The organism is uncultured Aquimarina sp. (assembly GCF_947492405.1).
GTDB lineage: Bacteria > Bacteroidota > Bacteroidia > Flavobacteriales > Flavobacteriaceae > Aquimarina.
The window spans coordinates 1-57,671 of record NZ_CANLMP010000009.1 but is presented as its reverse complement, the minus strand read 5'-3'; the positions used below and the strand labels follow the sequence as shown (position 1 = coordinate 57,671).

Here is a 57,671-nt window from a genome sequence, read left to right as displayed (position 1 = left end):
TTCCCTACCTGGAAAATAACGTGCATAAAACGCAAAGACACTCAAAAACTATCTGATGAAGAACAAATAAAAACTGTAGCAAAATCTTTTTCTACGGCATATCTAAAACAGGATTATGAAGCAATTGCTCAAATCTATACTAAAGATGCTAAAATATTTCCTCATAACACCTCGATTATTTCGGGATACGACGCTATTAAAAAACGTTGGGCAAGTTCATCTGGCTACACCCCTATTGAACATCAGATTCTACCCGAAGAAATAACAGTACTAGGTGATACGGCTCATGACTATGGTTATTACCAAGGTAAGAACAAAAATGATGATGGAACAGAAACCAATTACAAAGGAAAGTACGTAGTCGTTTGGAAAAAGGCTAACGGTATATGGAAAATGTATTTAGATATCTGGAATCCAGTAAAAGAATAATTTTATACCTCTTAACCTTTTAAACCTTAAGTTTACATATAAAGATTAATCAACATATGAGAACATTATCCCCTTTCCATCTGGCAATCCCGGTTGACAATTTAGCTCTTGCCAGAAATTTTTATAATAACACACTAGAACTAGATGAAGGTCGGAGCAGCGATCATTGGGTAGACTTCAATTTTTTCGGGCATCAATTAGTAATTCATTACAAACAAAAAACAGATTCAGACACTAAGCATCACAATAGCGTTGACGGTAAGGAAGTACCTGTACCTCATTTCGGTATTATTCTAGAATGGGAAATATGGCAAAATTTTGCTAATATGCTTTCTGAAAAAAACGTAAAATTCGTAATTGAACCTTATATAAGGTTTAAAGGAGAAATAGGAGAACAAGCAACAATGTTTTTTTATGATCCTTGTGGAAATGCACTTGAATTTAAATCTTTCAAAGACTCTTCTCAAATATTTGCAAAATAACGCCACTAGTTTTGAAAAATTGGAACCAATTAAGTAAACAATAGTTAAAAACACGTATTTTTTTATTTAAAAAGATAGAATGTTAAAGTTATACTACAAATTCTTATTATATTCTGCCCCAATTAGAATACAATAGAAAGAAAATGGATTTTATACAGCCCCTAAAGTATGGTGTACCTTTATTTCTGGTACTTATTGTTGTAGAATTAGCTTACAGTAAAAATCACGACGATCATAAAGATTTATATAATTGGAAAGATTTATCTGCAAGTTTCACTATGGGTCTTGGATCCGCATTTTTAGGCCCTTTCCTTAAGACAGTTTTTTCGGTAGTTCTATTCACTTTTATGTACAATCTTTTTAATCCAGAGGTTGATGGTGTCAGAACTAACATTATGGGTTGGGAATCCTTTAGTTATGCTTGGTATGTTTGGTTATTATGCCAATTAGCTGATGATTTCACATATTATTGGTTCCATAGACAAAACCATATGGTTCGTGCATTGTGGGCAGCACATATAGTACATCACTCCTCTGATAACTTTAATCTCGGAACAGCTGTTCGTAATGGATGGTTCACGTTGTTATACAAACCTTTATTTTATATGTGGATGCCAATCATAGGGTTTCCTCCAGAAATGGTTATTGTTTGTCTTGGTATAGAAGCATTATGGCAATTTCAATTACATTCTGTATTTATACCGAAAATGGGATTTATAGAAAAGATTTTCAATACACATACAATGCATCAGGTACATCACGCCAAGAATGTAGAGTATATGGATAAAAATCATGGGGGATTCTTAAATATTTTTGATAAAATATTTGGAACCTGGAAAGAATTAGACGATGATATTGAAGTACAATATGGTGTGACACACGCACCAAACTCTTATAACCCTTGGGTTATACTTACACACGAATATAAAGACATCTGGAATGACACCAAAAAATCCAAAAACTGGTATCATAAGTTTATGTATATTTTTGGTCCTCCAGGATGGAGTCATGATGGCAGTACACTCACTGTAAAACAAATGCAGAAACAACTCGAATTGGAGAAACGTATGAGCATTGAATCGTAATTTATTTCTATAGCAACTCTATATTCTCGTTATGAATTATCAAGAAATCGTTACTACTCAAAAGACTTTTTTTAACACTAATACTACTAAAGATATATCTTTTAGAGTTAAAGAATTAAAGCGTTTAAAAAGTGTTTTACAAAAAAACGAGGAGCTATTATACGAAGCTATTTATCGTGATTTCAAAAAATCAAAATACGAAACCTACACTACAGAACTAGCTATTATTTACCATGAGATAGACCTTGCACTCGTAAATATTAAGAAATGGTCTAAGAGGAAAAGGGTTTCTACAGGATTAGCTAACCTTCCTGGAAGAAGTTATATTATACCAGAACCATTTGGAACGGTATTAGTAATGGGCGCATGGAATTATCCGTATCAACTATCGATAGTTCCTGCAATAGCTGCAATAGCTGCGGGTTGTACGGTTATTCTTAAACCTAGCGAGATTCCATCTAATTCTTCTGCTATAATGGCTAAAATTATAGGTGAAAATTTTGATCTTAAGTTTTTTAAAGTAATCGAAGGAGGCGTAAAAGAAACTACGGAATTACTAAAAATTAAATTTGATAAAATATTTTTTACAGGAAGTATTCAAGTAGGTAAAATCATCTATCAGGCCGCTGCCAAACATCTTACTCCGGTTACCTTAGAATTAGGAGGCAAGAGCCCTGCAATTATTACAAAAGATGTTAATATTGATATGACTGCCAAACGTTTAGTTTGGGCAAAATTTTTAAACACAGGCCAGACCTGTATAGCTCCAGACTATATCATGGTTGAGTCCTCGGTACAGGATGAACTGTTACTAGCTATTAAAAAACACATAGAAAGTGCAGATTATAAAATAGAAAATGAAAATTACACTCAAATTGTAAACCAAAAAAACTTCGAGAGATTACAAAATTTTATTGAAGAAGATAAAATATATTATGGTGGGCACTCTGATGCCGATAACAGAATTATATCTCCTACAGTTATGGGTGGCGTAACATTCTCCGACAAAGTAATGCAAGAAGAGATTTTCGGCCCTATTCTTCCTGTAATATCATTTGAAGATATAGATAAAGCCATTGCCGATATTAAAACATTATCGAAACCCTTATCCTGTTATATTTTTACTAAAAATAAAGCAGTAAAAAATAAAATCCTAAATGAAATATCATTTGGTGGTGGAGCTATAAATGATGCGGTTATGCATTTTATGGAACAAAATCTACCTTTTGGTGGTGTTGGAGATAGCGGTATTGGCAACTACCACGGTAAAGCAGGATTCGAAGCATTCTCTCACTATAAAAGTATTTTACAAAAATCCTTTTTAATAGAGTTAAATCTTAAATACTCACCTTATACAGGCGCTAAGTTAAAATGGTTGAAGAGACTTATTGGGTAATACTTTTAGCCTTTATATTATAGAAGTCTAAGCGGTTTATAATTTCTTGTATAACCTCATCAGTATCCCAGATATCCTCAATATTATCAAGTTTCATAACTTCATCCATAACCTTGGCTTGTTGATCACCAATATCTAGCGCCTCAACATACGGTCTATGGGTAAACGTTACTCTTGTATAAAGTGGAATCCACTTATCAGGAAATTTTTCAGAAAATCTTTTCTCTATTTTCTTCCTTAATAGAAAATCTGGATCTGCGGTTTTACTACTCATTTCTATAAAATTGCGATAAGAAAGTTCCGCTATAGCATCAGCATTTGGTTTTCTGGCTTCTTGATATTTTTCAAAAACCTCCTGCCAGTTATCTCCTTTATATGTTTCTATAATATCGTCTAGCACTGAAATATCCTCAAAACCAGCATTGATTCCTTGCCCATAAAATGGTACAATTGCGTGAGCAGAATCTCCAACCAAAGCTACCTTATCCCAATATGTCCAAGGATAACATTTCATTGTTACTAAAGCACTCGTAGGGTTATTCTTAAAATCTTTAAGTAAAGTAGGCATGAACTCTATGGTATCAGGAAAATATCGCTTCCAGAATTCTATTACTTCGGCATCATTGGTTAAACTTTCAAAAGAATTTTCGCCTTCATGAGGCATAAATAAGGTGCAAGTAAAACTACCATCTAAGTTTGGTAACGCAATCAACATAAACTTCCCTCTTGGCCATATATGCAATGAGTTTTTATCCAATTTATGTGTTCCATCGGCATTAGCAGGTATCCCTAGTTCTTTATACCCTGCATCCAGAAAATCTTGAGAATAATCAAATCTACTTCTTCTCTGCATTTTATGTCTCACTCTCGAGAAAGCTCCATCACAACCAAAAATCATATCGTATTGATATTCTTTCCATTCGCCTTTTTCCGTCTCTCCTGTATATATTTTAGCTTCTGGTAAGCTTACATCCCATACTTTTTCATTAAATCTAAATACAACACCTGATTCTTCTGCTAGTGTAATCATTTTACGATTCAATACGCCTCTCGAAATAGAATAGATAGCCTCTCCTTCTTTACCATAGTACTGATGATATTCAGGCTGATCATTAACGTGCATGGTTCTTTTATCCATTTGGATCGCTAACTTTCTAATTTCTTCTCCAACACCAACTCTATCCAATGCTTTCCAACCTCGAACGGACATTGCAAGATTAATAGAACGACCACTAAATTGAATTTGTCTAATATCCGGCCTTCTGTCAAATACTGTTACTTGGTGATTACGTTTTCTTAGATAAATTGCTAATAGCGAACCAGCTAAACCACTTCCTACAATAGCTATATTTTTTGTTTGCATACTTTTTAAATGATTCCAGTTTGTCAAAGTATGAAAAGGAACTAAGTAATAAGATCCGAGTCTTAATGTCCTTGACAAACCAGCTCTCTATATTATAGAGCTTATGCAAACATTAAAACCTTTAACAAATGTAAAAAAATTATCAAAGAATTGTTACTTAAATGCTTTAATCGCAAACAGTAGTGGAAATAATTTATCAGAACTCTCGAACATACCATTTTTATTCTCTATCAAATTAGGAAGAATATCATAAGGTGACTCATCATATTCTCTAAGATACTCAATGGTTAATCCTGCCTCTGACAATGCAGAAACAACTTCTCCTAAACCATGATTCCAACCATATTCTTTACTGATCATTTTAGAACTCATATCAGCATACGTGCCTTCATATTCTTCATAGATGGCTTCTTTCTGATGATATCCATACTTCATCTTAGGAACTCCTTCTAGATAGTCAAACATCCAAACAATCGGATGAAACTCTACTATATAAAAAACACCTCCTGTTTTCAATCTCTCTGCAATCATCCTACCCCAAGGTTTTAAATCTGGTAACCATCCAATTACACCATAACTAGTAAATACGATATCGAACTGATCTTTTATGTGATTAGAAGTATCTAAAACATTACAGCATACAAAATCAGCATCTAATTTTAACTCTGTATTTAATTGTTTTGCTAGTTCAATCCCTTTTTCAGAAAGATCTACTCCGATACATTTTGCTCCCATCCTACTCCAGCTTAATGTATCCTGTCCAAAATGACATTGTAAATGTAATAGTGATTTACCAGAAACATCTCCTAATGCTTCTAATTCAATTTTGTTTAAAGAAGTTGCGCCTTTTCTAAATAATTCTAAATTATAAAAATCACTAGATGCGTGAACAGCTACTTTCTCATTCCAAGTTGCCTCGTTAGTTTTAAAATATTTTTGAAATTCCTTAGACATCATCCCTATATTAAAAGATTTATAAATATAACTAATCATAATAAACCTTACTTCATTATGTCTTTCTTGATAAACAAATCATAAAAAATTGGCATTTAATTTCATACTGGTTAAATTTTATAAAAACCTTAAGATTTCTATTGTTTATAGGTATTGGATAGACATTTTTAATTACCTAATTTTAAACTAATGAAACTTACCACACAAAACCTTCAACAAATCCCAGAGTTTATTCATGTTCCAGATGATCAATTACAATGGTTAATTGACAAATCTTATATCGAAGTTTTAAAACAAGGAGAGTATCTTTTTCAGAAAGGCGATCCTATTGATAAGCTATTTATTGTACTAGAAGGGAAGATTGAGATCAAAGTCGAACAAAATGGAAACTACAAGCATGTAGCATTAATGGATACAAATGAAATCGGTGGATTACTCCCTTTTTCAAGAGCTAGTTCGGCCATAGGCTTTGGAGAAGTACTGGAAAATAGTGATGTTTTAATCCTCAAAAAATCCTGTTTCAAAGAAATGATCTCTAATCATTATGAGTTAACTGAAGTTTTGGTACATAAAATGACTTCACGAGTCAGAGAGTTCACTAAAGATAATGTACAAGCGGAAAAAATGATGTCCTTAGGAAAATTATCTGCAGGATTGGCGCATGAGCTTAATAATCCTGCTTCTGCTATGGTACGAAGTGCCAAAGCGCTAAAAGAACATCTAGGCAATGTTCCTGAAAAGTTTAAAAGAGTAGTTTCTATTAGAGCTACAGATGAAGAAATAGATGCCATCAATACTATTCTTTTTGAGAAATTGAATAATCGCCCAGAAAATAATATGAAACTCACGGAACGTAATGAAAAAGAAGATGAACTAGAAGAATGGTTAGAAGATCACGGCGTAGACAATAGTTATGAATTGACAGAAACATTATTAGATTTCTGTATGGGTATAGAAGCAATGGAAGAAATTCATAAAGCTACAGGTGACAAAAACTTTCCAGATGCTATCGAATGGATTGAAAATGTATTAACCACAGAAAAAATGGTTGATGAAATTGGCGAAGCTTCTGATAGGATATCCAATCTAGTAGGCTCTATCAAAAGTTATACACATATGGATCGCGCTCCCGAGAAAATCTCTACAGACATCCATATTGGTTTAAAAAGTACCCTTATCATGCTTAATCATAAACTGAAAAAGAAAAACATATCCTTAGAAAAAGATTTTCAGGCAAATCTTCCAGAGGCAAAAATTTTTGTTAGTGAAATTAATCAGGTCTGGACCAATCTAATTGATAATGCAGTTGATGCCATGGATCACTCCGGAATTTTGAAGATAAAGACTTCTAAGGACCGGAATTTCTTAAAAGTAGAAATTATCGATAATGGAGAAGGAATTCCAGAAGAACATCTGAATAGTATTTTTGATCCTTTTTTTACTACCAAAGCTATTGGAGAAGGCACAGGAATGGGACTAGAACTAGTTCAAAGAATTATTAATCAACATGAAGGTGATATTATGGTAAAATCTAAAAAAGGAGAAACAATATTTACCGTTTGTTTACCAATTAATTAACCAGAACAATGAAAACAATAACAGATATAAAAGGAACATTCCAATTACATAACGGAATACATATGCCGTATTTTGGTCTTGGAGTCTATTTATCCGATAATGATCAAGAAGTAGTTGATGCTGTTCAATGGGCTTTAGATGCAGGTTATCGTCATATAGACACAGCAAGTATTTACAAAAACGAAGAAGGTGTTGGAAAAGCTATACGCCAAACTAGTATTCCTAGAGAAGAGATTTTTGTAGTAAGTAAAGTCTGGAATTCGGATCAAGGATATGAATCAACTATTAAGGCTTTTGATAAAAGTCTTGAAAGATTACAACTAGAATATCTAGACCTATATCTCATTCACTGGCCAGTAGAAGGAAAATATATTGAAACCTGGAAAGCATTAGAAAAACTGTATAAGGATGGAAAGATTAAGGCTATAGGCGTTAGTAATTTTATGCAACACCATCTAGAGGATCTGATAGAAAATTCAGAAATAATACCAATGGTCAATCAAATGGAATTTCATCCATATTTAGTTCAACAAAATTTAATTGATTTTTGCAATAAACATAAAATTAAGTACGAAGCTTGGTCTCCGATGATGCAGGGAAAGATTTTTAAGCTATCAATATTAGATGATTTGGCAAAAAAATACAATAAGACTGTCGCTCAAATTGTCTTAAGATGGAATTTACAAAAAGGAGTTATTACTATACCTAAATCTTCCAAAAAAGAAAGAATTATATCTAATGCTGATCTTTTTGATTTTGAATTATCTAATGAAGATGTATCCTACATTGATTCTCTAGATAAGAATCAAAGAACCGGACCAGATCCTGATAATTTTAATTTTTAGTCTGTTTTAAATCAAAAAATAATGAAAAAACCTATCATATTTGCCCTTGATGATGACCCACAAGTATTACGTGCTGTAACTCGAGATTTAAAATCAGAATATCGAAAAAAATATCGAGTCATGAGCACAGAATCTGCTAATGACGCGTTAGAAGCTCTAGAGGATTTAAAAAAGAAAAATGAGGTTGTTGCCCTATTTCTTGTGGATCAAAGAATGCCCGAGATGCTAGGAGTAGAATTTCTCAAAAAAGCCAAACATTTTTTTCCGGATGCAAAAAAAGTACTGCTCACTGCATATTCTGATACTGATGCAGCTATTAGAGCTATTAATGATGTACAGCTTGATTATTATCTTACAAAACCATGGAATCCACCAGAAGAAAAACTATATCCGACACTAAATGATTTATTGGATACTTGGCAAATAAATTTTCAACCAGAGTTTGATGGAATAAAAGTTATTGGTTATCAGTATTCTCCAAAATCTCATGATATCAAAGATTTTCTGTCCGGAAATTTATTTCCTTTTCAATGGTTAGATGCAGAAACCAGTGATAAAGCTAAAGAAATTATTGAATTACATAAACTGACACCAACTGATCTTCCTGTAATTTCATTACAAGATGGCAATTGTTATAAAAATCCCGATATAATAGAGCTAGCTACTGCACTAGGTTTAAACGCCCATCCGCAAGACAATTTATATGATGTAGTGATTATTGGAGCAGGGCCATCTGGATTAGCAGCCGCCGTTTATGGAGGATCAGAAGGGCTAAAAACGTTACTCATTGAGAAACACGCACCTGGAGGACAAGCAGGAACCAGTTCTAGAATAGAAAATTATCTTGGATTTCCAAATGGATTAAGTGGTCAAGAATTGACACATCGCGCGATTACACAAGCCAAACGATTTGGGATAGAATTCCTGTCTCCCCAAGAAGTTACTTCTATTACAGAAAAAGATGGATATAAAAGTATATCACTTGGTAACGGTGAATGTATTAGCGCTAAAAGTGTAGTCATCACTACGGGTGTTAATTACAGAAAACTTGAAGCCGAAGGTGTAGAAAATTATACCGGAGCAGGTATTTATTATGGTTCCTCTATGACTGAAGCACAAGCCTGCGCTAATAAAGAAGTATATATTGTGGGTGGCGGAAACTCTGCAGGCCAATCTGCTGTTTATCTTTCTAAGTTTGCTAAAAATGTATACATCTCGGTCCGTAAAAAAGATCTTACTAGCAGTATGTCTAGCTATCTTATTGATCAAATTGATGCTATTGAAAATATTACATTATTAGGTAACACCAATGTCACTAAAGCTATCGGAGAAAATGAAAGACTTACTTCACTGGAGCTAACAAACAGCGTGACTTCTGAAACTAAAATAGTGGATGCAGATGCCTTATTTATCTTTATAGGTGCAAGACCCTATACCGATTGGATAGCTTTAGACATCATAAAAAACGATCGAGGTTTTATAGAGACTGGTAGGGATCTCAATCGATATGAAAATTTCAAAAAAATCTGGAAAAAAGATCGTGAACCCTTTTTACTAGAAACATGTAGTCCGGGTATCTTCGCTTCTGGCGATGTACGAGCTGGAGCCATGAACCGGGTAGCATCTGCTGTTGGAGAAGGTGCTATGGCCATAAAATTTGTACACGAATATTTAGCAGAAACATAGTATGGGATTTAAAACTAAAACTTGTAATCATCTGGAAAATTTAGATCCTCAAAACATCAAAAAAGATGACAGTTATGAATGTGCCGAATGTATAAAAACAGGAGATAATTGGGTTCACCTTAGAACTTGTCAGCAATGTGGAGTTACCTTATGTTGTGATTCTTCACCTAATAAACATGCTAGTAATCACTATATAAATCATAAACATTCTGTGGTAATCTCGGCAGAACCCAATGAAAAATGGGCATGGTGCTATGAACATAAGACTTTTAAGAAATATTGAAATTCACAACGCTCATAATTTAGATAATTACCTGTAAATTCGAATTTTAAATAGAATAATTAGATTTTCTATAACATATTTTGTAATAGTTAATCCTTAAATTTGTAGGGAAATTATAAGTTACAAAAGTTATATAAGTTTACAGGAGTGATTTCTTTTCTAGTTTATTGCTTTTTTAATTCATCAATAGATGTAAGTTTTATAGACCAATAACGACTTATAATTTATATTAAAATAGTATACTAAGTTTTTGTTTTTCAATTCACTTCTAATAATATAGGGAAGTATTGACAAGGAAGAAGGAAAAAAGGACTTTTTAATCTACATCTTTTGCCCCAATTTTGTAGTATAATAAATTGATTTACTAAATACGAAAGTAATTTCGAGTAAAAGGCATAGATATGAAAACTTTACATAACAACATCACGGCTATTCTAACTATAGTTTTTTTTATCACGATTTTTTCTGGACACTCACAGGAGAAAATGTACAAAACTCAATTAGAAACTGTATATCTTAAAAATACCAAAGAAGTAGTCTATCAAAATACTTTTAGCAACTATAACGAAAGTTTAATTGCTTCGAATCAAATTAATTTTAAAAAAGAAATAAAATTTTCAAAGGGAAAAAACACCTCTTTACTTTTTATTTCTAATAAAAACAATGTAGAGTTAATTACAGCTTCATATCTGAAAACCATACGAAAAGCAGCGAATAGAAGCCGAAACGCAGAAGCATTTCAGACTTTCTTAATAAACAATTTACCACAGTTATCCCATCAATTTGCTATTGATAACAATCTTAAGGAATTGTATTTTATCTCTAGAAAAGATACCTTTAATGGGAAAATAGACGCATTACCCAGCGTTCTATAAAAATATACACAAACTCTAACATATTAAAATGAAGAATGCCTTACCCCTGGTATTGAGGATAATTGTTGCTATTATTCTCATACAAACCCTTAGATTTAAGTTTACTGCTCATCCGGATAGTGTCTATATTTTTTCTAAAGTTGGACTAGAACCTTATGGTAGAATAGTTATTGGAATTGCAGAACTAGTAGCCGGTGTTTTAATACTAATCCCAAAGACTGTTTGGATCGGGGCCACGTTAACTTTAGGTGTGATTGGCGGTGCCATTTTCATGCATATCACGAAATTGGGAGTCGAAATCAATGATGACGGAGGAATACTATTTATTACAGCGATGTTAACTTTTATTCTTAGTGCAATAATATTATGGATTAAAAGGAAAGAAGTAAAATTTTTCTAAATAAAGAAATCCAAAATATAAGATTATTAAAACCTCCAATTAAGGGGGTTTTTTTATACCCAGGAAAAATCGACAAGTCTTCGGGAAAAACCAACATTCCAGAAGCCTCTTCATTCAATCATCTTTGTACTGTTAATTTAAAACAATACAAAAGGATGATAAATAATAAGTCAATATTCAATTTAATAGAAATTTTCAGTCAGGGAAAAAGAAAAATCGTAAACACCTTAAATGCGAAAGCACATTGTGATCAAAGAAGTCATCATGATTTTTATTGTGATGCAGAAACACCTCGTATATAATCCCAAAAACTGCGGAAGGGAAAAATTGACAAGTTGTAGGGAAAAACCAGCATTTTAGAATCAATATTCCTGTTGCATCTTTGCCTTGTCAAGTTAAAAGACAATTAAAATAAACACATAAATCCATCCTGAAAGAAATTAAGGATACTAAAAAAATAATCATGACAACATTTAATGTACCAACAAGAGAAGAAGTAAATACGAAGAATCAAGCAATCTTTGACAATCTTAATAACGCACTAGGTTTTGTACCAAACCTATTTGCAACCTATGCACATAGCGAAACTGCTTTAGAGAACTATCTAAATTTATCAAATGCAAAGACTTCTTTAAAAGCTAAAGAAAAAGAGGTTGTAAATCTAGCAGTTAGCGAAGTAAATAGTTGTAACTATTGTTTATCTGCACACACAGCTATCGGAAAAATGAATGGCTTTACGGATGAGCAAATATTAGAACTAAGAGCAGGATACGCTTCTTTTGACACTAAATTAGATGCGCTAGCAAAACTTGCTAAAAACATAACGGAAAATAGAGGTCGTGCGGATCAAGAAATAATTGACAATTTCTTTGCTGCAGGATATGACAAAGGTAATTTAGTAGATACAATTGTATTAGTAGGAGATAAAACTATTTCTAACTATTTAAATAATGCTACAGAAATTCCTATAGATTTTCCAGTTGCTCAACCACTAGAAACTACAGTAGCATAAGCTATATAACCACCACTAAATAATCTATCAAAGACTCTGAGGAGAAAGAAAAATAAACTCTTTCTTCTCAGAAAAACCAAAAATCATTTAACAACAATTATAAATTTTAAAACCATGAAAAAGTTAATCACATTATTCACATTTATTTTTGCAATTACGTTAAGCTCATCAGCGCAAGAAGTAAAAACAGTTTCTCTAGAACAAACTAAAGGAGAATTTACTCAAAAACAAGTTACCTTATCAGAAGGAAGTTATGTTTTTAATATATCTAACAACAACTCAGGAACTGATGTAGGGTTTGTATTAGTACCGGCAGGAAAAGATGCCTCAGATCCTAAAAATCATATTCAGGCAGCTTATGTAACTAAAGTAGTTGCAGAAGGAAAAACAGAAAGCTCTAAAACAGTAACGTTACAAAAAGGAGAATATAATTACTTCTGTCCTTTAAATAAAACTCCACAATACAAATTGATCGTAGAGTAATTACCCCAAAACAATTAAAAAAGGCTTCCATAATTAGGAAGCTTTTTTTGTTTAATCGGCCCTGTCTTAAAATATCGAAAAACATATTTCAAAATATATTGAACTCACAGAAGAAGAACGAAAGCGACTCTCATCTATTTAATTCATAATAAACTACGAAAAAAGACAGTATCTAATTCAAGTAAGATGTAAAAAGTAAAACTTAATTAAAGCTATAAGTTTCATCAAATAATAATAATAATAATAATTAACTTTTATTTACTGCAACAACAAACCCCTCATCATCCACAAACACAACATGCTCGTAAACATTACTTTATATATAAAAGAAGATTGAAAGGAAAAATCGACAAGTAGTCGGGAAAAACGAACATTTCAGAAAGTTCTGTGTTGCCTCATCTTTGTACTGTTAATTTAAAACAATACAAAAATGATAGTACATAATAAATCAATATTCAATTTAATAGAGATTTTCCGCCAAGGAAAAAAACGAATCGCTAATACTCTAAATATAAAAACACATTGTGATCAAAGTAGCCATCACGATTTTTATTGTGATGCAGAAACACCTCATATATAATCCCAAAAATTGCGGAAGGGAAAAATTGACAAGTTGTTGGGAAAAACTAACATTTTAGAATCATTATTCCTATCGCATCTTTGTATTGTCAAATTAAAAGACAATTAAAACAAAAAATATAAACTAATCCTGAAAATGAATTCAGGATATTAAAAACAATAATTATGGCAACATTTAATGTACCTACAAGAGAAGAAGTAAACACTACAAATCAAGGAATTTTTGATAACCTTAATAGCGCTTTAGGTTTCGTACCAAATTTATATGCAACCTATGCACATAGTGAAACTGCATTAGAAAATTATCTAAATCTATCCAATGCAAAAACCTCATTAAAAGCTAAAGAAAAAGAAGTAGTGAACTTGGCTGTTAGTGAAGTAAACAACTGTATTTACTGTTTATCAGCACATACCGCAATTGGAAAAATGAATGGTTTTACTGATGAACAAATACTAGAATTAAGAGCAGGATATGCTTCGTTTGATCCAAAACTAGATGCTTTAGCAAAATTAGCTAAAAATATTACCGAAAACAGAGGTCGTACAGATCAGAATATCGTGGACAATTTCTTTGCTGCTGGATATGATAAAGGAAACTTAATAGATACTATCGTATTAGTGGGAGACAAAACAATTTCGAACTATATCCACAGTACTACACAAGTTCCTGTAGATTTCCCTGTAGCACAACCACTAGAGACTACAGTTGCGTAAACGAAATAACCTACAATAAATAACTATTTACAGACTCTGAGAGGAAAGAAGTAATAAAGAAATTCTTTCCTCTCAGAAAAACCAAGAATCATTTAACAACAATTATAAATTTTAAAATCATGAAAAAGTTAATCACATTATTCACATTTATTTTTGCAATTACATTAAGTACATCTGCTCAAGAAGTAAAAACAGTTTCTTTAGAGCAAACTAAAGGAGAATTTACTCAGAAACAAGTTACCTTATCAGAAGGAAGTTATGTTTTCAATATCTCTAATAACAACTCCGGAACTGATGTTGGTTTTGTTTTAGTACCAGCAGGAAAAGATGCCTCAGATCCTAAAAATCATATTCAAGCAGCTTATGTAACTAAAGTAGTTGCAGAAGGAAAAACAGAAAGTTCTAAAACAGTAACATTACAAAAAGGAGAATATAACTACTTCTGTCCTTTAAATAAAACTCCGCAATACAAATTGATTGTAGAGTAATTACCTCAAAAACAATCTAAAAAAAAGCTTCCAATATGGAAGCTTTTTTTGTTTAATTTTGTTTTATGTATGCTGCTATCGAAAAACATATTTCAAAATATATAAAACTCACAGAAGAAGAGCAACAACGATTCTCTTCTATTTTAATTCATAAAAAACTACGAAAAAGACAGTATCTCATACAAGAAGGTGATTTTGTTGATTATGAGTATTTCGTAATTAAAGGTTGTCTTAAAGCCTTTGAAGTAGATGACCTTGGAAACGAGCATGTTGTACAATTTGCCATAGAAGATTGGTGGATCAGTGATTTTAAGGCTTTTTTTAAGGGAGAAAAAGCCCGCCTTAATATTGATTGTATAGAAGAATGCGAACTTATTGGTATTAAGAAATCTGATTTAGAACAATTATATCTTGACATCCCAAAATTTGATCGCTTTTTTCGTATTAAATTAACCAATGCTTTTGTTGCTTTACAAGATCGGATCATATCTTCATTAGAAAAAACAAGCTCAGAACGTTATCTAGAATTTCGAAAAACGTATCCTAATATCGAACAACGAATCCCTAATTATCTAATAGCTAATTACCTAGGTATCAAACCAGAAAGTTTAAGCAGATTACGTAAACAACTTACCTCTTCTTAACATAGGTCAATAAAATTTCATAACACACATCAATCATTTTATTATCAGTCACTTACGATATTTGTAATGTAAAAAATTATAAATCGTAAAACAGAAATAAAATGAAAAATCTAAAAGTATTATTAATTACCACATCACATAATCAATTAGGTAATACTGGCGAAAAAACAGGTGTTTGGTTAGAAGAATTAGCCGGGCCATATTTCAAATATCTAGATGCAGGAGCAGAAATAGTGATTGCATCACCTAAAGGAGGTAGTATTCCATTAGATCCTAAGAGTGAACTTCCTGAGTGGCAAACAGATTTCACAAGACGTTTTAACCAGGACAATAAGGCATTAAATGCAATTCATAATTCGTTAAAAGTTTCAGACATAAATCCATCGGAATATGACATTCTTTTTTTCCCAGGAGGACACGGACCCATGTGGGATTTAGGTGACAATCCAGAAATAGCAAAAATAGTGAGCACATTCAATCATCAAGATAAACCTATTGGTCTCGTATGTCATGGTGTAGTTGCTCTAAAGGGAATAAAAACAAAAAACGGAACTCCTATCGTAAAAGGCAGACGACTTACCTCTTTTAGCAATACAGAAGAAGAAGCCGTTGGATTAACAGATGTAGTTCCCTTCTTGCTAGAAACTGAGCTTATAAATGAAGGAGCAATTTATCGTAAAGGCGAAGATTGGTCTGAATACATAATTGAAGACGGAAACTTGATCACTGGTCAAAACCCTCAATCTTCAGTACTTACCGCTCAAAAAACTATAGAACTAATAACCGTAAAATAATTATCAACTTTAAATAACATAGAAATCATGATAACAGAAACACAAATTAAAAATAGAAAAACAGTCGCTACATTATTCTTTAATGCATATAAAAATCACGATCTTGAAACTGCAGTTTCTTACGCAGCTTCTAATGGAACTTTTAGATATGTTCCTCTTGGTGAGAACGGTATTGGAAAAATCAACGCCGATGAAGGCACTACTTGGAAAGGTATCGCTTCAGCTCTAATAGAAGCTTTCCCTGATCTGACAAATGATGTTAAAAGTATAACGATAGATAACCAAGGTAATGCAATAGTACGAGTATTTATTGGTGGAACTCAAGAAAAAGAAATTCTGGGAATACCTAGTAAAGGTAAATATTATAATACCGAACATTTGTTTATTCTTAAAATTAATGATGATAACAAAATAGAGGATATATTGTCTTTCTGGGATAATTGGGACTGGTTTCAGCAAATTGGTTTTAATCCAAATGCAAGCTAAGCTATCTAAAAACAAAAGCTTCTAAACCCTAAAACCTTGTTAATAGAATTTAGCAAGGTTTTTGTTTTCTATATTTTAGCCAAAAATTAACTCAAGATGAAAAATATCATACTGTTATCCATATTTTCTTTATTTATGATTGCTTGTAAACAAGAAGCAAAAAAAGAATATAAATATGAAGATGATACAGAAATAAGAGCTACGGAGACCACTAAGAATAAAATCTTAACCACTGCAGAATCCATTGCAAATGCTAATGGTTTTGAGCATTGGAAAAAAGTAAAAGAAATAAAATTCACTTTTAATGTAGATAAAGATAGTAGTCATTATGAACGTTCTTGGAGTTGGAAACCTCAAAAAAATGAGATTACTTTAACAACTACCGAAGATACGATCTCTTATAACCGAACACAGATTGATAGTACTTCATTAAAAGCAGATCAAGGTTTTATTAATGATAAATATTGGTTATTAGCGCCCTTCAATCTGGTTTGGGATCAAGACAGTTTTACATCAGAACATCAGGTAAAAGCAGTTGCTCCAATTAGTAATAAGGAAATGCAAAAGTTTACTATTGTATATAAAAACGAAGGAGGCTATACTCCTGGAGATGCATATGATTTTTACTTTGAGGGCGATTTTAAAATAAAAGAATGGGTATTCAGAGAAAAAAATAAGGAAGAAGCATCTTTAATAACTTCCTGGGAAGATTATGAAACCTTCAACGGAATCAAAATTGCCAAAACACATAATCGTAATGAAGGTAATTGGAAACTTCATTTTACAAATATTGAGGTTGTTACGGACTAATTTCCAGCTTTAATTCATATCATTTAGATACTTTTTAGAAATAAAGAATGTAACTATTAACGCAATTATTGTTGCTGTTAATAAAGCAGTAAAACTAAGTTTTAAACTATCTATTTTGGATAGCAATCCCAGAAATGGAGGGCTTATTAAAAATCCAAGATACCCAAAACCTGCTACAAAGGATATTCCTTCTGCAGAAGAAACACCATTAGTTTTTCCGGCCAATCTAAACAACTCTGGTATAATCACTGAAAATCCCAGTCCCACTAGTCCAAAACCAATGACAGTAAGTATCAATGTAGAACTTAATACGGCAAAAAAACCAAAAGCACTTATTAAACAACCTCCAATAATTATAATAAAGGATCCAAAATGTTTACTTACTGCATCTCCAAAAAAGCGACCTAACGTCATCATCACAGAAAAAGCGACAAAACCAAATCCAGAAACCTTTTCTGAAGAGATGTTTACAACGTCTTGCATATAGAGTTTACTCCAATGCTCTATTGCACCTTCGCTACCCATTATTAAAAATGCAATGATCGTAAGTCCTAAAAGTGGCTTTATAAGTTTTAGATCAAAAGGCTTTCTTGATTCTTCTTCTTTTTTCCCTTTTATAGTTATATATCCTTTACAAACTATGATGTTTGTTACGATCACAAATATTGTAGCGCATAACATATGTAACAATGGAATCTGAAAATATGCAATCAAAAAACTTCCAACACCAGCTCCAATGACTCCTCCTAAGCTAAAAAATCCGTGAGATGCAGACATAATATGAATATCATCCTCTTGTTCAATGTCCGACACCAGAGCATTCATTGCAATATCTGTCAAACAAGCAGATAATCCAACTGTAAATAAAACTATACATAATACCAAATAACTTGGAGCTATTATTGGCATTAGAAACAACAAAGAAAAAAGAATGACTCCTATAATAGTCACCTTTCCTACACCAAGTTTTTCTATTATCAAAGATGATAGAGGGATCATTATTAATGTACCTAACGCAAAACAAAAAAGTGCAATCCCCAACTGTGCATCATCAATTAATAACTTTGTTCTCACAGTAGGAATATACAACACCCAAGTACCGGTCATAATATTTAATGATGCAAACACCCAAGCAGGTCCAAAGTATCTTAATTTTGTAATAATTAGGTATAAAGAATTCAAAGTATGTTATTTAGTATGTTAACTATAGTTCAAAATTAGTTACAAAAAACACCTTCATATTAAAACAAAATATCCTAACACTAAGTCATTTTATTCATTTGTATAAAATTAATCACAAGAATATGATAATTTTGTTTTATGAAGCCATCATACGAACAAATTTATCTAGAACAATCAAAATCTTTGAAAATAGAAAGTTATAGAAAAGATTCACTCTGCAATGAAGTAAATTGGCATTTACATCCAGAATATGAGATTGTATTTATTAGAAACGGTAATGGAATAATTCAAGTTGAGTCAAATATTGAAAAATACAAAGATGGTTTACTAATTTTTCTCGGACCAAACATGCCTCATATGCCTTTTGGAAATAAAGATTTCGAGGATAACGTAGAAGTTGTCATTCAATTTAATGAGAGTTTTATTAAAGAAAAATTAAACTATTTTCCAGAGTTCTCCACTATCCTGGAATTTATCCGAAAATCACCAAAAGGTTATATATTTTCTAAAGAGACTAAAGAAAATTTGTCTGATTCTTTTTTAAAACTTTCCAACCAAAATAATGTGGAGAAATTATTAAATTTCTTGCATATACTGTATGACCTCTCTGTTTCTAACAATAAAAGACCTATTGTAAAATCTAATCATCTTGAAATTGATAAAACAGCTTTACCAAGAATATCCAAAGTTTTTGATTTTATAAATAAGAACTATGCCAAAAAAATTCAATCTAAAACTATGGCTAAACAATTAGGACTGACTACGAATTCATTTTGCAGAATGTTTAAATCTGCTACAAATAAAAGTTTTATTAATTTTCTCAATGAGTTTAGAATCAAAAAAGCGCAGGAACATTTCGAAAACAAGAATACTTCTATATCCGAGGTTTTATATCAATGTGGATTTAATGATCCATCTTATTTTTGCAAACAATTTAGAAAACACACTGGTGTTTCTCCTTCTAGATACATCAGAGAACTAAACTAAAGCGTTGCTTTATTTTTTTTCTAGAATTCCTTGTTTAAGGATCTGACCAAATTCATACATATCTTCATATGAGCAATAAAAAGGAGCAGGTGCTAGTCTAATTACATTAGGTTCCCTCCAATCAGTAATCACTCCGTTTTTCATCAAATAATCAAATAATTTCCGTCCTTCTCCGTGAAGAAAAACAGAGAGTTGTGTTCCTCGTTCTTGTTGATTTGATGGAGTAATAATCTCAAAAGTGCTGTCTACTTCTCTATCAATCTCTTTTAATACGAATTCTAAATATGCTACAATTAGGTTTCGTTTTTCTATTAGCGCATCCATACCAACCTCATCAAACAATTGTAACGACGCTAAATAAGGAGCTAAAGATAAAATAGGCGCATTACTCAATTGCCAGGCATCTGCATTGGGCATTGGTTCAAATTCAGGTTTCATAAGAAATCTGGATTCTTTTTTAGTTCCCCACCACCCTTCGAATCGTGGAATATCTTTTCTATCATGAAACCTTTCGTGTATGAAACATCCTGAAGCATTACCAGGGCCGCTATTCATATATTTATAACTACACCAAGATGCAAAATCCACATCCCAATCATGAAGTTTTAGCTCAATATTACCAGCTCCGTGAGCAAGATCCCAACCCACAAACGCTCCTATATCATGACCTGCTTTAGTTATCGTTTTCATATCGAAAACCTGGCCTGTATAATAATTAACTCCACCTATTAAAATTAACGCACATTCTTCTCCTACAGATTCGATAGTAGAGAGTATATCCTCTATCCTAAAATTGTGTTCTCCTTTTCGTTTTTTAATTTCTACAATAGCATCATCCGGGTCATACCCATGAAACCGAACCTGGCTTTGTAACATATATTGATCACTAGGAAAAGCTTTTTCTTCGCAGATGATCTTATATCTTTTTCCTTGCGGTCTGTAGAATGAAACCATTAAAAGATGAAGATTTACTGTTAGTGTATTCATCACAGTAATTTCTGAAGGTTTAGCACCGACCACTTTACTTAATGGTTTTGCCATTCGCTCGTGATAATCCCACCAAGACTTATCTGCATAAAAATGACCTTCTACTGCAAGTTCTGCCCAATCTTTCATTACATCATCTACGTACTTCTTTGTGTTTTTGGGTTGAAGTCCTAAAGAATTTCCTGTAAAATATATTACTTGCTCATCATTCACTTTAGGAAAAAGGAATTGATCTCTATATGACTTTATGGGGTCTTGTTGATCTAATTTCTTAGCAAACTCTCTACTGTTTTCGAATTGCATTTTTGAGTTTTGATTCAAAAATACATATTAGAACCGAGATTATATAATCTTTTAAAAACCACCCTAAAAGGATGGGGAAAATTGCTACATAATTCTTATATTCATACCAACCAAGGTTATACGAAACAAGGTATAATTATACAGACATACATCCTGAGTGTCTCTAAATGTTCGGGTATACAATATCATCTTAAACTCACAGTACAATGAAAGAATTAAAAAAACTAGACGGTGTAAAAAAAATTAGTAAAACTGCTCAAAAAGAAGTTGTTGGAGGATGCCCTACTCATGGTGGTGGATCTGGTTGCCCTCACGGTATGTGTGGTCAAATCATTTTTCCTGGACCGGATTTTTTATGTGTTGAATGCTAAGCATTTTCTAATTCAGAAAAAAAACAACAATAAATTGCAGTAGTTAATTTTATAGCTACTGCACTTTTTTTAATAAAGCTTGTGCTTTATCAAAATTATAATTTTGTCTGTCTTTCAGAATAATTTCTAAAACTTTTATTACATCATCTTTCTTACCTTGTTTTAGATATACTAATGCTTTATACCAATATCCTTTGGACTGATCAATCGTATCGGAACTTATTATTTGATCAAAATAGGAAATTGCTTCTGTATACTGATCAAGTTCCAGTGCGGAAACCCCTAAATATATTAACACGGATGGTAAAAGCTTGTTTTTATCTTTTTTGTATTCTTTAAACAACATATAACTCTCATCATATTTCTTTTGTTCGAATAATCGTTGTCCCTCTGCTAATTGACTTTCATCACTCCTACTCGTAAGAGAAGGTAAATCCTGCCATTGACTATATGCCGCATACAGGTCCTGATCAGCATTGTTAGAATTCATAGTATATAATACTACAAATATTGCAATAGAAGCTGCTGCAAGTACTGAGAGAAATAACCTGTTATTTAAAAAAGAAGTGTTATTTTTTTTCTGATAATTCGCTTGAGCTTTAACAATAGTATCTTTTAGTTTTTTAGCTTCTATACTCCTAAAATAGTTTTCTACTTCTTTTACTTCTTCTATTTCAGGAGTAAACGAATCATCAATCCAAGAAGATTCATCTATATGAACAAATAACTCTTGATGTATCTTGAATTCTTTTAATACTTCAGGATTTTTTTCTAATAATTGTTCAAACAGCGCTCTATCCTCTGTAGAAAGTTCATCTCTGAGGTACGCATCGATTTGATCGTGATATTTTTCTTGATTGGCATCCATTATGACATCAAATTTTCAAATCGTTCATCGGATTTTACACTTTTAATTAATTTAGCTTTACACTTAAAAACGCGCTGTCTTGCAACTGTCTCCGAAGAATATGACAATTGAACGACAATATCTGCATAAGATACTTTCTTTAGAAACAGCATTAATACCTGTTTACAATTATCAGATAGTTTTTCTAATTTTTCTTTAAACAATTCCCATCTTTCTTGTTCAAGTAAAGCGTACGCCATATCCGATTCTTCACTTACCAGTTCCTTTACTTCTATATTTGTTACCCGTTTTCTTTTATTTAATTCTCTACGCCATAAATTTTTACAGGCTGTAAACATATAAGCTTCAAAAGTAGAGTTGATAGTTTTTAACTCTCTACATCTAATTCTAGCCGAAATTTGCATTAATACTTTCTGAAAAATATCTTCTGCATCTACACGCTGTCCTTTATTATGCATGACAAATTTTAAGCATTTTGGGAAGAAAGAGGTATAAATATCCATAATGACCTTTTCATCAGATTGCAATATTCCCTCAATAAAATACTCATTATCCTTCATTAATTATATGCTAAAATCTTAGATCTGGGTAACAAAGCTAATTATTTTGAACTATAGTGTGAAAACTATTTATCATAAGGTTTTCAAAACAAATAAATATTAATAATTTTAAACAAACTTACGTGATGAAAAAAATTGCAAACATTTTATTAATCGGGACAGTTTTATTTCTTTTTCAAAATTGTTCTTATGATGAACCAGAAATTTTTGAAGAAGACCTAAAATTAATTGAAGAATATAATGGAAAAAATTTTTCAAACAATAACACAGGAAATGAAGGGTATCTTTTAGAAGGCTGTGAGATTGAATATACATTTAATGACCCAACATTAACTCCTTCTCAAAAAGCGGCTATTAGGAATTCTTATAACTTTTTTCTAGGCATTAAATCAGTGAATGGTAATACAGAGATATGGTATACAGATTGCTCGGATTTTCTTGAGTATAATCAAGCAAATCCAGGTGGCGATACTAATGGTACTTATGTCCTTTCAAGCGGGTGTCCTAGAGGAGGTTGTCCTTCTACTCCACCTGCTCCAGACGAACCAACAGACCCATTTGGGAGCGACCAATAAAATTTTAATTATAATTGCTTCAATAAAAATATGTCTAAAATCAAACTTTCTAAAAAGTATATAGGCATATTTTTAGTATTATGTTGTATAGTTTCTTTTGCTCAAAAACCATCAGTAGCATATTATAAAATCAGAAATACTGAAAATTATACCGATACCAATAAAATATGTGCGGTTGAGGAGTTATTGAAAAAACATTTAACCGATAAAGATTCTTTACAGTATGGAATTGATTTAACTGCTTTTTCATTTTGGTTATATAAAAACAAACATTTTGATATAGGTACTCTAAAATCCGAAAAAGCAGTTAAGTTCTTTAGAACATTTATACCAAAAAATGAAAAACTCTACACATATAATCTTGGACTATTAGCAGATTTTTATTCAAGAATTGAAGATTATGCTAGTTCTAATGATATACATTTTAAAATCTTAAGGATAAAGGAGAATAAAAACAAATTAGGAGAGATTTATAAAAAAATTGCAATAAACTATAATCTCGAAGCTAACTTTCATGTAGCAACCACCTACTTTCTTAAAGCAATTGAAGAATTTAGAAAAGAACAGAAATACCGAAAGCTATTTGATACCACATTATTATTATCTGATAATTATCAAAATATATTAGATGATGAAAATATTATAAAGGGAATTGAAAGCCTAAAAAAGTTGGACACCATAAAGAATAAAATAGATTACTCTTTATTGGATGAATATCTAATACATCAAAGGTTGGGAAATCTATATAATTATGAAAACCTTTTTAACCCTTGTGCAAGTTTACCTTATTACAAAAAGGCTTTGTCAATTGCAAAAGAGTTAAATAACAACAGAATCTTATGTCTTATTAATAACAACATTGGCTATGTTTATCGAAATATCGATAATGATTCTACTTTATTTTATTTTAAAAAAGCATTTACATACACGCACAACGATAAAAACCTAAATGCTACTGTATTATCTAGTTTAGGACTTGCCTACCTAGATCGAAAAGAATATGATAAAGCCTATAAATCATTAAATCTTTCTCTGGATAAATTAAAAACTAATTTTAAAAAAACGAAACTTACTGATAAACAAACCATTAAACTAAGTGATCAAAATCTAGGAATAGAGCTTTTGAAAAACATTGCGATTACCCAAATTAAAAGATATGAGGATGAAAGCTCTAAAGAATTATTAGAAGACGCTTTATTCTATTTAAAACAAGCCGATCAACAAATCGATCTGATAAAACTAGAAAGCACGCATCAAGAGTCAAAGTTGTTTTGGAGAGGTCTGGCATCCGATATCTATATCAATTTAGTAAAAATCTGTTATTTACTGAATGACCCAGAATTGGCATATTATTATTTAGAAAAGAATAAAGCTTTATTATTATTAGAAGATCTAACCAAAGAACGTTCTAAAACCTTTTTTAATGTTCCTGATAGCATAATTAAAAGAGAGCGTTCTTTCAAGCGCAAGATCGCAAGAATTCAAAACAAACCATTATCACAAAAATACAATGACGAAACTCGTTCACTTCAACTGTTTGACATTAAAGAACAATATAAATCCTTTTTAGATTCTTTACAAAACAAGTTTCCTAAATATTATAAATATAAGGTAAAAACAAACATATTACCTTATAAAAAGGTTATCAAAGAAGCTTCAAAAACGAATTCAACTTTCATTCATTATATCCTTAATGATGAGTCGGGATATGGATTAATTATTTCCAAAAATAAACAAGCACTTTTTGAGATACATAATATTCCGTTGATTCAAAAATATATTTCTAAATTCAATGTACTTGCTTCAAAGCCATTTACCTCAAAAATAGATCAAACAGCATTTCAAAAAGTTAGTAAAGAATTACACAATAAACTTTTACCAGAGAACATATTTTATGATAACAGAGGTAAAATCATTATCCTTCCTGACGAAAACTTACTGAGTATTCCTTTTGAAATATTAATCCAGAAAAACGAGAAATATTTAGTAGAAGATTATCTTATAAGCTATGCCTATTCTATCTCTTTTCTTGAACAAAACACCGATCTAAAAAGAACACATCAAAAAGAGTTTTTAGGCTTTGCTCCTATTAATTATAAAAACCTCAACACTCTTACTAAAAGTAGTACAGAAATAAATACAGCTGCTAAAAAATTCGATAGTGATATCTTACTAAAAGAAGAAGCTTCACAGCAAAACTTACTAAACTCTTTAGCTGATTATAAAATAATTCATCTTTCTACTCACGCTAATGCTAATGATTCCATCACACCTTGGATAGCCACAAGTACCAAGAATATTACGCTAAACGATATTTATAGTACTAAAAACAATGCAGAACTTGTAACCTTAAGTGCCTGTAACACCTCTCTTGGGAAATTACAAAAAGGAGAAGGTGTCATGAGTCTGGCGCGTGGTTTTTTTAATACTGGTGCTAATAGTGTGGTCTCTACATTATGGAAAGCTGATGACCAGTCTACACAAGAAATTATTACTGATTTCTACACCTATCTAAAAGAAGGAAAATCCAAACCTGAAGCTCTTAGACGAGCTAAACTCGACTATCTTAAAAATCATTCACTCAGTGAAGTTTCGCCTTACTACTGGTCTTCTCTTGTTCTTATAGGAAATCCTGAGCCCATGTATTCCTCAATAAATAGCTGGTTTTTACTTGTAGGGATCTTAACTTCTTTTCTTTTCATTTTTATTCTTCATAAAAAAAATTCAAAAAAATAATTTTTTTTTGGGTAACAGAATATTTCTTCCTGAACTACTCTATGAAACCTCATTCGCGAAGAGTAGACAAAAGCTTGATTGTCTATAAATGATCAAGAATATTTTTTAAAACATTTATTAATTAAGTTAAAACATAACATGCTAATTAATAAATAGATATACATAAATTATCAATCACTTTTAATTTTTTTATTATGAAAAAAGTATTAATTTATTTTTTAAATCTTTTTGTATTTATCCTTATGTCTTGCTCCTCAGAAGATATAGAATCTTTTGACGAATCTTTAGAACAATCAAAGCCGGAAACTGAAGAAATAAGCGCATTTAGTAAAATCTCTTGTGGTGATGAAATCACATATAACATTTTACCTGGTGATGCTATTGATGTAGCCGCAAATTCAAAGAACATATTCAAAGTAGCAGGAAATAGAGGTGTCTACGCATTTAATGAATCTGATGGGAGGTGGATCTATCTTGGTGGACAAGCAAGAAGAATAACTGTAGATGGAAATAATGTAATCTGGATTACAAATCATAAAAATGAAATTTTCAGATCTACCTATTATCCTTCTACCCAAACAAATTCCAGATGGACTCGCATGAGTGGTAAAGCAACTGATATAGGGGCAAACGAACGAGGTGATGTTTACATTCTTGGCGATTCTGATAGAGGGGGAGAATATGATGTTTATAAAAGAGAAAATAACCGATGGAATAAGACAGGAGGTAGAGGAAAAAGAATTGCTGCCGGAAACTCTGATGCACAAGCCTGGTTAGTTAATAAGCATAGTGACATATACAAAAGAGTTAATGGTAGATGGCAAAAATTCCCTGGAAAGGCTAGAGATATTGCCGAAGGAAAAGGAAGCAAACCTCATTTATATATTGTAGGAAATACTCCTAAAGGAAGTAATGGCTATGACGTATATGTATTTGATCAGGTTTGGTGTAAGGTAAGAGGAATCGGTACTAACATAGCAGTTAGAGGAGACTTTCCGTTAATCTCTAATGGTTATAACAAATCATACATAGGCTGCCTTATCAGATTTAATGGCACCCCATTATGTCCTTTCTAATCTAAAAAAACATCTCATTCGCGAAGAGTAGACAAAAACTTGATTGTCTATAAATGATCAAGAAATAATAATTCATAAATCCAATATTATGTTACAAAACATTTTAAACCTTAAAGGTGTTGAAATTCTTAAAAAAAATCAATTAGAAACTATTAATGGTGGTACGGTAACTTGCTCATGTAATGACATTTCTGGTACCTGGAGTGGCAATTACTCTAGCATTAGTGAAATTCAAGCTGATGTAAACAAATATTGTTCCTCGGGAGCACATTGTTCTGGAACTTTATCACCTCGCCAATTAGCTTGATAAATTAGCACTTATAGTATCTCTATCTCTAGGTCATTAGAAAAGCTAGGTTAGAGAAACATCAAAGCCTTTAACATTATGGTATTCAAGGCTATTAATAATTTTTAAATATATACAATGAAAAACAATTTTTTAAACATTGAAGGAATACAAGTATTAAACAAAAGCATTCAAAAACAAATAAACGGTGGACAATCCTTCGATTGTCATTGTGGTTTAATAGGTAGTTCTGGAGAGAGTCATGCACATATCTTTCCTGCAAAATCTATAAATGATGCTTTAAGTCAACTAGCAGACATCTGTGGCGGACAAGGAGGAACATGTAGTGGTTTAGGATAAACTAAAACAATGTTTTAAAAATATCGAGAAAGTATTTTCTCGATATTTTTTTATTGAATATTATATAATCAATAGCTTTGTAAAAAAAGTTAAGCCATGCACTTCATACCTGAAGCATTAGATACTTATGTAGTAAATCATACCGAAAAAGAACCTGAATTACTACAACAATTAACCAGAGAAACATATCAAAAGATATTACAACCTCGTATGCTTAGTGGTCCTTATCAGGGTCGTGTTTTGAGTATGCTTTCTAAATTGATCAATCCAAAAACTATTTTAGAAATAGGGACCTATACTGGTTACTCCGCTTTATGCCTGGCAGAAGGAATGAAAAAAGATGGTGTTTTACACACTATCGATATCAATGAAGAATTAGAAGATTTTCAGCGAAAATATTTTGATCTTTCTTCCTATAGCGATCAAATACATCAGCATATAGGTAATGCTACAGAAATCATACCTAATTTGGATATAAAATTTGATTTAGTCTTTATAGATGCTGATAAACCAAATTATTCAACTTATTTTGAATTAATAATAGACAAGATGAATCCAGGTGGTATTATTTTATCCGATAATGTTCTTTGGAGCGGAAAGGTAATTGAAGATCTTGCAGAAGATGATCTTTCTACCCAGGCACTTTTGGTTTATAACAAATTACTTGCAGAAGATAAACGTGTAGAAACGGTATTATTACCGATTAGAGATGGACTAACAATTAGCAGAGTTATATAACTTCGTTTTACACAAAAAAATAGAATAAAAAAAGTGGAATCCCCAGAGAGACCCCACTTCTTACATGTATTAGTAACTACAATTGCTAATTCACTTATTATTGTACCGCTTTCAATGCATCTATATTACCATAACCGAACTTGCTATTACGATTAGGATAAAACTCCCCAGCTCTTTTTAACTTATCCAATACTTGTGCTCTAGACATATTAGGGTTACGTGACCAAACTAATGCAGCAATACCGGCTGTCATGGCTGTTGCTACAGAAGATCCGCCAACATAAGATTGTGAACCACCATTAAACCCTAATACTGGTACCGTTCTACTAGTATTACTTGCTCTCTGCATAATAATAGTAAAATCGATTTTATTACCATCATGACAAATATCACAGCGATTATATCCATTATCTTTTAATCCCGTTACTGCAACAGTTTCACTCATGCTTGCTGGAAATATAACTCCATACCAATTCGTAAAAGTAGTTGAAGTTCCACCAGCTGCCATGATCATTTTACCTTTTCCGTATGCATATTTTACTGCATCTTTTACATTACCAATTGACCAAGGATATCCAACAGACATCGAAATTATTTTAACATCACTTCTATTTCCTAATGCTTTTAGCGCATTACTTACTCCTTTACGTTCATGATAATCGTTTAAAACAACATCCTCTGTTCCTCTATAAGCTACCAAATTAGAATTGTATGCAACGCCAACTGGCATAAAATCATTATTTCGTGGTGATGCTATAGCGGATGCCATCTGAGTTCCGTGACCACATCTATCATTAGGTCCATCAATGTTATTAGACCACCACCAAGGAGAATCAATAAATGTCCCAAAACGTTGTACAAACCTACCATTCGAATCCCCATCATTAAACCCATTTCCTAAAAGGTTTTGATTAGCAGATAATCCAGTATCTATTAGACCCACGGTAATTCCTGCTCCTGTACTAAGGCTCCAAGCATCATCAATATTATGATTTTTGTAGTTCCAAGGTAATCTTGCATTAGGAGAGATCACGCTGTAGTCACCGCTATTGATTGATTGTCCGCTTTGACTACATCCTGCAGATTTTTGTTGTGCTTCCTGCTTAAGATAAAATCCATATCCATTAGGTTCTAAATAGCGAATATTATCCATTGCTTTTAACTCTACAATTGTCTCCAATTTTGTGATTTTCACATCTAAAACATTCAATAAACCATCTTCTGCTACCTGAACATTAGAACGTGTCACTCCTTCTACATCTTGTATGGTTTTATATATACCTTCTATAACATTGTTTAGTCTAGGAGATCTTTGAGTTCCATCAACAAAACTTTCTCCCTTTTCCCCAAAACCGATTGTCAACACTTCACCTCCATGCATTACTGCACTATATAATATATGTGCTGATGCATCTGTAGTCCAATCTAAATCCCCATTTTGCTTAAGTTGTTTTTCTATAAAAGAGTTTATTTCTTCAATAGAAAGAATTTTTTGAGAATCTGAGCTTTCATCAATAATTTCGGTGGAATCTTCTTGAGAACATGATAGGACAAGGAAAAGCCCTAAAATTAGCGTAATAATTTTTTTCATTTTAGTATAAATTAATGAGTTTGTGTGTTAATGACGTTTTGAAGTGGTCACTTCCTAAAAACATCAAATAATTATCATTTAGTTAATTTCACAACTAATTTATTAAATAAAATCTAAATATTATCACATTATATTGAAAGAATCTCAAAAAAATTACCATTACTATGCTTGCATAAGACAAAGAAACAGCGTCAAATACCAATGTTTATAAGGGTTTTACAGAAAAAGACTACAAAGCAAGATTATCTTAAAAAAAGAATGGTTTTTTTGATAAAAAAGTAAAAACAGAGGGGTTATTTATCGAAAATGATAAAATTTAAAATATGGTAGATTAGAGATTACGTTTTACAGGGCCTGTAACGTCTTCGATATCTTTTTTTACTTGAGTAATTTCCTTTTTTATATCAGAAGTAATAGAAGTAGGGATATCAGTATCGATTCCATGCTTTTCTGCACTTTTGGTAATTTCGGATTTAATATCATTAGTAGCATCCTTAACAATACGCATTCCTTTACCTAAACCTCGAGCGATTTCAGGTATTTTATCAGCACCAAAAACCATAACCAATATAAATACTATAAAGGCGATTTCTGTTCCGCTTATGAATAATGGTAATGTTATCATAATACTGCAAATATAACTACAATAATGTATAGAAAAAAGCCGTTCGCATACACGAACGGCTTTAACTTATAATTTAAAGATTTTTTAACTTATTGTCCTTTTACTTTATTTTTGAATTTATCAAACTTACCTAGTTTTTTATTCTGAGGCCAGCTATTATTTGATGTATCTATGTCTGCTGTTTCTTGGTTAGGATCCACCACAATTTTAGAAATTGCCTTTTCTGAAGCTATTGCTCTTTTAACTGCTGCGTCATTCTTTCTCCAAATTTCTGCAGGATACGTTACTGTTTCTGAAGTCCCGTCTTCGTAGGTATATTCTACTATTAAAGGCATTACTAAACCTCCAGGTTTTTCGAAAGTAACTTCATAAAAATACTTAGGTTCTTTGATCACTTCTCTTTCTTCAACTGAAAAATTATCTATTAAGTATTCTTTTAATGTTTTTGCATCATCTATAATGTTACCATTTTTCTTAATCGCTTCATATTCTTCACTACCTTCTTCTACCATAAATACTAATGGACCAAAGTCTTCGACCTTAGCTCCTCTTGCAGCGGCAAAGCTTTTGGCTCTTTGATTTGGTTCTTTAGAAACTACAAATTTCTTCACCTCTTTTACACCGATATCGGTATAATCAGTTGTATAAAACCATCCTCTCCAGAACCAATCCAAATCTACCGCGGATGCATCTTCCATTGTTCTAAAGAAGTCTTCTGGCGTTGGATGTTTAAACATCCATCTCTGAGAATATGTTCTAAATGAATAGTCAAAAAGATCTCTACCCATTACAGTTTCTCTAAGAATATTTAATCCCGTAGCTGGCTTAGAGTATGCATTAGAACCGAACTGGTGAATATTATTAGACTGTGACATAATTGGTGAAATAAAACTTTGATCACCACTCATGTAAGGTACAATTTTCGGTGCTGGACCTCTTCTTGATGGATACTTTTTTAAAGGCGCGATCGCATCAGGATACCACTCTCCAAAATCTTGTTCAGCTACATACTGCACAAAAGTATTAAGACCTTCATCCATCCAAGTCCACTGGCGTTCATCACTATTTACAATCATTGGAAAAAAGTTATGTCCAACTTCATGAATAATAACACTCATCATTCCAAATTTAGTACGGTCACTAAATTTTCCTTTTTCATCAGGTCTTCCGTAATTCCAGCAAATCATCGGATACTCCATACCTTGATTCTTAGCATGCACAGAGATGGCCTTGTGATAAGGGTAATCAAAAGTCATTCGACTGTATGATTTTAACGTACTGGCTACAGCTTTAGTCGACCAATCTTCCCATAAAGGATTTCCTTCTTTAGGATACATAGAAACCGCCATAACATCTTTTCCTCCTATTTTTACTGCCATCATATCCCAAATGAATCTTCTGGATGTTGCAAATCCAAAATCTCTTACATTTTTTGCACTAAGCTTCCATGTTTTTTTACTTTCGGAAAATGTTTTCTCTTTTGCTTCTGCTTCTTTCTGTGTTACTATAAGAACAGGTTTATCGTATGATTTTTTAGCTTTTTCATAACGACTCATCATCTCTTTTGTAAATACTTCTTTTCTATTCACTAACACACCAGTAGCATCTAAAATATGATCAGAAGGCACTGTTATATTAACATCAAAATCTCCAAATGGAAGTGCGAATTCTCCTCGACCCCAAAATTGATGATTTTGCCATCCTTCTACATCATTATAAACCGCCATTCTTGGATAAAACTGCGCAATAACATATGCTCTATTTCCATCCTCAAACTCTTCATAACCTGATCTTCCTCTGCCATTAACGTGATCGTTAATATTATACCACCAATCTATAGAGAACACAAATTTGCTACCGGATGCTAAATCTTTTGGCATCTCTACACGCATCATCGTCCCATTAATAGTATATTCTAATGGTTTACCTCCAGCATCCTTAACGGCTGTAATATTAAATCCTCCATCAAAATATTCTCCTAGATATTTCCCAACAAATCTGTTTGGTGGATCAGCTGCATCTACTCCAGTTGGTTGGATTAAGGGAGTTTTTGATTTTCTAGATCTCATATTCTGGTCTAATTGCACCCAAAGAAATTCTAAATTATCAGGAGAATTATTAGTATATGTGATGGTTTCTTTGCCAGTAAGCTTTTTGTTTTTATCATCAAGCTCTATATCCATTTTATAATCTGCCTGTTGCTGATAATAAGCAGATCCAGGAGCTCCAGAAGCAGTTCTATACATATTCGGAGTTGCAAACTCATCATACATCTGCTTAAATTTGTTTTGATTTGTATGCCCCAACTCACGAGTTTCTTCGTTTTCATTTTGGTTTTGTGCATACAATCCTGAAGCAGAAACTAAAAAAGTAACCGAAAGGATAAAAAGTATTTTTTTCATTAGAGTGTAATTGTGTTAAGTAATAAATTGCAAAATAGTTGTTTTTTAAAAGTTTAATGATTTATTCACTAAACTTTAACATGCCTTTATCCTTTTCTTTTTCGAGGATAAGGCTTTTACGCTTTTTCCTTTTTTTTACGTGTACAATATTCTGTTGTTCATCAAAAAAGTCCATCAAAACTTGATTAGAAACTGATATTGTTTGGAGTGAAGTAACATTTTCGATTTCTAAATAACATAATACAAGATCATTGTCATATTCTTTTCCGATAAAACTAAAAAACACTTCTTTGCCATTAACCGAAATGGCTAATTTTTGATTTAAATATGTACTCAAATATTGATCTACTTTGGCTTCTTGTTTTTCTGAAACTAATTCTATGTTTTCATCATATCGTTTCTTAAGTACTTCTTCAATATCATCGATAAAAATTCTCGAAATAATTTGCAATGACTTTTGCTCCTCATTATATTCTATTTGAGTAACGCTAACATAAAATTTATGAAGCGTGTTAAACGAACTTATAAAAATCAGAAGCACAGGTAAAATGAATAGTAATTTCTTCAACTTATATAATTTAAAAGATTGTAAATGTACTATTTTGGTATAAAATATTGTGCCAAAAGTATCTTATTGTATAAAAAGAATATTCATTAATCAATTTCCTTATACTCTTTGTAAAATTTCGCTTTTTCTTGAAAAAACTCTAGCAATGATAATCTTTTAGTATTCTCTAATAAGTTTTCGAAGTATTCATCCTCTGCACAATAGTACATGAAATCGGAGATTAAAACCTCTGGTATTCTTAAATCCTTTGTGAAAAAAGTTATACTAAATGAAGCCTCTCCTTTTTGAATCAATCTATCTAAATCTTGAAGAGCTTTTATCCGTTTTAATTTTTTTAATGTCCCATTTAAGTAATTGATAGGTCTATCAATTATACCAGATTTTGCAGTATAAATTCTTCTTTCTATCTGTGTTGGTTGTTTTATATCTCTGAATGGTAAGCCTAAACTTTTATTATTTACAAAAGGTTTAATTTTGATATACTTCGTATCCTTATCTATATTCCCTGAAAGGCTTACATTACTAACGTTTACCTGTTCCAGTTTACGAACAACTGGATGTAGCGTTACTTGATAATCTTCATTATCCAGATCATTATCCTTAACTAAAATAGAAATCACCTCATATTGAACTGAAGAAAAAATAATCGAGTCATTAATGGCTGCGGGAATTTCGAAATTACCTTTCTGATCATTTGTAGTTCCTATTTTCTTAGTGTAATTCACAATATTAATTGCAAAACCTTCTAAAGAATCAGCAATGATTCTACCTTTTAATCTTTGAGATTGACCAAAAGTATTTACTAAAGTGAAAAGAAAAAATAAAATGGGTAATCCTCTAGCCATAAATTGTATTCATTTTATGACTAAAATCAAAAGGTAAACTTTATATCATTAGTTTTCTTTAGATAAATCGATTCCCAGGACTTCGTCACATCATCACAAAAGACGAAGAGAAACTAAAAATGTTGCGATTTCAATATTCAGATACTATTTGCGGTCCTTATACACTTTGCTTTGCGAAACCAAAAATTCTATCAAATTAAGTTCATTTCCTTCTTCTAGATATGATTTATTAAGTCCGTTCTCTTCTGCAAAGAATATAAAATCATTAATCTGATCCATTTCTAAGGCTAAATTTGTTTTAAAAAATTCGTCATTATATATATTTCGAACTTGAACATCAATATCTACTGGTTTTTTACTATCTTTTTTATTCTTATCCTGAAAAACAACTTTAAAAAGATTGACAAAATTAAGTCCATAAATCATCCTATCTTCTAAAAACACTTTGTTCTCTAATTCAGAAAGTTCATCTGCCGTCCAATCATAATCCGTATCGTTAATCCTAGCGGATGTCAGTTTAGATACTTCTGCAATTCCGCTATCCTCCACTCCAATTTTTTTTACATCAATCGATACATTTCCTAACAAGTCATAAGGTGTTACTATTACTTCATCCAAAAGATTTACAGATTCATTTAAGAAAATATTCAGTCTTTTATTATCCAAAACCCCTTTATCAATCAACACTACGAATTTCTGATATTGCATAGCTATAATCTCTATTTTATCATTGGCTCCAGCACTGATTCTAAAATCACCTTTATTATCAGTAATAGTTCCTTTTTTAGTAGTAAGATTATACACAACTACCCCTTCTACATCATCACCTATTGGTGCACTAATACGCCCATCAATCATGACTCTGGAGGTAATCTGTGCGAATGAAAAACTAATTGCAAAATATATAAAAAGTAAGGATAGTTTCATTTTCATAGTAAGCTGAATTAAATTTGTTTTTACTGAAGATACTACATTTTTTCAATATGCTGAGAAGATTTCTTTATAAGAAAACGTTAAACTACCTTTACTAAAAAAACAACTATATGCAAAACTGTATAATAGCTAGTACCTCTACTATTCACGGAAGCGGTCCATTAGAATATTTATTTGAGTCCTTACTTGAGCTTTTTGTTGATTCTGATGAAATACTGTTTATTCCTTATGCTCGACCAGGAGGAATTTCTCTTGATGAATACACTATTAGTGTTACTAATATTTTTAAGAAAATTAATAAAAAAGTACTTGGTATACATATGTTTTCAGATACTGCGGAAGCTTTTAAAAATACACAAGGTATTTTTACAGGTGGAGGCAATACATTTCTCTTAGTGGATCAGTTATACCGAAATAAAGTAATTGAGCCTCTTAAAAAAGCAATAGATTCTGGTGTGCCGTATTTAGGAACCAGTGCGGGAAGTAATATATGCGGACTTACTATGCAAACTACCAATGACATGCCTATTGTACATCCTCCAAGCTATAAAACTTTAGGGATTATGCCTTTTAATATAAATGCACATTATTTGGACCCTGATCCCAATTCTACGCATAAAGGCGAAACCAGAGAAACACGCATTAAGGAGTTTCATACGATAAATCCACAACCCGTAGTGGGACTTAGAGAAGGAAGTTGGTTAAGGATTCATCAAGAAGATATTACATTACAAGGTAATTTATCTGCTAGGATTTTTGAACAAAACAAAATTCCTTATGAAATTGTACCAAATAGTTCTCTATCCGAATTAAACTAATTGATGTATGCAATACCAGAAAATTCTTGATACAATTCAATCTGAAATATCGACCAAACCTATTACAGGAAAAGTAGCTACTTATATTCCGGAATTGGCTAAAATTGATCCTGATAAATTAGGAATGCATTTATATTGCATTAACTCTGGTCATTATGGTTTTGGTAATGAAAACGAGCAGTTTTCTATCCAAAGTATTTCCAAAGTGTTCTCATTAACACTGGCAATGTCTTTATTGGATGATGAACTATTTGATAGAATAGATGTAGAACCATCAGGAGATCCTTTCAATTCTTTAATTCAATTAGAGTACGAAAATGGAATTCCAAGAAACCCTTTTATAAATGCAGGTGCATTGGTTATCGCTGATGTTTTGGTTTCAGCACTAAAAAACCCTCAACAGGAATTCTTGGATTTTATTCACAAAATTACAGGAGACAACACTATTAATATCAATCAAAAAGTTTTTGATTCTGAAAAGAAGTACAGTCATCGTAATGCTGCTTTACTAAATCTCATGAAATCTTTTGGCAATATAAAAAATGATATAGAAACTGTTTTGGACCTATATATCTATCAATGTTCTATTGAGATGTCTTGTCAGGAATTAGCAACTGCCTTTATGATTTATGCAAATGCTGGAAATACTTTATCTGATGATATCAAAATCATTTCTCCTAGAAAAATAAAACGTATCAATGCTATCATGCAAACCTGCGGTTTTTATGATGAAGCTGGAGAATTTAGTTTTAGAGTAGGTTTACCTGGCAAAAGTGGTGTAGGCGGAGGTATTGCTGCAATACATCCAGGTCAATACGCAGTAACCGTGTGGAGTCCTCCTCTTAATCCAAAAGGTAACTCAGAGTTAGGAATGTATGCCTTAGAAAGATTAACTACTTTGACGGGGTTTTCTATTTTTTAGAGAGTAAAATTTGCCTCTGGTTACAAAATCTTTAAATTTACATTAGTAGCAATATAAATATTCAATGAATCAAATACCAAAAAAGAAAACGCTTTATTTCCTAATTATAATGGTTATCGTTACTACCATTACATACCTTAATCATTTTGACAATTCTTTTCATTTTGATGATTTTCACACTATAACTGAAAATCCAAACATCAGAAATTTAAAAAATATTCCGGATTTCTTTACAGACGGCAGTACGATTGGTTCCTTACCTCAAAATCAATCATATCGACCTATTGTAACTACCAGTCTAGCGATTGATTATTGGTTAGGTAATGGTTATAACATTTTTTATTTCCATCTCTTAACTTTTATTCTATTTATACTTCAGGGGGTTTTATTATTCTTTTTTTTGCATAAAACTCTAGAACTTACTACAACCAATATCAATACCTTTTATATATCTGCAGGAGTATCTCTATGGTATATGTTACATCCCGTAATGGCGGAAACTGTAAATTATGTTATCGCCAGATCTGATTTACAAGCCACTTTTTTTGTTGTTCTGACGTTTTTCTTTTACCAATATTGGCCATTAGCAAAAAAATACCATTTGTACTTGATTCCATTTATATTGGGAACTTTAGCTAAGCCAATTGCAATTATGTTTGCTCCTTTGCTGTTTTGTTATATACTCCTTTTTGAACATAATTTAAGCTTCTTTGATCTATTTTCTAAAAAATCATTTTCAAAAATACTTATGGTAATCAAACAAAGTTTACCTGCATTTGCAACCAGTATCCTTTTGTATCTATTCATTTTGAAAATGACTCCTGAGACATACACCACTGGATCATCAAACACCTTTAACTACCTTATTACACAGCCTTGGGTAATTTCTTATTATTTTGGGAGTCTCTTCTTACCTATACACTTAAGCGCTGATACTGATTGGTCTCCTTTACAAAGTATTTGGTCTTATGAATTTTTCCTTAGTTTATTTGTGTTACTCAGCCTCATTACTATAGCTTTTATAGCATCAAAGAAGAAAAAATACTATCCAATTGCATTTGGTATTGCCTGGTTTTTTATAGCATTGATACCAACTTCTAGTTTCATTCCATTAGCGGAAGTGATGAATGATCATCGCATGTTTTTTCCATATATCGGTTTAATTATTAGTGTAGGTTATTTTATTTGGCTGGTTTATCAGTGGTTAGTTAAGAAACAAAAGATCAATAGTAAACTCCTGATCTCTAGCATGATCGTGTTATTAGGATTGTATAGTTTTGGGACTTATCAAAGAAATCAAGTATGGCATGATGAAGAAAGTTTATGGAAAGATGTCTCCATAAAAAGCCCAAAAAATGGAAGAGGTCTTATGAACTATGGTCTTACTCAAATGGCAAAAGGAGAATATGTTTCGGCAGAAAAGCATTTTAAAGAAGCTCTTAAATTCACTCCTAACTATCATACGCTACATATTAATTTAGGAATTCTTAATAACACACAAGGACGAAAAGTAGAAGCAGAAAAATATTTCAAAAAAGCAATTGAATATGGACCCAACTACTACAATCCTTGGTTTTATTATGGTCGTTTCTTATCACAGAATAAGAGAACTAAAGAAGCTATTGAAAAACTATCAAAATCTGTAGAACTTTCTCCTTATCATATGGAAACAAGACAATTGCTTATGGAAAATTATCTTGATTTAGAAGAATGGGGTCTCCTGCATGAATTAGCGTACAGCACCCTTCAAATTGAGAAGAATAATAAAAAAGCACAATTATTTCTTCTGGCCAGTATTCAAAAAATCGGCAAGTTGGATATGGAAGAAAGAGAAGTAGCAAATAATCCTACAGCAGAAAAATATATTAATTTAGGTTTAAAATATTATAATCAACAACAATACAACAAATGCATAAAAGCTTCAGAAAAAGCATTGGCGCTTGATCCAAATTCTACCATTGCTTATAATAACATTTGCATTTCTCAAAACCTTTTGGGAAATTTTGACAAAGCCATAGAGGCTTGTAATAAAGCTTTACAATTAAGTCCTGATTTTGAATTAGCTAAAAACAACCTTAATGCTGCTCTAACCGGTAAAACCAGTACAGATGAATTAATCCGGTCAGTTGCTACTGAACCCACCGAAAGCAATTACCTTAATTTAAGCTTGTTGTATTATAATTATGGGTTGTTTGACAAATGTATTACTATTGCTCAAGAAGGAGTTACAAAATATCCGAATTCAGATAATCTTTACAATAACATATGTGCTGCATATAACTCTTTAAAACAATGGGGTAAGGCAATTGAAGTTGGAAAAAAAGGATTAGAAATCAATCCTAATAATGGCCTACTTAGAAATAATTATAATGTCGCTATTAATAGTATAAACAAGGATTAAGATCAAGAAAAACTTCTATTAATAGTAATTCCCTGAAAAGTGTATCTTAACAAGATATAACATTCCTGATAAAAAATGTAATATAAAAACAACACCTAAAAAAATCATTTTATTAGAGTATTGTCTTTCTTTAAAAAACTTTTTCAAAAGAAAAGCAGTAGTCGTCATTAACATTAAATACGAACAAATTATGTTTTGCCAAGTAAAATTACCTGCAAACTTCCTTGGTCCTTCTTCAATAATAAAAGCACTTATTAATACCCCCAAAATTGTTAAATACAAACTATATAAAAATGGCTTAAACTTAAGAATATCATTCTTATAAGCTATAATAGCACTGATAGGTAGCCCAAAAGACATAACAATAGCTATTGGAGTATACCATAAAGGGATAAAGATCCTAACAAATTCAAAAGGTTTGCTAATTGCTACAGAACTTTTAGCTGTATAAAAAGAACCTATTTCAAAATGATAAATACCTATATATTGAACTCCAAGTAAAACTACAGCAACTAAAGTCGGAATTGACAACATTATACTCCTTTTAAAATTTGACAAGTCAACACCCTGATAAATTAAAAACATAGAAACTGGTGCAAAAACAAAAATAAAAGATGGTTTTATTGAAATATTAATAATAACTAAAAGACAGCAAAGAAAAACATTTCTATTGAACGTCTTCAAATTTTTATGATGTATAATTTTAAATTGCTTCCAAAAAAGTAAAAGCGCAAATGGAAATAGCAATGTTATTGTAGAATTATGCCAAACAACAGACGGGTATCTACCCAAATACATTTTTTTTAAAATAAAGAAATTATAAATATCAGGAAGTGCAAACGAAAATAACATTGCAAAACAAACTATCTTAACGACACGACATTTGTATTCGTAGGTAGAATTAGTAATAATATCGAGAATTACTTTTTTAGACACTACATATTTTACCACATTTGCAGATGAAAAAATTATAATGGCCGCTAAGAACATTAGCGAAACATTGTTTGAAAAAAAGGAAAGTAAATTTACCAAGAAAAAAAACATAAAATGAGGAGGATAAGAGCTCTGTCCAGCATTAATATTTATAATTGATTGAATGTGTAATTGAACATCCGTCTCGCTATAATTAATTAATGCCCAAAAAAGTGTAGCAGATATCACAAAGACAATTATACTATCTATATTATTTTGAACCCATTCCTTTTTTTCCTCCATTACTTTATGTTTTACCTAGCTTTATCTTCAGAAAATTCTACAATAAAACCAAATAACGATTCATGTGTAATTTTTGGAGTGACAGTTTTGCCTGTTTCTGAAAGAATCCCTTTTTGAACTTGATTCAAGGCTTGCTCATAATTTCTTCTCAAAACTATTAATCCATGATCTTTAGTAAAGTACTTAAATGAATCAAATCTATTTTCATTAAATGGGATATAAGTTAACCATCCATTAAAAAATATTCGATCTTCAGGAAAGTCCTTAGATATCGTAAAAGGATCTCCTCCGAATATTTGATAATCTCCACCGTAAACTACGAGTTTTTTATTATTATTTTGGAGATATTGATCAATATTCTCTTTCTGCACTCCATAAACCTGTTGTAAAAATTGCTTATCAATATAAGTTTGTGAAAATGCCTCATATAGATACCCTGTTATTAGTAAAACAACAACTAAGAGCATTCTTTTTACATTCACAAAACTTATTCTAGGTACAACCATAAACAACCCAAAAACCAAAGCTGTTATGGCTGTAAAGAAAACCCTATATTTTACCATAGCATTAAAAGCTATAAAACATAAAATACCAACAAAAACAAAACTCAGTAGAGAAATAATGTTCTTTTCTGATTTCTTTATTTTACTGCTATAATTTACTATGAGAACAAAAATCATTATCAAAAAAATAGGAAAACTATAGTAACGCAAGAAATAAAGATTTCTAATTTTAGTAAAACTAGGAACATTGTTTACAGCTTTGTGTAAATCTTTTAAAATATCATAGTTAATAAGTTTTTGATTTATAAAAAAACTCAATATTGATTCATAATCCTCTTTTGAAACGGTTTCCGGCAGACCATACAAAACCATTCTGGTATTAGGATTATCATTAATTTCTCCTCTGATTTTATTAAATTTTTGAAAATACGACCATTCATCATTAGCATTATAATATGCATAATCAATTGCTTTGCTTCCTAACGAAATTATAACTGCCACAATTAAAAACTTAGTTTTGGTATCAAAATATACTTTTTTACGTTTTATGGTTTCAATCATAAAAATAGGCGCAGTAATGATTAAAACCAAAAAAGCCGCTTCGAATCGAATCAAGGAACCTAGCACAAAACAAGCTACTCCTATATACTTTAACCTCTTTAAAGGTTCATTAAGAAACATTACACCTGCAATAGCCAAAACCCCGGCAGTTACAGTAAATTGCATATGAACATTAATATAAACACTTACCATAATAAGGAACAACAAAAAAACTGCTTTAACATGCTTACTTTGATGAGATTCCACAATACGCCAACTAATTAAACTGGTAGACAAAAGATTCAGAAAAATAATCATTATGGTATACCATTCTATAGAAGGAAATAAATAATAAAAAATATTTAAAAAAGTTCCATAAATCATATTAATAAAAACCAAATGATTATCCGGGGTTCCTCCATATTTACCAGATGCAATAAGCGCCATTACCGTATCATCATTTTCTGCAAAACCAATCCTAAAAAAAACATTCATCAAAAAAAATAATATCGTAAAAAATACAATATGTATTGAAAGAGAATATTTTTTATAGATGTTTAGATAATTCATATTAAAATTCATTATTTATTCAGTTCACTCTTAGCCCACTCCAAATTATTTTTAGCTAATTCAAAATCACTATTAATGTGTAGGGAATTTTCACACGCTTGTATTGCCTTTTCCCATTCTCCCAAATTATTATAAGATATACACATATTATTATATGCTGTAGCATTATCTGGAAAAACACTTAGTAATTCTTCACTTACTTTAATACAATCATGATAATTTTTAGTATTGTAATAATTAAAGCTCAACCCTAAATATTCTTTTTCAGTAAAACCCTTATTTACCCTTCTTTCTATGCCTTGAACAGCTATTTTCCTATTATTCAATGCAAGATTAAAATTGGGATCAAGCGCCAAAGCTTTATCTAATGCTTCTTTAGCTTTATCATGCATCAAAAGCATATTATACGAGGCTCCTAAATTATTATAAGCTACAATATTTGATGAATTCAACTTTATTGCTTTTAATGAAGATTCTATACTTTTAAAATATGCCCTTTTTCTAAAATATGACAAACTCAATTCTATATATTCATTCTCTGACAGGTTTACTGGCAACTCTTGTTCTAGTGTAAATTGTTCATTTTTTTTCTTTCTATTATCTGTAAGTATATAATATTTATTATCTATTATTTTAAAATTCTGTGTATTCGTATTAGGTCTAATTATAGTGTAATCGAAATACTTTTTTTCTACATTATAATAAGGGATGATATAACGTATCGGGGATCCTGAAATATTAGATAAAGGTAGATCTAATAAATCTGTAGAATAATCTCTTGGTATGTAACCCAGTAATGTTAATTTATTGTCTACAATTTTTTTTCCTATTTCTTTATATACATCCTTTTTATCATAAATAATTTGAACATTATTTCTTTCTTGTATCCATTGATTTGATATTTTCAAAGTTGGAAAAAACAGACAGCACAATATAATAATAAGCAAATGAGTAATTCGTCTCGAAGATGATACAATAAAAATAATATAAAAGTAAAATAGAGGTGACATTGTTCTTATTTCTCGCCAATCAAACGCATCATAAATAGTAAAAAGTAATAAAAAATTAAGTGTACCTATAAGTGCTATAGCTATTGTTAACCTTGATTTATTTTTAAATGCTAAATATGAAAAATAGGTCACTATTCCAAAATTCAAATACTTCATTGATTTATATACCAAATCACCACTTTTTCCGAAAAAATAGAAATTTAGATTATCATAAAAATGAAACAATAATGAGACCAACCCCTCTCCTATTTTATTATTTTTTAAAAGCACAACTAGTGAAGAAAAATAATTTGGTACTGGTTCTGTAAAAAAAAATACAAAAACAAAAGACATCACAACACCTAATAAAAACAATGAAAAATAGATAATTAGTTGTTTATTAGACTTCGCTAGCGGTATCAAACCTATCAACCAAAAGAACCATAATGCACGAAAAATTCCCGCAATAAAAATGGTTATCAAAAACAACACAATATAAACTTTATTATCCTCTTTGTTATAAATGAAGTAAACCAAAACACTAATTACCAAAGCAATTAAGATATGTATTGATTCTTGCATATAAGTAACACCATACAGTATAAAAAAAGGGAACATAAGAATTAGGTTGGATACCCATAGTTTTTCAGTAATAGTGATTCTCCGAATACAGCACATCAATAAGACAGATATCAAAACACTTATAAAATTGAAGTAAATAAAATTCAGATTATCCCATCCAAAAATTTTTGCTATACCGCCATGTAATAAAGGATATCCAAAACCATGCGCATCTACACCCAAAATACGGCTACCTTCTCCGTTATATGTAAGTGCAGCTTCTAATACACCATTTTGAAAGAAAGAATTTGTATTAATAAAATAGAAGAATTCATCACTCCAAACAGGTAAATAATTATGAGTTATACTATTTAACAAATGAATATAATTAAACAAAACTGCATATAAAATCAAGATCCCAAAACCAATCTCGATATACTTTCTATATCTGTTTAAGCTTATGTTATTAAAAAAACTCATCTATATCTATTACAAACTCACAACAATGATTTACTTAACTCTTTTTTAAGTCTATTTCGGATTATTTTTTTCGAATTGATAATCAAAATTTAATCTTTAAAACTTTTTTTTATAAATTCCTAATTATCTATCTATTTTACTCTTGGCCCATTCCAAATTATTCTTAGCCAATTCGAAATCACTATTAATACGGAGTGCATTTTCGCAAGCTTTAATTGCTTTTTTCCATTCTCCGATATTATTGTAAGAAATACATATATTATTATATGCTGTAGCATTATTAGGGAAAGTACTTAACAGCTCTTCACTTACTTTAATACAATCTTTATAATTTCTAGTAGTATAATAATTGAAACTTAATGCTAGATATTCCTGTTCGCTAAAATCCTTTTTCTTTCTTCTTTCCATACCCTGTTCAGCTATTTTCATATTATTTAAAGCAAGATCAAAATCAGGATCAATTAGTAAAGCTATACCAAGAGCTTCTTTGGCTTTATCATACATCAACAAGGTATTATATGAGGCTCCTAAGTTATTATAAGCTATGATATTTGAGGAATTCAGCTTTATTGCTTTTAATGAAGCTTCAATACTTTTAAAATAATCTCCTTTTTTAAAATACAATAAACTCAATTGAACAAACTCTGGAGCGTTTGGATTCTTAGCCAGGCGTTGCTCTAATCTTGTATATTCATCAACAACGAAATCATTTTTGGTTACTGCACAAATAGTTACATCATCAACCTTAACTTCATACACTGTATTATTCGGCGGCCAATTTTCTAACAAACCCCAATTATGTTTTGCTTCTGATAACATTACAATTGAGTATTCCCAATCAGGTGAATCTTGTCGCGCTGCAACGTATGACAAATTAGGAATCATTTCTGTATAATAACTTAGCTTTTTTTGTTCTCCATAATAAAGGCGAACTCTAGATGGAGACTCCTCAGATCCTACATTATCTTTTAACCAATCTACCGCAGGTTTTACACCAACTCCCCAATAATCAATTTCATAATTTTTAAAAGCTCCTTCTACTCCACCAATTACAGGACTAAAATACAATGGCAGTAAACGATTATTCTTTATAGAAAAAAACAACGGTTCAATTAGTAATATTAATATAATAGAATAAGCCGTTATTTTATACTTTTTATTATCCGTCCTTTCTAATAATGCATTACAAGCAATTGCAATTGCAATTATTACAGTAGGGATAATAAACATAAAATGCCTGCCGTTATCATAACTATTTGGCTTACCTATTAAAACTAAAAGTAATGGAAAAAAACTACTGAAAAGCACGAAAGAATACAATAGAATGCTTTGTTTCCCTCTTTGATAATACAAGTATACGGGAATTAGTAAGTACCCTAATAAGATATGTACTGGAGCGATTAGGACAAATAATGACTTAATCATATAATACCATGGCATATCATGACTATTAGCCCATTGACCTTCATATAATTGTGTACTTATAAAACCATTAAAGTCCTTTAGTTTAATAAATAATTCAACCACTCCTGTGAACGGTTTCGTCTGGATATAAGGCCAAAAAAGCGCTATAGAAATGTACGATAAAATAGTAATCCCTATAGTCTTTATTACTATTAAACTCGTCTCACGCCAATTTACATTTCCAAACTTATTGTTATAGTTCTTGATAATCCACCAGGATAAAACCGCTGCGAAGAATATCCCGAATATTACTAATCCTAATAAACGAATGTTTATAAGCAACGAAAAATTCAGTAAAATGAAAAAAGTCCTTTTGATAGTTATAACTGGTAACTCTTTTAATAATTTAACAATATGAAAAACACTGAAGACATAAAATGCAGCAAAAGGGATATCTTTAGGATTCATCATAGATTGCCCAAGTAAATATGGAGACAACGTAATAAATAATAATGTTATGATTCCTGCTTTCCAGCCGCCTATTTCTTTAGCAATAAGTCCACAAAAGAGAAACATCAAAAAACCAAAAAGCGAACTTATGATATTTCTGAACTCATAAGTACCGACTAAAGGAAAATACTGATGTAAAAAATTGGTCAGAAGATCAAAAAAGCCTCCAAAGATGTTCATCCCCTTTAACTCGTTGACGCCTCCATCAATAACACTCACAAAATTACCTGCCTCATCAAGAGGACTATATAAAGTAATATCACTTCTATTTTTAAAATATTCTAATAGCCTTTCTCCGTGTTCTTGATGAAATCGCTGATCATCCGTTAATCCATAGTATAGACTTAGCAAAGGCATTATTACACCTGTAACTAGCACAAGAATTATAAATATATGCCTGGAATTTAGGTTTTTAGGTACAGCTATTTTCATTCCTAATATATACTAGTTAAAATACTGAATTACATTTTCAATTATTTTCTGTTGCTCGTTAATTTCCAATTCATAGTACAACGGTAATCGCAAAAGACAATCTGAAAATCTATCGCAATTTGGCAAATTCGAATTCTCGAGTTTCTCACTATAAAATGGACTTTTATGAAGAGATAAATAATGAAAAACCGAATAAACTCCATTATCTTTTAGAAAAGAAATCAAAATATCTCTTTCTTCCATACTTCTACAAACCAAGTAGAATAAATGACCATTGGTGGTTGCATAATCTGGAATGTCAGGTAATTTTAAAAGTTCTTTATTCTCTAGTTCTTTTAATCCCTTATAATATTCATTCCAAAGAAATTTTCTTCTCGACTGAATTTTTTGGAGGTTCTCTAACTGGGCAAATAAAAAAGCTGCAGTTACATCTGAAGGTAAAAAAGAAGAACCAATATCTACCCATGAGTATTTATCTACTTCTCCTCTAAAAAAAGCTGAACGGTTAGTTCCTTTTTCCCAAATAATCTCTGCACGTTTATCAAATCGCTCATCATTGACCACTAACATCCCTCCCTCTCCAGAAATAATATTCTTGGTTTCATGAAAAGAAAAAGCTGCCAAATGCCCTATCGTTCCTAGTTGTTTTCCATTGTAATAAGAATCTATCGCCTGGGCTGCATCTTCAATCACATAAATATTATGTTTATTTGCTATCTCCATTATCATATCCATATCACAAGAAACTCCAGCATAATGTACTACAACTATGGCTTTCGTTTTAGGCGTAACTAAGCTTTCTAAAGCAGTGGCATCAATATTGGGATTATCTTCATAACTATCTGCAAACACAATTTTCGCTCCTCTTAAAACAAAAGCATTGGCAGTGGAAACAAAAGTATATGATGGTATAATAATTTCATCTCCTGGGTTAATATCTATAAGTATTGCTGACATCTCCAAGGCGTCTGTACAAGAAGATGTCAATAAACAATTTCTAAAACCCAAAGTTTCCTTAAAAAAATCGTGGCATTTTTTTGTATAATGGCCATTCCCGGAAATTTTACCACGAGATACTGCATCTTTTATATAATACAACTCGTCACCGGTCATGTAAGGCTTGTTAAATGGAATCATTAAATTTAAGTAATTTTAAAAAATCTTTATATAGAAAGTCTTTAATTATTATATTTACTTTTTTCGACAATTTCTATAACTAAAAGTTATTATCAAAATAATATCTTTATTTAATTATAGAATAGTAAAGAATAATAATAATTCCAAAACAAAACCATATCATTTGAAAATTTCCGTTGTCAGCCCAGTTTATTTAGGTCAAAAAATGGTTAATGAACTGGTAAACAGAATAGACGAATCACTATCTTTAATATGTGACACGTATGAGATCATCCTTATTGAAGATGGCAGCCCGGACGAATCTTGGGATGCTATAGAACAAATTTGTAAAACCAACAAGAATGTAAAAGGAGTACAATTGAGCAGGAATTTTGGACAACATTATGCCATTACTGCTGGATTAGCCTGTGTAACTGGCGAATGGGTAGTGGTAATGGATTGTGATTTACAAGACAAACCAGAAGAAATCCCAAATCTTTTTCAAAAAGGGTTAGAAGGTTTTGATATTGTATATGCCAAAAGAGAAATTCGTCAGGATGGTTTTTTAAAAAAAATCTCATCCAAAATATTTTATAAGATTTTTGGCTATCTAACAGATAGCAAGCAAGATTCTTCGATCGCTAATTTTGGAATATATCATCAAAAAGTAATACAATCCATTTTATCCATGAAAGATCATGTTCGATTTTTCCCAACGATGGTACAATGGGTCGGATTTAGAAGCACCAAAATTAAAGTAAGTCATGGATGGCGTGAAGAAGGAAAATCTTCTTATTCTTGGAGAAAATTAATAAACCTTGCTTTTGATAACATTATATCGTTTTCTGATAAACCTTTACGACTAACCATACGTTTAGGACTTACTATCGCATTCATTTCATTTTTGTCGGGGATATTTTATTTATATAAATATTTTAATGGAGAAATTAAAGTTCTTGGATTTGCAAGTATTGTAATATCTATATGGTTTTTGTCTGGTTTAATAATTTTTATACTTGGAATTATCGGAACTTATTTAGGAAAAACCTTTGATAAGGTAAAAGAAAGACCAACATATATAATTTCAAAAAAATTAAATTTATGAAAGAGCCCTTACTTTCAGTAAAAAGATTAAACTGGGATTCAAATTTCTTTAAAATTGAAGTTGGTCAAATTCATCTTAAAAATCAAAAGATATCATCTATTGATGAAAAAGATTTTGATCTTATTTATATCCATTCTAATACTTTGATTGAGGATAAAGAATCTATTTGCTATGATAAAAAAATTACCTTTTCTAAAGTGGTTTCCGCACATCAAAAAAAAATCACGCATTCATTAATAAAAAAACACACTGGATTACTAAAAAATTCTTTATTAAAATTAGCACTTGACAGCGGAGAATATTCACGATTTAAAACTGATCCCAAACTCTCTCCTTATTTCATAAGACTTTACACTCTTTGGATTCAAAATAGCTTAAATGGCTCTATTGCAGATCACGTATTTATTTATGAAAAGGACAATGAAATACTGGGCTTTGTCACATTAAGAAAAAAAGATGGATTTCATCAAATTGGCTTAATAGCAACATCTTCATCGCATAGAGGCTTGGGAATTGGTTCTTTGTTACTACAAAAAGTCGATAATGTAGTTTTATCCGAAGGTGGTAGCGAAGTAAGGGTGGTAACTCAATTGGATAATCAATTAGCTTGTAATTTTTACAAAAAAAATGACTATAAAGAATACAATAAAGAATATATTTATCATTTATGGTCTAAAACTATTTTATCAAGTCCTTCTTTGTAATCGATATACCTAATACCTAAAGTTTGTTGACATTCCAATGTTTCAAAAGTTCTCATTTTTTTAAGTCCTAATACATTTTCGGATGTAACCGGAATTTTTATCTTAAAAAACTCAAAAAATTTACACGCTATATAAAGTAGATTTGTTGATACCGGTAAATATTTTAAACTTTTATTCAAACGAAAAGCAATAGCTGAATAAAAATCCTTCATACTTACCTCTTCTTCGTGTGCTAGATAAAATACTCCAGAAATATTTTTAATAAGACCTTGTTCTATTGCGATACATAAATCTTTAATATAAATATTTTGTAATGGTTGTTTACCTCCCCCTACTAATGGAAAAAATGTAGATTTATCTATTCGATCTATCATTTCCGCTAAAATACCCTTTTCTCCGATTATAAATCCAATTTTGAATATTATATGTTTTGAAACATCAAAAAATTTCTCGCATTTATACTTAGTCACTCCATAATGAGACACAGCATCAGAATGGGAAGAAAATGTAGAGAGAAAAGCTATCTTAATTCCCAGCATTTCACAAACAGCAATTAATTTTTTGACTCCTTCAATATTAATCTCATCAGCTCTAGAATTAAGATCATATCTTGAATAAGCGCAATGAATTACGTGATCTACTCCACCAAAATTATCTTCCTCTAAATCTTGTTGCATGTCATACAACACATATTCAACTTGAGGATTTTCTTTTTCAGGCATTTTGTGTACAAAAGCTTTAATATTCCATTTTAATTTTAAAAAATGGTTTAAAAGATTTTCTCCCAGGTATCCATTAGCTCCAGTTATAATAATTGTTGGTTTATTCATTTTTTAGTGATTTTTTTGCCACTCGATACGCATTAGCCATAAGCGTAAGAGTAACACCTTTTGCGGGCAAGTATCCAAACCCAGAACTATCTGCTACATATACATTTTTTGTACCTCCTAATTTTCCTGATTTAGAAATAGTAAAAAATTCACCGCTATCATCAAACGACATAGAACCGCCATAATGAATACTAGCTCCATATGGAGTTGGAATTGTTTTAAGAGGAAAGCATCCAAGTTTCTTTAGAACTTGACATATTTTTCTTTCTCTATCAGAATTTGTTTTTAACTCGTCTTCCGAAAGCTCATAACTTCCTTTTAAAACATCTCCTGTAAAGCTATTAGAGTCCTTCTCCAGTTGAATAAATTTGTTGGGAGAACGTCTTTCTGGATGATGAATTCCTGCAATTGTAAATGAAGATTGCAAAAATTGCATTAGTATTCTTGAATCTGCAAAATTCATAGGGGATTCTTTAATTAACTTGAACAGCAATAAAGATCTATAGCTAAATAACGACGCTACCCCTACATCAAAATTATTTCTATTTTCATCGAGATATAAGGTTAGCTGAGAAAAACTTATTTTATGCTGTTCTATTTTTTTTCCTAATCTACGCCACTGTAAGCAAGGTACGTATGAATATGGATTCGATAAAATGGGGAGCTTATTTTTCTTATAATCAAATGATCTTATTGCAATTCTAGACGTACCTAAAACCCCAGCCGCCAAAATCAATTTTTTACAAGAAAAAACTTGTAATTCGTTTGTATCTGTGCGCTTTACAACTACCTTTACCGAATTATCTTTTTCATAAAACCTTAACACCATGCATTTTTCATGATAAGAAAAATTAGGTTTTGATGACAGCTCATCGACCGTAATCCAAGAACGATATGCAGATTTGTTCGTATCACTCCAAAATCCCATATCTCTGTATTTTGTTGCCAATCTACCCGGTTTATCTTTCGTCAATAATGCCAGCCCCGATCTTCCTACAAAAACCCCTTTTTTGTTAAGGTTTTTTTTATGCTTTTCATAAGATTGTTGTATTCCTTTAAGGTTTTCTTCAATATTTGGAGGATTTTGTATATCCTTCAAGTCACCTAAACTATAGGGAGTCGCATCATCATTTGCTCCTGAAACACCGATATAAGATACCACGGATTGATAAGCTGATAACATTTCTTTCTCATTAAGACCCACGGCTTCGAGTTCAGGCTTAGAAAAAGTAAAACAACCTAAACCCCAACCACCACCTAAACCTCCTCTAGCAAGGCTTTCTAAGGGATGAAAAGTTTCTGATCCAAAAGGCATTAGTTTATCAGCAAACTTATTTAAGAAATTTCTCGGAGGAGTAAGTTGGGAACCCACCCGATTAGAATCCCAAGAAATACCCTCATAGTCTTTCCCCAGAAAATAGACATATTGTTGTTTATCTTTTTTACGGATAGTTTCAAAGTCATCATTCGGAATCAAATTATGATAGTATTCATCTTTTAATCCAATATCTAAGACTGCAACATTTACACCTTCGTCAACTAGCTTCTTTGCAGCAATTGCACCAGAAGCACCTGATCCAACCACAATATAATCGTAATTTAATTGCACTTTTTTTTAATTTTATATAAAATTATCAAACCAAGAATAGCCCGTATTACAGACCTAAAACTTATCGAGATAAGCCTAAAATAATAAAAAACAGAAAAATCACGTGCTAAAAAGTATTTAGTATAATTTGGAGAAGCTTCTAAAATTGCCAACATAACAAATAGTTTCCTTCTTACATTATTATTTGGATCTTTCAACGCTAAGGCAGCATCAATTGATGCCATTCTCCATTTATTTTCAAGCATATTCGAGAACAATATACTTTCATAATGGTTAAGTTCTATTTTTAAAAGACTCATAGCTTCGACATATCTCAATGCTTCTTCATCTTGCAAAGGTGCAGATATTAAATACCAAGTTATTTTTTTTGCCTCTTCGTTATAATCAGCTATCATAATATACTATACAATGCTTCATGAACTTAAAAATTATTAACTGCTAAATTAACTATTTATAATAAGTTTTTATGCACTCATTTTAAGAAACAATAAGTAAAACTTATTTATTGATTTTTTCGAACCGCTGATAACTGTTCAGCGATAAGACCTAGTAAAAAAATAATCAATCCAGTCAAAACCATAGTACTTGCTCCGACACTCACTCCTCTTCCTTGTAAAAAAATATATGTTCCCCAAGATAGCCCTGATAACAAAAAAACGACAGATATAGGAAGAAAAATTCTTGCCGGATTAAATAATATAATAATATTAATAATTTCCATAACGGTTTCAAAAGCGGTTCGAACACCAATGGTACTCGTTCCTTTTATCCTTTCTTTAATACGAATAGGTTCTTCTATTACCAAATGACGATTATTCACAAAAGTCAATGTAATAATATCACTAAAGGACATAGTGTCTGGTGTAAGCTTTAAATATTGTTTCACCAATTCAGTGTTATACATTTTCATACCTGAATTAATATCATATATAGATAACTTCATTAGCATTTTAGCAACTAATCGAATGATTCTTTTACCAATACCTCTAAAAACAGAAGCAGACAACTGACCTTTTCTACTACCAACAATCAAATCTGCATCTGATTCCTTCATCTTTCCGTACAACTTGTCAATATCTTCAAGATAGTGTTGTCCATCTGCATCAATTGTAATAACAAATTCTGTGCAACTTGTTTCAATGCCACTTTTCAATGCCCCGCCATATCCACGATTGACTTTATGGTGTACAATTTCAAAATCGAAAGAAGATTCTCTCTTAAAATTTTGCAACAAACTTAAGGTTTCATCAGAAGAACCATCGTTTACGATTATTAAATCATAATTCTCCTTCTCACAATGTCTTATAACTTCAGGAAAAAAATCTCTTAAAGATTCTTCTTCATTAAAAGCAGGTATTACAACAGTAAGACTATTCATCATTTATCACTAATTTTAGCTAAATCTAAGTTTATAAATCTAAAAAATAAAAAGATATAACTAATTAAAATATTACAGAATAATAATCAAACATTTAAAATCTGTTCAAAACTATAACACCGTGAGTCGTCCTAAAATAGGTTGACACAAACTTGACTTATTTTAGGACAGGACACCGAAAGTAAAAAAGCCTTATCTATATTTGACAAGGCTTTTTGAGCGGGAGACCGGGTTCGAACCGGCGACATTCAGCTTGGAAGGCTGACGCTCTACCAACTGAGCTACTCCCGCTTTCATAGCGGCAAATGTATTAGATTTCCTGAAAAATAAAAATTAAAAATTAAATTATTTTTAAGATATCTCTAGATATTTCAAAAGCTGTAACATCAGGTAAAATCACTATTCATGCTGAATAACAGCGCTTTAACTCAAAACTAAAACACAATAAAAAATGCTTTTTATCGAATAAAAATGCTTTTTACCGAAAAAAATATATACTTTTGTAGTTAAGAAAATATTAATATCTTAGCAACTTATCTATATTTGCTTAGATAATTGATTAGTATTGTTTAAACAACCTTATAACCCCAAACAAAGAGAGATGAAACTCTTTTAAAAAAGAAATTTCCTACTGCCTATGAAGGTAAAATTACTTCTTTTTATAAGTATATGCATATCGCTTACCAGTGTTTATTCTCAGGTTAAGGTTGGTGACAACCCTAATCAAATAGACTCTGCTTCTATATTGGAGTTAGAAAGTGTGGACAGAGCTTTCGTATTAACTCGAATTACTACCTCTCAAATGAATGCACTTACTCCACTAAATGGAGCTCTGATATATAATACCGACGACAACTGTATTTTTCAATACAACAATAATAGCTGGACAAGCCTCTGTAGTGGTAACGATAATCAAGCATTAACCTTTGACCCTATTACTAACATATTGACCCTGGAAAATGGTGGTTCTGTTGATTTAACATCTCTTATTAATGATCCAGACCCAGATCCTACCAACGAAATACAGATATTAAGCCAAACCGGAAATACAATAATCTTATCAAATGGAGGAGGAAGTGTTACTGAAACAATATCCACACTATTTGATAACGGTGATGGCACTTTTACATATACCGCCGAAGATGGATCTACTACAGTTATAGGAGTAGTGGGTGCAACTGGCGCTACAGGAAATACAGGAAGTACGGGTGCAACCGGATCTACAGGAAGTACAGGAACTACTGGTGCCACTGGAAGTACCGGAGCAACCGGTGCTACAGGAAGTACAGGAGCAACTGGTGCTACAGGAAGTACAGGAGCAACCGGTGCTACAGGAAGTACAGGAGCAACCGGTGCTACAGGAAATACAGGTGCAACTGGCGCTACAGGAAGCACAGGTGCAACCGGTGCCACTGGAAGTACTGGCGCTACAGGATCTACAGGAAGCACAGGTGCAACCGGTGCCACTGGAAATACAGGTGCAACTGGCGCTACAGGAAGCACAGGAGCAACTGGTTCAACAGGAAGTACTGGCGCAACCGGAGCTACAGGAAGTACAGGCGCTACAGGAAGCACAGGAGCAACCGGAGCTACAGGAAGCACTGGCGCAACTGGTTCAACAGGAAGTACTGGCGCTACTGGCGCCACAGGAAATACAGGTGCAACCGGTGCCACAGGAAACACAGGCGCAACCGGTGCTACAGGAAGTACAGGAGCTACTGGTGCCACAGGAAGTACAGGAGCAACTGGTGCCACAGGAGCTACAGGAAGCACAGGAGCAACTGGCGCTACGGGAAGTACGGGAGCAACCGGTGCTACAGGAAGCACAGGAGCAACTGGTTCAACAGGAAGCACAGGAGCTACAGGAAGCACTGGCGCAACCGGATCTACAGGAAGTACAGGAGCTACTGGTGCCACAGGAAATACAGGTGCAACCGGTGCCACTGGAAGTACTGGCGCAACCGGAGCTACAGGAAATACAGGTGCCACAGGAAGCACAGGAGCTACAGGAAGCACAGGAGCAACTGGTGCTACAGGAAGCACAGGAGCTACTGGTGCCACTGGAAGTACCGGAGCTACAGGAAGTACAGGAGCAACTGGTGCCACAGGAAGCACTGGATCTACAGGAAGTACAGGAGCAACTGGCGCTACAGGAAGCACGGGAGCAACTGGTGCCACAGGAAGCACAGGGGCAACTGGTGCCACAGGAAGCACAGGGGCAACTGGTGCCACAGGAAGTACAGGCGCAACCGGAGCTACAGGAAGTACAGGAGCAACTGGTGCTACAGGAAGCACAGGAGCTACAGGAAGCACTGGCGCAACCGGAGCTACAGGAAATACAGGTGCAACTGGTGCCACAGGAGCAACTGGAGCTACAGGAAGCACTGGCTCAACGGGTGCCACAGGAAATACAGGGGCAACCGGTGCCACTGGAAGTACCGGAGCAACTGGTTCAACAGGAAGCACAGGAGCAACTGGCGCTACAGGAAGCACTGGCGCAACCGGTGCCACTGGTTCAACAGGAAGCACGGGAGCAACTGGTTCAACAGGAAGCACAGGAGCAACTGGCGCTACAGGAAATACAGGTGCAACCGGTGCCACTGGAAGTACCGGAGCAACTGGTTCAACAGGAAGCACAGGAGCAACTGGCGCTACAGGAAGCACTGGCGCAACCGGTGCCACTGGTTCAACAGGAAGCACGGGAGCAACTGGCGCTACAGGAAGCACAGGAGCAACTGGTGCTACAGGAAGTACTGGCGCTACAGGAAGCACAGGAGCTACAGGAAGCACTGGCGCAACCGGATCTACAGGAAGCACAGGAGCAACTGGCGCTACGGGAAGCACAGGAGCAACTGGTGCCACAGGAAGCACGGGAGCAACTGGTTCAACAGGAAGCACAGGAGCAACCGGATCTACAGGAAGCACTGGCGCAACCGGATCTACAGGAAGCACAGGAGCTACAGGAAGCACTGGCGCTACAGGAGCTACAGGAAGCACTGGCGCTACAGGATCTACAGGAAGCACTGGCGCAACCGGATCTACAGGAAGCACAGGAGCTACAGGAAGCACTGGCGCAACCGGATCTACAGGAAGCACAGGAGCTACAGGAAGCACTGGCGCTACAGGATCTACAGGAAGCACAGGAGCAACTGGCGCTACGGGAAGCACAGGAGCAACTGGTGCTACAGGAAGCACTGGCGCAACCGGTGCCACTGGTTCAACAGGAAGCACAGGAGCAACTGGCGCTACGGGAAGCACAGGCGCTACAGGAAATACAGGAGCAACCGGTGCCACTGGAAGTACCGGAGCAACTGGTTCAACAGGAAGCACAGGAGCAACTGGTTCAACAGGAAGCACTGGCGCTACAGGATCTACAGGAAGTACAGGAGCAACTGGCGCTACAGGAAGCACGGGAGCAACTGGTGCCACAGGAAGTACAGGAGCAACCGGTGCTACAGGAAGTACAGGAGCAACTGGCGCTACAGGAAGCACAGGAGCTACAGGAAGCACTGGCTCAACGGGTGCCACAGGAAATACAGGTGCAACCGGTGCCACTGGAAGTACCGGAGCAACTGGTTCAACAGGAAGCACAGGAGCAACTGGCGCAACCGGTGCCACTGGTTCAACAGGAAGCACGGGAGCAACTGGCGCTACAGGAAGTACTGGCGCTACAGGATCTACAGGAAGTACGGGGGCAACTGGCGCTACGGGAAGCACGGGAGCAACTGGTGCTACAGGAAGCACTGGCGCAACCGGTGCTACAGGAAGCACTGGCGCAACCGGTGCCACAGGAGCAACTGGCGCTACGGGAAGCACAGGCGCTACAGGAAATACAGGAAGTACAGGAGCTACAGGAAGTACAGGAGCAACTGGTTCAACAGGAAGCACAGGAAGCACGGGAGCAACTGGCGCTACAGGAAGCACAGGAGCAACTGGTGCTACGGGAAGCACAGGAGCAACTGGTGCCACAGGAAGCACGGGAGCAACTGGTGCTACAGGAAGCACTGGCGCAACCGGAGCTACAGGAAATACAGGTGCAACTGGCGCTACAGGAAGCACAGGAGCAACTGGTTCAACAGGAAGCACTGGCGCTACAGGATCTACAGGAAGTACAGGAGCAACTGGCGTTACAGGAAGCACAGGAGCAACTGGTGCTACAGGAAGTACAGGAGCAACTGGCGCTACAGGAAGCACAGGAGCTACAG

53 protein-coding genes and 1 tRNA gene (1 of these 54 running past the window's edge) are annotated in these 57,671 nt (G+C 32.7%); 32 read left to right on the top strand and 22 right to left on the bottom strand.

The genetic code is table 11. The features are described from left to right. The 4 genes from Q0829_RS24980 to Q0829_RS24965 all read left to right on the top strand — a co-directional run. On the top strand, positions 1-429 hold the end of the coding sequence (locus Q0829_RS24980) for a nuclear transport factor 2 family protein (protein ID WP_298548171.1). It extends 528 nt beyond the left edge of the window; the window shows 429 of its 957 coding nt (coding positions 529-957); its start codon lies beyond the left edge, outside the window; it ends in the stop codon at positions 427-429. 56 nt (positions 430-485) lie between these two features. Then, entirely contained in the window at positions 486-911 is a 426-nt protein-coding gene (locus tag Q0829_RS24975; RefSeq protein ID WP_298548168.1) for a VOC family protein, read from the top strand. A 143-nt stretch (positions 912-1,054) separates the two neighbouring features. After that, positions 1,055-1,996 carry a sterol desaturase family protein gene (locus Q0829_RS24970; protein ID WP_298548166.1) on the top strand — a complete coding sequence of 314 codons (942 nt, stop codon included), beginning with the start codon at positions 1,055-1,057 and terminating at the stop codon, positions 1,994-1,996. Positions 1,997-2,027: 31 nt separating this feature from the next. Further along, a complete protein-coding gene (locus Q0829_RS24965) occupies positions 2,028-3,392 on the top strand; it encodes an aldehyde dehydrogenase family protein (RefSeq protein WP_298548163.1) in 1,365 nt (454 codons plus the stop codon). On the opposite strand, the gene Q0829_RS24960 is transcribed toward Q0829_RS24965, so the two are convergent. Together Q0829_RS24960 and Q0829_RS24955 are read right to left on the bottom strand one after the other, a co-directional pair. Then, positions 3,382-4,755, bottom strand: coding sequence for an NAD(P)/FAD-dependent oxidoreductase (locus Q0829_RS24960; RefSeq protein WP_298548160.1), 1,374 nt, complete (start codon positions 4,753-4,755; stop codon positions 3,382-3,384). The genes Q0829_RS24965 and Q0829_RS24960 overlap by 11 nt on opposite strands. Before the next feature lie 153 nt (positions 4,756-4,908). Beyond that, complete coding sequence (locus tag Q0829_RS24955; protein WP_298548158.1) at positions 4,909-5,709, bottom strand: class I SAM-dependent methyltransferase; 801 nt, start codon at positions 5,707-5,709, stop codon at positions 4,909-4,911. 189 nt (positions 5,710-5,898) lie between these two features. Here Q0829_RS24955 and Q0829_RS24950 point away from each other — a divergent pair, with 189 nt between their 5' ends. The 14 genes from Q0829_RS24950 to Q0829_RS24885 all read left to right on the top strand — a co-directional run bounded on the left by Q0829_RS24950 (position 5,899) and on the right by Q0829_RS24885 (position 17,386). Beyond that, entirely contained in the window at positions 5,899-7,287 is a 1,389-nt protein-coding gene (locus Q0829_RS24950; protein ID WP_298548156.1) for an ATP-binding protein, read from the top strand. A gap of 8 nt (positions 7,288-7,295) precedes the next feature. Next, positions 7,296-8,132 carry an aldo/keto reductase gene (locus Q0829_RS24945; protein ID WP_298548155.1) on the top strand — a complete coding sequence of 279 codons (837 nt, stop codon included), beginning with the start codon at positions 7,296-7,298 and terminating at the stop codon, positions 8,130-8,132. Between the two features lie 21 nt (positions 8,133-8,153). Further along, a complete protein-coding gene (locus Q0829_RS24940; RefSeq protein ID WP_298548152.1) occupies positions 8,154-9,818 on the top strand; it encodes a response regulator in 1,665 nt (554 codons plus the stop codon). 1 nt (position 9,819) lies between these two features. Then, the gene (locus Q0829_RS24935) at positions 9,820-10,101 is read left to right on the top strand and encodes a UBP-type zinc finger domain-containing protein (RefSeq protein ID WP_298548150.1); all 282 of its coding nucleotides are present in this window, start codon (positions 9,820-9,822) and stop codon (positions 10,099-10,101) included. A gap of 401 nt (positions 10,102-10,502) precedes the next feature. Then, a complete protein-coding gene (locus Q0829_RS24930) occupies positions 10,503-10,976 on the top strand; it encodes a hypothetical protein (RefSeq protein WP_298548147.1) in 474 nt (157 codons plus the stop codon). Between the two features lie 28 nt (positions 10,977-11,004). Then, the gene (locus Q0829_RS24925) at positions 11,005-11,376 is read left to right on the top strand and encodes a DoxX family membrane protein (protein WP_298548145.1); all 372 of its coding nucleotides are present in this window, start codon (positions 11,005-11,007) and stop codon (positions 11,374-11,376) included. A gap of 463 nt (positions 11,377-11,839) precedes the next feature. Then, positions 11,840-12,388: a carboxymuconolactone decarboxylase family protein gene (locus tag Q0829_RS24920; RefSeq protein WP_298548142.1), complete on the top strand. Its 549-nt coding sequence runs from the start codon at positions 11,840-11,842 to the stop codon at positions 12,386-12,388. A gap of 114 nt (positions 12,389-12,502) precedes the next feature. Then, the gene (locus Q0829_RS24915) at positions 12,503-12,871 is read left to right on the top strand and encodes a cupredoxin domain-containing protein (protein WP_298548141.1); all 369 of its coding nucleotides are present in this window, start codon (positions 12,503-12,505) and stop codon (positions 12,869-12,871) included. A 744-nt stretch (positions 12,872-13,615) separates the two neighbouring features. Beyond that, complete coding sequence (locus Q0829_RS24910; protein ID WP_298548138.1) at positions 13,616-14,164, top strand: carboxymuconolactone decarboxylase family protein; 549 nt, start codon at positions 13,616-13,618, stop codon at positions 14,162-14,164. A gap of 119 nt (positions 14,165-14,283) precedes the next feature. Next, positions 14,284-14,652, top strand: coding sequence for a cupredoxin domain-containing protein (locus Q0829_RS24905; RefSeq protein WP_298548137.1), 369 nt, complete (start codon positions 14,284-14,286; stop codon positions 14,650-14,652). A gap of 65 nt (positions 14,653-14,717) precedes the next feature. Continuing rightward, on the top strand, positions 14,718-15,296 hold the full coding sequence (locus tag Q0829_RS24900) for a Crp/Fnr family transcriptional regulator (RefSeq protein ID WP_298548135.1): 579 nt from the start codon (positions 14,718-14,720) through the stop codon (positions 15,294-15,296). A gap of 101 nt (positions 15,297-15,397) precedes the next feature. Then, positions 15,398-16,090: a type 1 glutamine amidotransferase domain-containing protein gene (locus Q0829_RS24895; protein ID WP_298548132.1), complete on the top strand. Its 693-nt coding sequence runs from the start codon at positions 15,398-15,400 to the stop codon at positions 16,088-16,090. Positions 16,091-16,117: 27 nt separating this feature from the next. Beyond that, a complete protein-coding gene (locus tag Q0829_RS24890; RefSeq protein ID WP_298548130.1) occupies positions 16,118-16,576 on the top strand; it encodes an ester cyclase in 459 nt (152 codons plus the stop codon). A gap of 96 nt (positions 16,577-16,672) precedes the next feature. Continuing rightward, the gene (locus Q0829_RS24885) at positions 16,673-17,386 is read left to right on the top strand and encodes a hypothetical protein (RefSeq protein ID WP_298548128.1); all 714 of its coding nucleotides are present in this window, start codon (positions 16,673-16,675) and stop codon (positions 17,384-17,386) included. Between the two features lie 9 nt (positions 17,387-17,395). Here the strand turns inward: Q0829_RS24885 and Q0829_RS24880 are convergent, their stop codons facing one another. Next, positions 17,396-18,568, bottom strand: a complete 1,173-nt coding sequence (locus Q0829_RS24880) for an MFS transporter (RefSeq protein ID WP_298548126.1) — start codon at positions 18,566-18,568, stop codon at positions 17,396-17,398. Between the two features lie 138 nt (positions 18,569-18,706). Here Q0829_RS24880 and Q0829_RS24875 point away from each other — a divergent pair, with 138 nt between their 5' ends. Then, positions 18,707-19,555 (top strand): AraC family transcriptional regulator, encoded by an 849-nt coding sequence (locus Q0829_RS24875; RefSeq protein ID WP_298548123.1) that lies wholly within the window; start codon positions 18,707-18,709, stop codon positions 19,553-19,555. Positions 19,556-19,564: 9 nt separating this feature from the next. On the opposite strand, the gene kynU is transcribed toward Q0829_RS24875, so the two are convergent. Further along, on the bottom strand, positions 19,565-20,845 hold the full coding sequence (kynU, locus tag Q0829_RS24870; RefSeq protein ID WP_298548120.1) for a kynureninase: 1,281 nt from the start codon (positions 20,843-20,845) through the stop codon (positions 19,565-19,567). Between the two features lie 206 nt (positions 20,846-21,051). On the opposite strand from kynU, the gene Q0829_RS24865 reads away from it, so the two are divergent. Next, the gene (locus Q0829_RS24865; protein WP_298548117.1) at positions 21,052-21,216 is read left to right on the top strand and encodes a hypothetical protein; all 165 of its coding nucleotides are present in this window, start codon (positions 21,052-21,054) and stop codon (positions 21,214-21,216) included. 55 nt (positions 21,217-21,271) lie between these two features. Here Q0829_RS24865 and Q0829_RS24860 read toward each other — a convergent pair whose 3' ends face one another. Together Q0829_RS24860 and Q0829_RS24855 are read right to left on the bottom strand one after the other, a co-directional pair. Next, positions 21,272-22,084 (bottom strand): tetratricopeptide repeat protein, encoded by an 813-nt coding sequence (locus Q0829_RS24860; RefSeq protein WP_298548115.1) that lies wholly within the window; start codon positions 22,082-22,084, stop codon positions 21,272-21,274. Then, positions 22,084-22,644, bottom strand: a complete 561-nt coding sequence (locus Q0829_RS24855) for a sigma-70 family RNA polymerase sigma factor (RefSeq protein ID WP_298548112.1) — start codon at positions 22,642-22,644, stop codon at positions 22,084-22,086. The genes Q0829_RS24860 and Q0829_RS24855 overlap by 1 nt, the downstream gene beginning before the upstream one ends. 125 nt (positions 22,645-22,769) lie before the next feature. Here Q0829_RS24855 and Q0829_RS24850 point away from each other — a divergent pair, with 125 nt between their 5' ends. The 6 genes from Q0829_RS24850 (at position 22,770) to Q0829_RS24825 (ending at position 28,415) form a co-directional block, all read left to right on the top strand. Further along, positions 22,770-23,219 (top strand): hypothetical protein, encoded by a 450-nt coding sequence (locus tag Q0829_RS24850; protein WP_298548110.1) that lies wholly within the window; start codon positions 22,770-22,772, stop codon positions 23,217-23,219. Between the two features lie 30 nt (positions 23,220-23,249). Further along, complete coding sequence (locus Q0829_RS24845; RefSeq protein WP_298548108.1) at positions 23,250-25,955, top strand: CHAT domain-containing protein; 2,706 nt, start codon at positions 23,250-23,252, stop codon at positions 25,953-25,955. A gap of 194 nt (positions 25,956-26,149) precedes the next feature. Further along, the gene (locus tag Q0829_RS24840) at positions 26,150-27,031 is read left to right on the top strand and encodes a tectonin domain-containing protein (RefSeq protein ID WP_298548106.1); all 882 of its coding nucleotides are present in this window, start codon (positions 26,150-26,152) and stop codon (positions 27,029-27,031) included. 88 nt (positions 27,032-27,119) lie between these two features. After that, positions 27,120-27,338 (top strand): hypothetical protein, encoded by a 219-nt coding sequence (locus Q0829_RS24835; RefSeq protein WP_298548104.1) that lies wholly within the window; start codon positions 27,120-27,122, stop codon positions 27,336-27,338. Positions 27,339-27,455: 117 nt separating this feature from the next. Beyond that, complete coding sequence (locus tag Q0829_RS24830; protein WP_298548102.1) at positions 27,456-27,677, top strand: hypothetical protein; 222 nt, start codon at positions 27,456-27,458, stop codon at positions 27,675-27,677. A gap of 96 nt (positions 27,678-27,773) precedes the next feature. Further along, positions 27,774-28,415 carry an O-methyltransferase gene (locus Q0829_RS24825; RefSeq protein WP_298548099.1) on the top strand — a complete coding sequence of 214 codons (642 nt, stop codon included), beginning with the start codon at positions 27,774-27,776 and terminating at the stop codon, positions 28,413-28,415. Between the two features lie 97 nt (positions 28,416-28,512). Here the strand turns inward: Q0829_RS24825 and Q0829_RS24820 are convergent, their stop codons facing one another. The 6 genes from Q0829_RS24820 to Q0829_RS24795 form a co-directional block, all read right to left on the bottom strand. Beyond that, positions 28,513-30,006, bottom strand: a complete 1,494-nt coding sequence (locus Q0829_RS24820) for a S8/S53 family peptidase (RefSeq protein WP_298548097.1) — start codon at positions 30,004-30,006, stop codon at positions 28,513-28,515. A gap of 331 nt (positions 30,007-30,337) precedes the next feature. Further along, positions 30,338-30,631, bottom strand: coding sequence for a twin-arginine translocase TatA/TatE family subunit (locus Q0829_RS24815; RefSeq protein WP_298548095.1), 294 nt, complete (start codon positions 30,629-30,631; stop codon positions 30,338-30,340). 89 nt (positions 30,632-30,720) lie between these two features. Further along, a complete protein-coding gene (locus tag Q0829_RS24810) occupies positions 30,721-33,033 on the bottom strand; it encodes a M1 family metallopeptidase (RefSeq protein WP_298548092.1) in 2,313 nt (770 codons plus the stop codon). A 61-nt stretch (positions 33,034-33,094) separates the two neighbouring features. Next, the gene (locus Q0829_RS24805) at positions 33,095-33,601 is read right to left on the bottom strand and encodes a DUF6702 family protein (protein WP_298548089.1); all 507 of its coding nucleotides are present in this window, start codon (positions 33,599-33,601) and stop codon (positions 33,095-33,097) included. 86 nt (positions 33,602-33,687) lie between these two features. Further along, on the bottom strand, positions 33,688-34,446 hold the full coding sequence (locus Q0829_RS24800; RefSeq protein ID WP_298548087.1) for a hypothetical protein: 759 nt from the start codon (positions 34,444-34,446) through the stop codon (positions 33,688-33,690). A 144-nt stretch (positions 34,447-34,590) separates the two neighbouring features. Further along, positions 34,591-35,379 (bottom strand): carboxypeptidase-like regulatory domain-containing protein, encoded by a 789-nt coding sequence (locus Q0829_RS24795; protein WP_298548085.1) that lies wholly within the window; start codon positions 35,377-35,379, stop codon positions 34,591-34,593. A 110-nt stretch (positions 35,380-35,489) separates the two neighbouring features. Between Q0829_RS24795 and pepE the strand changes: the two genes are divergently transcribed. The 3 genes from pepE (at position 35,490) to Q0829_RS24780 (ending at position 39,520) form a co-directional block, all read left to right on the top strand. Further along, positions 35,490-36,197, top strand: coding sequence for a dipeptidase PepE (pepE, locus tag Q0829_RS24790; RefSeq protein WP_298548082.1), 708 nt, complete (start codon positions 35,490-35,492; stop codon positions 36,195-36,197). Positions 36,198-36,204: 7 nt separating this feature from the next. Next, positions 36,205-37,119, top strand: a complete 915-nt coding sequence (locus tag Q0829_RS24785) for a glutaminase (RefSeq protein WP_298548080.1) — start codon at positions 36,205-36,207, stop codon at positions 37,117-37,119. A gap of 64 nt (positions 37,120-37,183) precedes the next feature. After that, a complete protein-coding gene (locus Q0829_RS24780; protein ID WP_298548078.1) occupies positions 37,184-39,520 on the top strand; it encodes a tetratricopeptide repeat protein in 2,337 nt (778 codons plus the stop codon). An 18-nt stretch (positions 39,521-39,538) separates the two neighbouring features. Here Q0829_RS24780 and Q0829_RS24775 read toward each other — a convergent pair whose 3' ends face one another. From Q0829_RS24775 to rffA, 5 genes are all read right to left on the bottom strand, one after another. Then, positions 39,539-40,735, bottom strand: coding sequence for a hypothetical protein (locus Q0829_RS24775; RefSeq protein ID WP_298548075.1), 1,197 nt, complete (start codon positions 40,733-40,735; stop codon positions 39,539-39,541). A gap of 11 nt (positions 40,736-40,746) precedes the next feature. Beyond that, on the bottom strand, positions 40,747-42,273 hold the full coding sequence (locus Q0829_RS24770) for a hypothetical protein (protein ID WP_298548073.1): 1,527 nt from the start codon (positions 42,271-42,273) through the stop codon (positions 40,747-40,749). Between the two features lie 86 nt (positions 42,274-42,359). Then, positions 42,360-44,378 carry a hypothetical protein gene (locus Q0829_RS24765; protein WP_298548070.1) on the bottom strand — a complete coding sequence of 673 codons (2,019 nt, stop codon included), beginning with the start codon at positions 44,376-44,378 and terminating at the stop codon, positions 42,360-42,362. A 123-nt stretch (positions 44,379-44,501) separates the two neighbouring features. Continuing rightward, positions 44,502-46,724, bottom strand: coding sequence for a tetratricopeptide repeat protein (locus Q0829_RS24760; protein ID WP_298548068.1), 2,223 nt, complete (start codon positions 46,722-46,724; stop codon positions 44,502-44,504). A gap of 12 nt (positions 46,725-46,736) precedes the next feature. Continuing rightward, positions 46,737-47,861 carry a dTDP-4-amino-4,6-dideoxygalactose transaminase gene (gene rffA / locus Q0829_RS24755; RefSeq protein WP_298548065.1) on the bottom strand — a complete coding sequence of 375 codons (1,125 nt, stop codon included), beginning with the start codon at positions 47,859-47,861 and terminating at the stop codon, positions 46,737-46,739. Between the two features lie 163 nt (positions 47,862-48,024). On the opposite strand from rffA, the gene Q0829_RS24750 reads away from it, so the two are divergent. Both Q0829_RS24750 and Q0829_RS24745 read left to right on the top strand, forming a co-directional pair. Further along, entirely contained in the window at positions 48,025-48,945 is a 921-nt protein-coding gene (locus Q0829_RS24750) for a glycosyltransferase family 2 protein (RefSeq protein WP_298548064.1), read from the top strand. Beyond that, entirely contained in the window at positions 48,942-49,649 is a 708-nt protein-coding gene (locus Q0829_RS24745) for a GNAT family N-acetyltransferase (protein ID WP_298548063.1), read from the top strand. Before Q0829_RS24750 ends, Q0829_RS24745 begins: the two co-directional genes overlap by 4 nt. Here Q0829_RS24745 and Q0829_RS24740 read toward each other — a convergent pair. The 5 genes from Q0829_RS24740 to Q0829_RS24720 form a co-directional block, all read right to left on the bottom strand. Continuing rightward, complete coding sequence (locus Q0829_RS24740; RefSeq protein WP_298548062.1) at positions 49,607-50,479, bottom strand: NAD(P)-dependent oxidoreductase; 873 nt, start codon at positions 50,477-50,479, stop codon at positions 49,607-49,609. The genes Q0829_RS24745 and Q0829_RS24740 overlap by 43 nt on opposite strands. After that, complete coding sequence (locus tag Q0829_RS24735; protein WP_298548061.1) at positions 50,472-52,088, bottom strand: hypothetical protein; 1,617 nt, start codon at positions 52,086-52,088, stop codon at positions 50,472-50,474. The genes Q0829_RS24740 and Q0829_RS24735 overlap by 8 nt, the downstream gene beginning before the upstream one ends. Further along, complete coding sequence (locus Q0829_RS24730) at positions 52,079-52,483, bottom strand: hypothetical protein (RefSeq protein WP_298548060.1); 405 nt, start codon at positions 52,481-52,483, stop codon at positions 52,079-52,081. Before Q0829_RS24730 ends, Q0829_RS24735 begins: the two co-directional genes overlap by 10 nt. A 107-nt stretch (positions 52,484-52,590) precedes the next feature. Then, positions 52,591-53,469 carry a glycosyltransferase family 2 protein gene (locus Q0829_RS24725; protein ID WP_298548059.1) on the bottom strand — a complete coding sequence of 293 codons (879 nt, stop codon included), beginning with the start codon at positions 53,467-53,469 and terminating at the stop codon, positions 52,591-52,593. Between the two features lie 215 nt (positions 53,470-53,684). Then, a tRNA-Gly gene (locus Q0829_RS24720) sits at positions 53,685-53,757 on the bottom strand. A gap of 346 nt (positions 53,758-54,103) precedes the next feature. On the opposite strand from Q0829_RS24720, the gene Q0829_RS24715 reads away from it, so the two are divergent. Continuing rightward, positions 54,104-57,671, top strand: a 3,568-nt coding sequence (locus tag Q0829_RS24715) for a hypothetical protein (protein WP_298548057.1), incomplete at its 3' end; no start/stop codon positions are given.

What these genes read in the sequence shown, in the direction of transcription:
- Q0829_RS24830 (WP_298548102.1), top strand. Translation starts at nt 27,456, where the DNA reads ATGAAAAACAATTTTTTAAACATTGAAGGAATACAAGTATTAAACAAA.
- Q0829_RS24930 (WP_298548147.1), top strand. Translation starts at nt 10,503, where the DNA reads ATGAAAACTTTACATAACAACATCACGGCTATTCTAACTATAGTTTTT.
- Q0829_RS24955 (WP_298548158.1), bottom strand. Translation starts at nt 5,709, where the DNA reads ATGTCTAAGGAATTTCAAAAATATTTTAAAACTAACGAGGCAACTTGG.
- Q0829_RS24960 (WP_298548160.1), bottom strand. Translation starts at nt 4,755, where the DNA reads ATGCAAACAAAAAATATAGCTATTGTAGGAAGTGGTTTAGCTGGTTCG.
- Q0829_RS24775 (WP_298548075.1), bottom strand. Translation starts at nt 40,735, where the DNA reads ATGGAGGAAAAAAAGGAATGGGTTCAAAATAATATAGATAGTATAATT.
- Q0829_RS24890 (WP_298548130.1), top strand. Translation starts at nt 16,118, where the DNA reads ATGATAACAGAAACACAAATTAAAAATAGAAAAACAGTCGCTACATTA.
- Q0829_RS24840 (WP_298548106.1), top strand. Translation starts at nt 26,150, where the DNA reads ATGAAAAAAGTATTAATTTATTTTTTAAATCTTTTTGTATTTATCCTT.
- Q0829_RS24925 (WP_298548145.1), top strand. Translation starts at nt 11,005, where the DNA reads ATGAAGAATGCCTTACCCCTGGTATTGAGGATAATTGTTGCTATTATT.
- Q0829_RS24860 (WP_298548115.1), bottom strand. Translation starts at nt 22,084, where the DNA reads ATGGATGCCAATCAAGAAAAATATCACGATCAAATCGATGCGTACCTC.
- Q0829_RS24900 (WP_298548135.1), top strand. Translation starts at nt 14,718, where the DNA reads ATGTATGCTGCTATCGAAAAACATATTTCAAAATATATAAAACTCACA.
- Q0829_RS24780 (WP_298548078.1), top strand. Translation starts at nt 37,184, where the DNA reads ATGAATCAAATACCAAAAAAGAAAACGCTTTATTTCCTAATTATAATG.
- pepE (WP_298548082.1), top strand. Translation starts at nt 35,490, where the DNA reads ATGCAAAACTGTATAATAGCTAGTACCTCTACTATTCACGGAAGCGGT.
- Q0829_RS24785 (WP_298548080.1), top strand. Translation starts at nt 36,205, where the DNA reads ATGCAATACCAGAAAATTCTTGATACAATTCAATCTGAAATATCGACC.
- Q0829_RS24795 (WP_298548085.1), bottom strand. Translation starts at nt 35,379, where the DNA reads ATGAAAATGAAACTATCCTTACTTTTTATATATTTTGCAATTAGTTTT.
- Q0829_RS24835 (WP_298548104.1), top strand. Translation starts at nt 27,120, where the DNA reads ATGTTACAAAACATTTTAAACCTTAAAGGTGTTGAAATTCTTAAAAAA.
- Q0829_RS24915 (WP_298548141.1), top strand. Translation starts at nt 12,503, where the DNA reads ATGAAAAAGTTAATCACATTATTCACATTTATTTTTGCAATTACGTTA.
- Q0829_RS24855 (WP_298548112.1), bottom strand. Translation starts at nt 22,644, where the DNA reads ATGAAGGATAATGAGTATTTTATTGAGGGAATATTGCAATCTGATGAA.
- Q0829_RS24745 (WP_298548063.1), top strand. Translation starts at nt 48,942, where the DNA reads ATGAAAGAGCCCTTACTTTCAGTAAAAAGATTAAACTGGGATTCAAAT.
- Q0829_RS24725 (WP_298548059.1), bottom strand. Translation starts at nt 53,469, where the DNA reads ATGATGAATAGTCTTACTGTTGTAATACCTGCTTTTAATGAAGAAGAA.
- Q0829_RS24800 (WP_298548087.1), bottom strand. Translation starts at nt 34,446, where the DNA reads ATGGCTAGAGGATTACCCATTTTATTTTTTCTTTTCACTTTAGTAAAT.
- Q0829_RS24975 (WP_298548168.1), top strand. Translation starts at nt 486, where the DNA reads ATGAGAACATTATCCCCTTTCCATCTGGCAATCCCGGTTGACAATTTA.
- Q0829_RS24740 (WP_298548062.1), bottom strand. Translation starts at nt 50,479, where the DNA reads ATGAATAAACCAACAATTATTATAACTGGAGCTAATGGATACCTGGGA.
- Q0829_RS24895 (WP_298548132.1), top strand. Translation starts at nt 15,398, where the DNA reads ATGAAAAATCTAAAAGTATTATTAATTACCACATCACATAATCAATTA.
- Q0829_RS24820 (WP_298548097.1), bottom strand. Translation starts at nt 30,006, where the DNA reads ATGAAAAAAATTATTACGCTAATTTTAGGGCTTTTCCTTGTCCTATCA.
- Q0829_RS24945 (WP_298548155.1), top strand. Translation starts at nt 7,296, where the DNA reads ATGAAAACAATAACAGATATAAAAGGAACATTCCAATTACATAACGGA.
- Q0829_RS24885 (WP_298548128.1), top strand. Translation starts at nt 16,673, where the DNA reads ATGAAAAATATCATACTGTTATCCATATTTTCTTTATTTATGATTGCT.
- Q0829_RS24845 (WP_298548108.1), top strand. Translation starts at nt 23,250, where the DNA reads ATGTCTAAAATCAAACTTTCTAAAAAGTATATAGGCATATTTTTAGTA.
- kynU (WP_298548120.1), bottom strand. Translation starts at nt 20,845, where the DNA reads ATGCAATTCGAAAACAGTAGAGAGTTTGCTAAGAAATTAGATCAACAA.
- Q0829_RS24970 (WP_298548166.1), top strand. Translation starts at nt 1,055, where the DNA reads ATGGATTTTATACAGCCCCTAAAGTATGGTGTACCTTTATTTCTGGTA.
- Q0829_RS24950 (WP_298548156.1), top strand. Translation starts at nt 5,899, where the DNA reads ATGAAACTTACCACACAAAACCTTCAACAAATCCCAGAGTTTATTCAT.
- Q0829_RS24765 (WP_298548070.1), bottom strand. Translation starts at nt 44,378, where the DNA reads ATGAGTTTTTTTAATAACATAAGCTTAAACAGATATAGAAAGTATATC.
- Q0829_RS24875 (WP_298548123.1), top strand. Translation starts at nt 18,707, where the DNA reads ATGAAGCCATCATACGAACAAATTTATCTAGAACAATCAAAATCTTTG.
- Q0829_RS24825 (WP_298548099.1), top strand. Translation starts at nt 27,774, where the DNA reads ATGCACTTCATACCTGAAGCATTAGATACTTATGTAGTAAATCATACC.
- Q0829_RS24940 (WP_298548152.1), top strand. Translation starts at nt 8,154, where the DNA reads ATGAAAAAACCTATCATATTTGCCCTTGATGATGACCCACAAGTATTA.
- Q0829_RS24935 (WP_298548150.1), top strand. Translation starts at nt 9,820, where the DNA reads ATGGGATTTAAAACTAAAACTTGTAATCATCTGGAAAATTTAGATCCT.
- Q0829_RS24965 (WP_298548163.1), top strand. Translation starts at nt 2,028, where the DNA reads ATGAATTATCAAGAAATCGTTACTACTCAAAAGACTTTTTTTAACACT.
- Q0829_RS24770 (WP_298548073.1), bottom strand. Translation starts at nt 42,273, where the DNA reads ATGAATGTTTTTTTTAGGATTGGTTTTGCAGAAAATGATGATACGGTA.
- Q0829_RS24920 (WP_298548142.1), top strand. Translation starts at nt 11,840, where the DNA reads ATGACAACATTTAATGTACCAACAAGAGAAGAAGTAAATACGAAGAAT.
- Q0829_RS24730 (WP_298548060.1), bottom strand. Translation starts at nt 52,483, where the DNA reads ATGATAGCTGATTATAACGAAGAGGCAAAAAAAATAACTTGGTATTTA.
- Q0829_RS24865 (WP_298548117.1), top strand. Translation starts at nt 21,052, where the DNA reads ATGAAAGAATTAAAAAAACTAGACGGTGTAAAAAAAATTAGTAAAACT.
- Q0829_RS24905 (WP_298548137.1), top strand. Translation starts at nt 14,284, where the DNA reads ATGAAAAAGTTAATCACATTATTCACATTTATTTTTGCAATTACATTA.
- Q0829_RS24760 (WP_298548068.1), bottom strand. Translation starts at nt 46,724, where the DNA reads ATGAAAATAGCTGTACCTAAAAACCTAAATTCCAGGCATATATTTATA.
- Q0829_RS24815 (WP_298548095.1), bottom strand. Translation starts at nt 30,631, where the DNA reads ATGATAACATTACCATTATTCATAAGCGGAACAGAAATCGCCTTTATA.
- Q0829_RS24810 (WP_298548092.1), bottom strand. Translation starts at nt 33,033, where the DNA reads ATGAAAAAAATACTTTTTATCCTTTCGGTTACTTTTTTAGTTTCTGCT.
- Q0829_RS24850 (WP_298548110.1), top strand. Translation starts at nt 22,770, where the DNA reads ATGAAAAAAATTGCAAACATTTTATTAATCGGGACAGTTTTATTTCTT.
- Q0829_RS24910 (WP_298548138.1), top strand. Translation starts at nt 13,616, where the DNA reads ATGGCAACATTTAATGTACCTACAAGAGAAGAAGTAAACACTACAAAT.
- rffA (WP_298548065.1), bottom strand. Translation starts at nt 47,861, where the DNA reads ATGATTCCATTTAACAAGCCTTACATGACCGGTGACGAGTTGTATTAT.